Genomic DNA, 57,279 nt, shown 5'->3' with positions numbered 1-57,279 from the left:
TGCGGCCCAGGTGGCGTGGATGGCGCCGCGGACCTCGTGGGCGCCGGTGGCGGGGGACCAGTAGATCGAGCCGTTCTGGAAGTGGTTGTAGGCCCCGGTCTTGTTCGGGGTGGGCCTCTCGTTGGTGGTGGGGAAGCCGAGCGTGGAGTTCTCCCAGCCGAGTGCGGCCCAGGTGGCGTGGATGGCGCCGCGGACCTCGTGGGCGCCGGTGGCGGGGGACCAGTAGATCGAGCCGTTCTCGTAGTGGGTGTAGGCGCCAGACCCATCCGGGGTCGGCTGCTGCTGCGTGACCGGCTCGCCCAGCAAACTCGCCGGCCCGCCGAGGGCGTTGTAGTGCATCGCGATCGGGCTGGGGTTGAACTGCTGCCCGGCCGGGTCGGTGAAGACGTAACCGCGGGACTGGTAGGACTCGATGATCCGGTCCAACGCCTCGATCGTGTTCTGCCGGTACTGCACCGGCGGGCCGTCGTGCAGCAGCACGATGGGGTGGTCGTACACAGGGTTGGTGGCCCGCTGCACGATCGTGTCCTGGTATGAGGGGCTGAGGTCTGAGGGCGCGTCCCAGTCGCGGGGGTCGTTCGACCAGTCGGCGATGGTCATGCCCCGTGCCCACGCCAGGTCCTTGACCGAGGCGCTGTAGTGCGAGCCGCCCGGTCCGCGGAAGAAGCATGGGTGCAGGCCGCTCGCCGTATAGATCGCGTCGGTGGCGCTGTCCATCTGGGCCGCCTGCTCCGACCGGGAGAGCGAGTCCAGGTCGGGATGGGTCCGGGTGTGGTTCCCGATGGAGTGGCCCTCGGCGATGATCCGCCGGACCAGCTCCGGATCGTCCTCGGCGTGCGTGCCCATGACGAAGAACGTGGCGTGGATCCCGTAGGCGGCCAGGACGTCGAGCACCTGCGGCGTCCAGCGCGGGGAGGGCCCGTCGTCGAACGTCAACGCGACGTTGCGGGGGTACGTCGCCGGCGTCTGGTTGAGGACGTAGCGGATCGGTTCCGGGCAGTCGTTGCTCGGCTGGCCGGACGCGGTGCCGGGCAGGCCTACGACGACGCCGGCCGCGGCCAGGGTGGCGATCAGCGAGGATCGGACGGCGTGCCGGCGCTCCGGGAACCGCGGGCGGGTACGCATCGGACCTCCGTGGTGCTCCTCGTCATCATCGACGTCCACGAGAGTTCCAGGCAGGCAGCAGGTGTCAAGGCAGCAGGTACACGGCATCCGGGCCCGACCGTTCCGGGATCCGGGGCGCGCACCGGTGGTCGGCCCGGACGCCGAAACGCCCCGCCCAGGTGGACCCGGGCGGGGCGTCAGAGGTGGGTGCGCCATCAGGGACTCGAACCCCGAACCCGCTGATTAAGAGTCAGCTGCTCTGCCAATTGAGCTAATGGCGCGTGTCGCTCGACGTGGTCGGGCAACAGGAGAGGACTCTACACGCCGATCCGGCTCCACCGTCCGATGGGGTCGGGTCATCCACGTCACGTGTTGCGGCGCACAACGAACTGTCAGCAGGAGCGTGGAGACTGGGCGACGGTGCGGACGCCCGCCGGGAAGGCCCCGGTCGGCGCGCACCGGAACAGGGGACAGGTCTTCGTGGGTTCGCAGCAGGCGAGACGGTTCGCTGCAGTGCTCATCGCCGCGTTGCTCGCCGTGCTGGCGGCCTGCTCGGGGTCGTCGTCCGAGGCCGCGCCGGACGACGCGGCCGGGTCGCCGACCGCCACACCCGTCGCGCCCGCCGTGGTGACGGTGAGCCTGGCCGACGGGGCCGCCGACGTCCCACCGACCACCCCGCTGGAGGTCACCGTCACCGGTGGCGAGCTGGGCGACGTCACCGTCGCGGACGCCACCGGCGCCGAGCTGACCGGCAGTCTCGAGCCCCTGGCGGGCGATCCGTCCACCGCCGTGTGGACGTCGGAGGGCGAGCTGGACTACGGCACGAGCTACACGGTCACCGCCACGGCCGCCAACGCCGCCGCCGACGAGAGCACCGCCACCTCGACCTTCACCACGGTGACCCCGGAGACGCTGTCCACCCCGGGCATCGGCCCGCTGGACGGCACCACCGTGGGTGTCGGCATGCCGATCCGGGTCTTCTTCGACGAGCCGGTCGCTGACCAGGCCGCGGTGGAGAGCCACCTCCTCGTCACCAGCAGCACGCCCACCGACGGGGTCTGGAACTGGGTGCGCGACGACGAGGTGCACTTCCGGCCTTCCACCTACTGGCCGGCCGACACCGAGGTGACGCTGGAGGCCGACCTGTACGGGGTCGACTTCGGCGAGGGCGTCTGGGGCGAGAAGGACCGCACCATCTCCTTCAGCGTGGGGGAGCGGCACGTCTCCGTCGCCGACGCCGCGGCCCACACCCTGACCGTCCACGACGGCGATCAGCTCGTGCAGACCTTCCCGATGAGCGCCGGCGACGCGGAGAACCCGACGCACAACGGTGCGCACGTCGTCCTGGAGAAGTTCGCCGACATCACCATGGACTCCTCGACGTTCGGCCTGGCCGTCGACGCACCCGGTGGCTACCGCACCGACGTCGAGTACGCGACGCGCATCTCCAACAACGGCGAGTTCGTGCACGCCGCCCCGTGGTCGCTGGCCGACCAGGGCTCGCGGAACGTGAGCCACGGCTGCATCAACCTGGCCACCGAGAACGCGAAGTGGTTCTACGACTTCTCCCAGCCCGGTGACGTCGTCGAGGTCGTCAACTCGATCGGCGGCACGCTGACCGCCGCCGACGGCGACATCTACGACTGGGCCATCCCGTGGGAGGAGTGGACGGCGGGCAGCGCGCTGTCCTGAGCATCCGGGCACCCGGCCGGCGCCGGCCGGGTCAGTGCCACACGTCGGGTTTTGGTTCCGGCGTGCGACCTGCGGTCAGCCGGGTGACCAGCGACTCGGCGACCCGGTAGACCGCCAGCGCCACCGCGATCACCCCCGCCGGCGGGACGACGACCGGAGCGGCCAGCACCGAGAGGGCCAGCACCCGCGGGGCGTCGCGCCACCAGCCCGCCCGCCGCACCGGGTTGACCAGCGCCCCCCAGCGGACGCCGCACCACATCAGCCAGCGGCGCAGCGGCGGCACTCCGAGCTCGCGCATCACCCGCCGGAAGACCCCGTCGGCGTCCCGGGCGGAGACCAGCCCGCCGGGCACCGCGACGTCGGTCAGCCAGTCGTGCAGGACGGCGGCCGGCGTGTAGCGCCCGGAGCGCGGGAAGAGCCACACCACGACGCGGGGGACCGAGGCGAAGTCGGTCCGGAAACCGGGTGGGACGACGAAGGTGTCCCGGTCACCGCGGTAGACCAGGGGCGCCAGCACCTCCCACGTGTTGTCGGTGGCCCGGCGCACGGTGAGGGCGAGGGAGTCGAAGGGCACGGTCGGGAGGATCCCCCCGCGCACCGTCCCCGACACCCGCCCCGCCCGGATCGCCGGTCGCGGCCGGATGGTGAGGTGACCGGGTGAGACCGGACCGGAAGTCGGGAGACCGTTTCGACAGGAGTGCCGCGTGAACCGGTGGTTGTGGCTGACCGGTGCGATCGTCGTCGAGGTCGCCGCGACCCTCGCGCTGCGCGCGGCCACCGAGCAGGCCGCCTGGTACCTGCCGGTGGTCGTCGGCTATGTCGCCTCGTTCCTCTTCCTGGCCGGTGCCCTGCGTCAGGGGATGGCCATCGGCGTCGCCTACGGCATCTGGGGTGCCAGCGGGGTGGTGCTCACGGCCGTCGCCGCAGCCTTCCTGTTCGGTGAGCCGCTGACCCCGCTGATGGGCCTGGGCTTCGCGGTCATCGTCGCCGGGGTGCTGCTCGTGGAGCTCGGCGCGCACCGCGCCGAGCAGGCGCCCGCACGGATGGGGGAGGGGCGGTGACCTGGCTGTTCCTGGCCGCGGCCATCGGCTGCGAGGTGGCTGCCACCATGTCGTTGCGCGCCTCCGACGGTCTGCGCGACAAGCGCTGGGCCCCGCTGATCGTCGTGGGGTACCTGGCCTGCTTCTCCTTCCTCACCCTCGCGCTGAAGGCGGGGCTGGCCGTTGGCGTGGCCTACGGCATCTGGGTCGCCAGCGGCGTCGCGTTGACCGCCGTGCTTGCGCACCTCGCGTTCCGCGACCCGCTCACCCGGACGATGGGGGCCGGCATCGCGCTCATCGCGGTGGGCGTCCTGCTCGTCGAGCTCGGCGCCCACTGAGCGACTCTGTCCACCACATCGTCTGTTGTGGCTATCATCGCCGCATGACGATGCTGGAGGACGGCGCGGCCATGACGTCGGCGGGAGATGGCGCGCCTGCGGTCGACGAGTCCGCCGCGCTCACTGCGGCGGCGTGCATGTTCCGCAGCCTGGGTGACCCGGCCCGGCTGGCGATCGTGCGGCACCTGACTCTCGGCGAGCACAAGGTCGTGGAGCTGACCGAGCACCTGGGCCTGGCCCAGTCGACGGTGTCGGCACACCTGTCCTGCCTGCGCGACTGCGGGCTGGTCACCTCCCGGCCCCAGGGTCGTGCCTCGATGTGGTCGCTGACGACCGCCCCTCAGCTGCTGGCGCTGCTCGCCGCGGCCGAGCAGCTGCTCTCCGCCACCGGCGACGCCGTCGCGCTGTGTCCCACCTACGGCCAGCGGAGCCGGTCGTGATCGTCGTTGCGCTCGTCCTCTACGTCGTCGCACTGGTCGTGCTGTTCGGCGTGCGGTCATGGGTCCAGCACCGGCGCACCGGCTCGGCCGGCTTCCACGGCATCTCCGGCACCCCCGCCCGAGCCGGGTGGTGGGGCGGTGTGCTGTTCGTGGTCGCGCTGGTGCTCGGCCTGGCCGGCCCGCTGCTCGCCGTCCTCGGCGTGACCAGCACTCATCCGCCGGTGGCAGTCCAGGTCCTCGGCCTGGTGCTGGCGTCGGCCGGGTTCCTCGCGACGCTGGCCGGCCAGACCGGCATGGGCGATTCATGGCGGATCGGCGTCGACCCGGCCGAGCGCACCGGACTGGTCACCGGCGGGGTCTTCGCCCAGGTCCGCAACCCGGTCTTCGCGGCGATGGTCACCGCGCAGGCGGGTGTCACGCTGATGGTCCCCTCGCCGGTCAGCGTGGCGGCGCTGGTCGCCTTGGTCGTGGCGGTCGAGCTGCAGGTGCGCACGGTCGAGGAGCCGTACCTGCGTGCCGTGCACGGCGAGGTCTACACCGACTACGCCGCCAGGACGGGCCGCTTCCTGCCCGGCATCGGCCGACTCGCCCCCGCCGTGCCCACGCAGGGGGTCTCCGCGTGACCGCCCGGCCGATCGACCTGAGCGAGGCCGAGACCGAACGGCTGACCCGCCGCGGGCTGCGCCTGGCGCAGTTCACCGTGGTCTACAACGTCGCCGAGGGTGCCGTCGCGATCACCGCCGGCCTGCTCGCCGGGCTGGTGTCCCTGGTGGGCTTCGGCGTCGACTCCGGCATCGAGTCCCTCGCCGCCGTCCTCGTGGGGCTGCGGCTGGCGGCCCGGCTGCGGCACGGCAGCATCGACGAGGACAAGGAGCGTCGCGCGCTCAAGGCCGTGGCGATCACCTTCTTCGTCCTGGCCGCGTACGTGCTGATCGAGGGTGTCCGCAGCCTGCTCGGCGACGAGGAGCCGAACACCTCCACCGTCGGGCTCGTCCTGCTGGCCGCCTCCATCGTGGTCATGCCTCTGCTGGCCCGCGCCAAGCGCCGCGTCGGGCTGGCGCTCGGCGGCGACCCGCTGGTCCTCGCCGACGCGGCCGAGACCCGGATCTGCGTGCTGCTGAGCATCTCCACCCTCGCCGGGCTGGGGCTCTACGCGCTCACCGGCGCCGCCTGGCTCGACCCGGTCGCCGGCTTCGTCATCGCGGCCTTCGCCGTCCACGAGGGCCGGGAGGCGTGGGAGGGCGAACTCGTCGAGGACGACGACGACTGAGGGGCGTCAGGACTCCCGGTACCACTCGGTGAAGGTCTCCCCGCCGTCCGTGGAGGCCAGGACCGCGCCCTCGACGGCGACGTAGACGTCCTGCCCGTCCACGGTCAGCGCCTCCGGCGGGCCCCCGGCGCTGCCGCGCTCGGCCCAGGTCCGGCCCCCGTCGGCGCTGCCGAACACCGTTCCGTCGGGGGAGACGCCCACCGCAGAGCTGCCGTCGGCGGCGATGTCGACCAGGACCAGCAGCGGTGCGTCCGGGACGGCGGTGAAGGTGCCCCCGGCGTCCTCGCTCACCACCAGACCGGCTTCGATGGTGGCGAGCACTCGCTGCGGATCAGCCGGGTCGGCGGCCAGGTCGGCGAGCCGCAGCTGGCCGCGGTCGGCCCACTCGACGCCGTCCTCGCTGACCAGCAGCCGGCCGCGGCTGTACCCGTAGACCACACCGTCGGCGGCGTCCAGTGCGTGGAAGTCGGCCTCCCCGGCCAGCGACAGGGTCTCCCAGGTCTGCCCGCCGTCGGTGCTCTCGAGCAGGCCCAGGTCGGCCGGGCCCTCCTGCCCCTCGCCGGGGTGGCCGCTGGCCAGGTAGCGCTCCGGGCCTACGACGGTGAAGCCCATGAAGTCCTGCACCCGGTCGGCGATCCGGGTCAGCTCCCCGTCCGGGGAGATGCGCACCAAACCGTGGTGCGTCCCTGCGACCAGGGCGTCGTCGGCCGGGTCGATGCCCAGCCCGTGCACGTGCTCGAGGGTCACGTCCTCCGGGGAGGCGTGGGTGCCCTCGTCGTGGCTGTGCGCCTCGCCGTCGGCTGCGACCTGGTCTCCGGCAGTGGCGTCGGTGCCGCACCCGGCGAGGAGCAGTGCCCCGGCCGCGGCGGCACCGACCAGCACCCGACGGCGTGGACCCGTGGCGGCTGCGGGGACGGATCGAGCGGCTCGGGACGGCAGGACGGACGGTGACATGAGCTCCCCACAGAGACCGGACGGGCGTACTGCTCCACACAGCATCCGCCGCCGGCCGGGCCGGCGGCGCCGAGACGGACGGAGGCCCCGGTCAGCGAACTGACCAGGGCCTCCGGGTGGGGTGAGTGACGGGACTTGAACCCGCGACATCCAGGATCACAACCTGGCGCTCTACCAGCTGAGCTACACCCACCATGCACACCGGGCGGCTGGCGAGAGCCGACCCGGTGGACGAGAACACGATACCGGAGGCGGTCAGCTCTCCGACGAGGCCGGGGTCGGGGCCGGCTCGGGGTCGACCGCGAGCAGTGGAGCGAAGGCCGCCACGACGTCGGTGGCCGCCGCCTGGGCCTGGTCGCTGCTGGGACCCGGCTCGGGCACGAAGAGGGTCTGCCGGTAGTACGCCAGCTCCCGGATCGACTCCAGGATGTCGGCCAGCGCCCGGTGGGCCAGGCCCTTGGGCGGCTGGGCGAAGTAGACCCGGGGGAACCAGCGCCGGCCGAGCTCCTTGATCGAGGAGACGTCGATCATCCGGTAGTGCAGGTGGTCGTCGAGCTCGGGCATGTCCCGGGCCAGGAAGCCGCGGTCGGTGCCGATCGAGTTGCCGCACAGCGGGGCGGTGCGGCGCTCGGGGACGAACCGCTTCACGTAGGCGAGCACCAGGGCCTGGGCCTCCTCGAGGGTGACCGTGGAGGCGCGCACCTCCTCGGTGAGCCCGGACTTGGCGTGCATCTCGGTGACCACGTCGGCCATGCCGGCCAGGTCGGAGTCCTCGGCGTGGATGATCACGTCCAGACCCGCGTCGAGCACGTTCAGCTGGGAGTCGGTGACCACGACCGCGACCTCGATGAGCTTGTCGCTGGCCAGGTCGAGCCCGGTCATCTCACAGTCGATCCAGACCAGGTTGTTCGCTGCGCTGTCGGCCACGGCCGCGACCCTACGCACCGCTCGGCGGACCACCGGCCACACCCGCCCCACCGCTCCCGGTCCGCTCCGGCAATCGGGTCTCCGGGCCATCTCCCGCCGCTACAGTCCGGGCTCCTGCACCGACCTCGCGGAGCCGCTCGTGTCCTCCAGCACCTCCCTCACCCCGCGCTCCGACACGGCGGTGCCGGCACCGGCCTCGCCGGGCGCCGCGTTCCGGCACCCGATCGCGCTCCTGCGTTGGCTCTGGCAGGCCTACCTGACCCCCGGCCGCCCCGGCCGGCCCACCAGCCAGGACGAGCTGCGCTGGGTCTACACGGCCTGGCTGGCTGCGTTCGCGCTGAAGATGCTCGGCTCCTCCTGGGACGTCTCCTGGCACTTCAAGTGGCTGCGCGACGACCTGGCCCCGCCGCACCTGCTCAACTCGGCCGGCACCGTGCTCGTCGTCGCCCTCGTCGTCTTCCACAGCTACAGCGGCTACGGCGTCGACCGGCGGGCACTGCAGCTCATGCAGGCCGGCATCGGCACCTTCCTGGTCGCCGTCCCGATCGACGTCCTCAACCACCGCATCAACGGGCTGGACATCACCAGCTGGAGCCCCAGCCACGCGCTGCTGTACGTGGGGACGGCGATCATGCTCGCCGGTGCCATCCGGGGCTGGTGGCTCTACGCGGCACCCGGCCGGCTGCGCGACCTGGTGTCGCTGGGGCTGTGGCTGTTCTTCGTGGAGAACCTGCTCTTCCCCAACCAGCACCAGGAGTACGGGGTGCTGTCCCTGGCCGACTACCGCGCCGGCCGCACCACCGCCGAACCGCAGCTGCTCGACTTCGCCGCCTCCCAGGGGCAGACCCCGATCCAGTTCATGCTCCCGGTGCCCGCCTGGGTGCACCCGGCCTGGTTGGTCTGCGCCGGGCTGCTCGCCCTGGTGGTGGCCCGCAGGACCGTCGGCCTGCGCTGGACGGCGACGACCCTGGCCGGGGTCTACCTCGCCTACCGGGCGGTGACCGGGCTGCTGCTGGACGCCACCGGCTTCCCGCCCTCGGTCCTGCCGCTGATGCTGCTGGCCGGCGCGGTCCTCGTCGACCTGGCCGTGCTCGCCCGGGTCCCGGGCTGGCTGGCCGGCCTGGCCGTCACCGGGGGAGTGGCCGCCGCGGCGGTGGTCCAGTCGACGCTCGACGTCATCCCGCCGTGGAACTGGTCGGCCCTGCCCCTGGTGGCCGCCGGCCTCGCCGTGCTGTGGGGCGCACTGGACGTGCTGACCAGGAGCTCCTGGTGGGTCCGCTGGCAGGCGCCGCTGGAGCCGGGCCGCCCCTCGGCCGCGGACACGCCGGTCGCGGTCACGGACGGCGGCGCGTCCTCGCGCTGAGCCCGGGACGGGCCGGTCGATGACGTAACGTCGAACCGGTCCGCCGCCCAGCCGCCGCGGCGCCCGCCGCGGCCGCACCCGTCCCGCCGCGCCCCGCTGCCTGCCCCTGGAGAGTCCGTGCTGATCCTCACGCCGACGCCGCTGCAGACAGCGGCCGAGCGTGCGTTCTTCGCCGAACTCGCCGGCTGGGACACCGGCAGCGGCGTGCGCGGTGCGGTGATGGCCGCACTGCCGGTCGTCGAGGGGCCGATGCAGCGCCGGCAGTCCGACGCCGTGCTGTTCGTGCCCGAGGGCGTCGCCGTCGTCCGGGTGGTCGAGGTGGAGCGCCAGTCCGGCGTCGTCACCGCCTCACCCGAGGGCGCCTGGACCATCGGTCCCGGCGACGGCCCCGGTGAGGTGCTCCAGCTGGCCGGTGGGGGCTCCAACCCACTCGACGGCCTGATGCGGTCGGGCATGCACGCCGCCGTGACGCTGCGGCAGGCCGGGCTGGAGCCCGGGCGGATCGCCCGGCTCACCGTCCTCACCGGCTCGGTGACCGGACTGCTGCCGGCCGACGGCGACCTGGGCGAGGGTGACCAGGTCGCCCTCCTGGACTCGGGCTCGCTGCAGCTCGGGGTCGCCCGCGCGGCCCGGCACGCGGGCACGGACAACCCCCGACTGTGGACGACGGCCGACGTCCGGGCCGGCATCGAGGCCCTCGGCATGGCCGGCCGGATCCCCACGGTCGAGGAGCTCAACGGCGAGGGGTTCCCCTACTCGCCCTACGTGCTGCGCCGTCCGGACCTGCTGACCCCGGCCGCGCTGAACGCCGCACCCCGCCGTACCACCGTCGCCGCGCCGACGTCCGCACCAGCGGACGGGGCGAGGCGCAGCAGCGGCGAGGCCGGGCCGCTGGTCGACCCGGCCGCCGCCGCCCGGATCGCCGCCGCCGCCGTCGAGGCGCAGGAGGCCGCCGAGCGGAGGGACGTCGCGCCGCAGTCCGCCGCCGCCCCGCCCGCGGAGGAGGCTCCCTCGGACCGCCGGCCGCCGGGCCGCCCCGGCGACACCATGGCGCTGGTCCACGAGCCGGCCGCGCCCTCGGCGGACGACACCGGTGGGCTGGGTGGGCTCTTCGGTGCCGCCGGCGCCTCGGCGCCCGTCGCGGAGCCCACCCCACCGCGGCTGCGCGAGCTGCCGCCGGAGCTCCGTCCCCGCCCGCAGGTGCGGTCCGTCGGACCGGCGGGGGGCAGCACGGCGACCGCCCGGGGTGACTCCTCCCGCGGCAGGCAGGTCGCCCTGGTGCTGGCGGCGCTGGCGGTGGTGGCGCTGCTCGTCGTCGTGGGCGTCCTGGCGCTCAGCGACGACGACGGCGACGCGCGGGCGACGACGGCGGGCGCGACCGCCGGCTCAGCACCCGCCACGTCGGCGGCCCCGGGCCCCGTCGTCGGCGCCACCGCGGTCGTCAACGGCACCACCTTCACGCTGCGCGTGGTCGAGGAGAACTCGACCTGCATCGGGCACTCCTACGACGCCGTCGCCGGGTTCTTCGCCAACAACGACTGCACCGACCTGGACCGGGCGCTGTGGTCGGCCGAGGTCGAGGGCCTGCCCGCCGTCGTCTCGGTGGCCCGGGTGACCATGCCCGACCCGGCGAGCGCGCAGGCGCTCCGGTCGCTGGCCGACACCGACGGCAGCGGCAACGTCAGCGACCTGCTGCGCGAAGGCGCGAGCTACGAGGGTGCTCCCCAGGGGCTCTCCGGCGCGCAGTACGCCAGCAGTCAGCAGGGCGCCACGGTCAGCATCGTGGAGACCTCGTGGGCCGGGGCCGAGCGGGGCGCCACCTCGGCGCTGGACGCCCTGGCCAGCGCCGGGCTCTCGCTGCCCGGCGACGGGGTCGACGCCAACTGAAGAAGGACCCCGCTGCCCCCCACCGCTCGCGAGCTCGCGGCGGGGCCCTGCAGCGGGGCCGTTCAGGCGAGGGCGGCGGCGATCGCCATCTCGGCCAGCAACCCGGCCATCGCCGGGCGGGCGACCCGGCCTGCGCTGTGCGGGGTGGAGTTGATCAGCCCGAAGAGCGCGTGCGCCCGAGCGCGGCAGGCCGCCGTCGAGGCCTCGGGGTGGAGCCGGGCCAGCACGGCGACCCACTCCTCGACGTAGCGCCGCTGCAGCTGCCGCACCTGGCGGGCGTCCCGGTCGGTCAGTGCGCCGAGGTCGCGGTCCTGCACCGTGATCAACGCGGGGTTGTCCAGCGCGAAGTCGACCTGGAACTCCACCAGGGCGCGCAGCTGGTCGACCGGTGACGCCCCGGCCGCCGCGACCCGTTCGGTGCCGCCGGCCAGCAGCCGCTCGCTGATCCGCAGCAGCATCTCGGCCAGCATGGCGTCCTTGCTGGCGAAGTGCCGGTAGATCGCCGGGCCGGTCACCCCCACCGCGGCGCCCACGTCGTCGACGCCGACCGCGCGCGAGCCCCGTTCGGCGAAGAGCTGGGCGGCCGCGCGCAGGATCTGCTCCCGGCGGGACGGGTTCGCCGCGTCGCTGTGCAGGGCGCTGTCCTGCTGGGACGTCACGGCGTCAGGTTAATCGCCGTTCACCCTGGACCAACACTGTGAACCGTGGTTAACCTCACTCCCGTGGACGCACCGGTGCTGCCCAGTGCCCCGTCGGCGGACCCGGCGGTGGCCGGCAACGCCGCGCACCACGCCGGCCTGGCCGCCGCGCTGGCCGCGCAGCTGGCCCGGGTGGCGCTCGGTGGGGGTGAGCGGGCCCGGCAGCGGCACACCGACCGCGGCAAGCTCCTGCCCCGCGAGCGCGTCGACGCGCTGCTGGACCCCGGGAGCCCGTTCCTGGAGCTGTCGCCGCTGGCCGCGCACGGCCTCTACGACGACGAGGCGCCGGCCGCCGGGATCATCACCGGGGTCGGGCGGGTGGCCGGTCGCGAGGTGGTCGTCGTCGCCAACGACGCCACCGTCAAGGGCGGCACCTACTACCCGATGACGGTGAAGAAGCACCTGCGGGCGCAGGAGGTGGCCAAGGAGAACCGGCTGCCCTGCATCTACCTGGTCGACTCCGGCGGGGCCTTCCTGCCGCTGCAGGACGAGGTCTTCCCCGACCGCGAACACTTCGGTCGGATCTTCTTCAACCAGGCGAACCTGTCCAAGGCCGGGATCCCGCAGATCGCCGCCGTCCTCGGGTCGTGCACCGCCGGCGGTGCCTACGTGCCGGCGATGAGCGACGAGGCGGTCATCGTCCGCGGCCAGGGCACGATCTTCCTGGGCGGCCCGCCGCTGGTGAAGGCGGCGACGGGGGAGGAGGTCAGCGCCGAGGACCTCGGCGGCGGCGACCTGCACTCCCGGGTCAGCGGCGTCACCGACCACCTCGCCGAGGACGACGCGCACGCGCTGCAGATCGTCCGGCAGATCGTCGGCACCCTCGGCCCGCGCGAGCCCCGGCCCTGGGACGTCGAGCCGGTCGAGGAGCCCGCGTACCCGGCGGAGAGCCTCTACGACGTCGTCCCGGTCGACACGCGCACGCCCTACGACGTCCGCGAGGTGATCGCCCGGCTGGTCGACGGCAGCCGGTTCGCCGAGTTCAAGCCGCTGTACGGGTCCACGCTGGTCACCGGCTTCGCCCGGCTGCACGGGCACCCGGTGGGGATCATCGCCAACAACGGCGTCCTGTTCGGTGAGTCCGCGCTCAAGGGCGCGCACTTCATCGAGCTGTGCGACCGGCGCAAGACCCCGCTGCTGTTCCTGCAGAACATCTCCGGGTTCATGGTCGGCCGCGACTACGAGGCCGGCGGCATCGCCAAGCACGGCGCGAAGATGGTCACCGCCGTGGCCTGCGCGCGGGTGCCCAAGCTGACCGTCGTCATCGGTGGCTCGTTCGGCGCCGGCAACTACTCGATGTGCGGCCGGGCGTACTCACCCCGGTTCCTGTTCACCTGGCCCAACGCCCGCATCTCGGTGATGGGCGGGGAGCAGGCGGCCAGCGTGCTGGCGCAGGTCCGCCGGGACCGGCTCGGGGACGACTGGAGCGCCGAGGACGAGGAGGCGTTCAAGGCGCCGATCCGCCAGCGCTACGAGGAGCAGGGCCACCCGTACCACGCCACCGCCCGGCTCTGGGACGACGGCGTCATCGACCCCGCCCAGACCCGCACCGTGCTCGGGCTCGCGCTCTCCGCGTGCGCCAACGCCCCCCTCGAGGAGGTCGGCTATGGCGTCTTCCGGATGTGAGCGGTCGCCCTGGTCCCACCAAAATGGCCATTTCGGTGGGACCGGAGCGGGGTCAGTTGGTGGCGCCGGCGATCGCGGGGGCCATCGGGTCGGTGCCCTCGGGCTTGACCTCGCGCAGCACGTAGTCCTCGATCTGCTCCACGTCGTGGGCCGAGCGGCGGACGACGGTGAGCAGGTCGCTCATCTTGCTGACCTCCTCGACCTGCTCCTTGATGAACCACTGCATGAACTGGTCGGAGGCGAAGTCGTTGTGCTGCCGGGCGACCGCGGTGAGCTGGTTGATCTGCTCGGTGACCCGCTTCTCCTGCTCCAGGGCGAGGGCGACCGGCGCCACGACGTCGGAGAACTCGGTGGTCGGGGCCGCGATGCCGGGGATCTTCACCGGGGCGTCGGCGTCGAGCAGGTAGCGGACCATCATCATCGCGTGGTCGCGCTCCTCGCCGGCCTGGTCGAAGAACAGCTGCGCGGTCTGCGGCATGGTCTGCTCGTCGAAGTAGATGGCGCAGGCGACGTACTGCTGGTGGGCGGCGAACTCGTGGCCGATCTGGGCGTTGAGCAGGTCGATGAAGGCATCGGCGGCCATCGGGACTCCTGTAGGTCGCTGGGTGACGTCCCTCGAACGGTATCGGGCGACACGCCGCACCCGTGGACGGGTCGGCAAGGCATGGCTAACCTCACCGCGTGGGGAAGCCGGCCAAGATGCCCAAGAAGAAGTGCTGCGTCGACAAGCCGCGGTGCGGTCGCTGTCCGCTGCGGGCGCTCGCCGAGGGGACGCTCCCGCCCGGCTACACCGTCAAGAAGCGCCGGCTGGTCAAGGCCACCAAGGCCGACGTCGTCCTCGCGAAGAGCACCCGCAAGGCGGCCTGATCCCACCTGGGGCCGGAGTCGCGCTCTTGGCCCCTTCCGTGGGGGGTGCTGAGGCGTGTTCGAGACCGTCCTGGTCGCCAACCGCGGGGAGATCGCCGTCCGGGTCATCCGGACGCTGCGGGCGATGGGCATCCGCTCGGTCGCGGTGTACAGCGAGGCCGACACCGGTGCGCTGCACACCCGGCTGGCCGACGTCGCCGTCCCGATCGGGCCCGCCCCGGCCGCGCTGAGCTACCTGTCCATCGAGCGGGTGCTGGACGCCGCCCGGCGCACCGGCGCGCAGGCCGTGCACCCCGGCTACGGCTTCCTCTCCGAGAACGTCGAGTTCGCCCGCGCCTGCGAGAAGGCCGGGATCGTCTTCATCGGCCCGCCGGTCGCCGCGATCGAGGCGATGGGCGACAAGATCCGGGCCAAGCAGACCGTCGCCGCCGCCGGGGTGCCGGTCGTGCCAGGCCGCACCGAGCCGGGCATGGACGACGCCGCGGTCGCCCGGGCCGCGGTCGAGGTCGGCTTCCCGGTGCTGCTCAAGCCCAGCGCCGGCGGTGGCGGCAAGGGCATGCGGGTGGTGCGCGACCCGGCCGAGCTGGCCGAGCAGATCGCCGGTGCCCGCCGCGAGGCCCGCAGCTCCTTCGGCGACGACACGCTGCTGGTCGAGCGCTACCTCGGGCACTCCCGGCACATCGAGGTGCAGGTCTTCGGCGACGAGCACGGCACCGTGGTCCACCTGGGCGAGCGGGAGTGCAGCCTGCAGCGCCGGCACCAGAAGGTGATCGAGGAGGCGCCGTCCCCGCTGCTCTCCCCGGCCCAGCGGCAGGCGATGGGCGCAGCGGCGGTCGAGGCAGCCCGGGCGGTCGGCTACACCGGCGCCGGGACGGTCGAGTTCATCGTCGACGCCGACTCCCCGCAGGACTTCTTCTTCCTGGAGATGAACACCCGGCTGCAGGTCGAGCACCCGGTCACCGAGTGCGTCACCGGGCTGGACCTGGTGGAGCTGCAGCTGCGGGTGGCGGCCGGGGAGCGGCTGCCGATCGGGCAGGACGACGTCCGGCTGACCGGCCACGCGATCGAGGCGCGGGTCTACGCCGAGGACCCGGCGCGCGGGTTCCTGCCGCAGGCCGGTGCGGTCGTCGGGCTGGTCGAGCCGACCGGCGCCGGCGTCCGGGTGGACAGCTCGCTGCGGGTCGGCGGCGTCATCGGCACCGACTACGACCCGATGCTGGCCAAGGTGATCGCCTGGGGCCCGGACCGGGAGACCGCCCGCGCGCGGCTGGTCACCGCCCTCGGTGACACCGCCGTCCTGGGCGTGGCCACCAACACCGGCTTCCTGCGAGACCTGCTGACCGACCCCGACGTCGTCGCCGGCCGGCTGGACACCGGGCTGATCGAACGCCGCGGCGAGGCGCTGACCGGTGCCCGGCCGATCCCCCCGCACGTCCACGCCGCGGCGGCGCTGGCGCTGCTGGCCGAGGTCGAGCCCCGGGGCGCAGCGGTCGACCCGTGGGCGGACACCTCGGGCTGGCGGCTCGGCGAGCCGGCCTGGACGGTGCGCCGGCTGCAGGCGCCCGGCGCCGATCCGGTGACGGTGCGGGTGCGCGGCCGGTCGACGGCGGCGCAGGTGCGCGTCGGGGACGGCGAGCCGATGACCGCCCGGGTCGACCGGGACGGCGACCTGCTCGGCGTGACCCTCGACGACGTCACCACCCGCTACACCGTGGTGCACGCCGGGGGCACGGTCTGGCTCGCCGGGGACGGGCACGCGGTCGGGCTGCGCGAGCACGAACGGCTCGCCACGGCCGGGACGGCGGCCGGGTCCGACGGTGCGGTGACCGCACCGATGCCCGGCACGGTCACGGTCGTACAGGTGTCCCTCGGGGACCAGGTGGAGGCGGGAACCCCGCTGCTGGTCGTCGAGGCGATGAAGATGGAGCACGTGCTGACCGCCCCGCTCGCGGGGACGGTCACCGAGCTCCCGGTGACGGCCGGCCAGTCGGTCCGGCTCGACGAGCGGGTGGCCGTGGTGACCCCACCGGCGCCCGGCGAGGAGGAGTGACCGTGCTGGACTACCGGCTCGACGAGGAGACCGAGGCGCTGCGGAAGGTGGTCCGCGAGTTCGCCGTGGAGGTCATCGCACCGCAGATCGGCGGGTTCTACGAACGCGACGAGTTCCCCACCGACATCGTGCGGCAGATGGGCGAGCTGGGGCTGTTCGGCCTGCCGTTCCCCGAGGAGTACGGCGGCTCGGGCGGTGACTACTTCACCCTGTGCGTGGCGCTGGAGGAGCTGGCCCGCGTCGACAGCTCGGTGGCGATCACCCTGGAGGCCGGGGTCTCGCTGGGCGCGATGCCGATCTTCCGCTTCGGCACCGAGGAGCAGAAGCAGCAGTGGCTGCCCCGACTGTGCGCCGGTGAGGCGCTGGGCGCCTTCGGGCTCACCGAGGCCGGTGGCGGTTCCGATGCCGGTGCCACGAAGACCACCGCCCGGCTCGAGGACGGCGAGTGGGTGATCAACGGCTCGAAGGCGTTCATCACCAACTCCGGCACCGAGATCACCGACCTGGTCATCGTCACCGCGGTCACCGGCACCAAGGCCGACGGCGGCAAGGAGATCTCCACGATCATCGTGCCGTCGGGCACCCCGGGCTTCGCCGTCGGCAAGCGGTACGCGAAGGTCGGCTGGAACGCCTCGGACACCCGCGAGCTCTCCTTCAGCGACTGCCGGGTGCCCGCGGAGAACCTGGTGGGCGAGCGGGGGCGCGGGTACGCCCAGTTCCTGTCGATCCTGGACGAGGGCCGGATCGCGATCTCCGCGCTGGCCGTGGGGCTGGCCCAGGGGTGCGTCGACGAGTCGGTCAAGTACGCCGGGGAGCGGGAGGCGTTCGGGCAGCCGATCGGCCGCAACCAGGCGGTGCAGTTCATGATCGCCGACATGGAGGTGCGGGCCTCGACCGCGCGGCTGGCCTACTACCGGGCGGCGGAGAAGATGCTGCGCGGTGAGCCGTTCAAGCGGGAGGCCTCGATCGCCAAGCTGTACAGCTCGGAGATGGCGATGGAGAACGCCCGCTATGCCACCCAGGTGCACGGCGGGTACGGGTTCATGACCGAGTTCCCGGTCGGCCGCTTCTACCGCGACGCCAAGATCCTGGAGATCGGCGAGGGGACGAGCGAGGTGCAGCGGATGCTCATCGCCCGCTCCCTCGGCCTCGGCTGAGCGACCTCGCCGGTCGAGTGCGCAGTCCCGGTCGTCCGCCGCGGCGTGTCCCCGCGGGTCGGCGACCGGGACTGCGCACTCGAGGCGCCGGTCCGCCGGCTCAGCCGACCGGGGCCGGGCGCCGGCCGCGCTGCACGACCAGCACGCCGACGACCGCCACCACGACGCCGATCACCGGCGGGATGCCCCAGCCGGCCTCGTTGCTCGCCCAGGCGGCGATCGAGGCCACCACGTAGACGCCGATGTTGCGCCACTCGACGCTCGGCAGCAGCGCCGTGGCACCGGACATGCCGTTCCGCCAGCGGGCCAGGAAGTCGCCGATCACCACGCCGCCGAGCGGGGGGATCAGGATGCCCAGCCACACCAGGTAGTCGATCAGGTTGTCGTAGATGCCGGTGACGGCCAGCAGCGTGCCCAGCACGACACCGCCCACCACGAAGGGCTTCTTCGACCGTGAGTCGGCGATCTCGGCGCCGGCGACGCCGAAGTTGTAGGCGGTGTTGTCGTTCGTCGTCCAGAGGTTGGCCACCAGGAAGACCAGCCCCCAGCCGACCAGGCCGAGCTGGTAGAGCACCAGCACGAAGTCGCCTTCCCCGAACGCCACGGCGCCGACCGCGCCGAAGCCGAGCATCAGCAGCTCGCCGACGAGGAAGGCGACCAGGCAGGCCCAGAAGCCCGCCGACGGGGTGCGCGCGAAGCGGGTCCAGTTGGGCGCCTGGGTGCCGCCGGAGGCGAAGGTGCCGACGACGATCGTCACCGCGACCGCGACGGTCATCGTCTCGCTGGGCACGATCGCCGTCAGCCCGCTCCAGCCGCCGACCTCCTCCAGCGACCGCCAGGTCACCCATCCGGCGAGCGCCAGCAGCAGCGGCACCGAGACCAGCGACAGCGCGTACATCCCCTTGTAGCCGAAGTACGCCGTCGCGCCCATCACCGCGCCGCCGACCAGCATCAGCGCCACCTCCGGCCCGCGGCCGTCCCAGCCGAGTGCGCTGGCGGTGAGCTGGGCGAGGGTGGCGACGGTGACGCCGTACCAGCCGATCTGGGTGCCGCCGAGCAGCAGGGAGGCGAGCTTCGCGCCGCGCGTGCCGAGCGTGTAGCGGCACATCATCACCGTGGTCAGCCCGGTGCGGGCGCCGATGCCGCCGATCGCGCCGACGTAGACGCCCAGCACGGCGCTGCCCAGCAGCAGCACCCAGATCAGGCTGGTGGCGGAGAAGGCCGCCCCGATCTGCGCGCCGGCCAGCATCGTCGGGGTGAAGAAGGTGAACCCGAGCAGCACGATGGACAGCGAGAACAGCGACCGCCGTGCCGACGCGGGCACCGGGTCGATCGGGTAGTCGGGGTCGACGACGGCGGCCGGGGACTCCGCGTGGCGGCTGGTGCTGGCGCTCATCGGGCTGCCTCCGCACCGGTACGGGCGGACGGCTCTGCGCCGTCCTCGCCGATGTCCTCGTTCCACAGCGCCGGCTGGGCAGCGATGAAGTCGGTCATCAGGTCGATGCACCCCGGGTCGTCGAGGACGACGACCTCCACGCCGTGCTCGGCGAGCCAGTCGTGCCCGCCGCTGAACGTGCGCGCCTCCCCGACGACGAGCCGGGTGATGCCGAACTGGCGCACCAGCCCGCTGCAGTACCAACAGGGGGACAGCGTGGTCACCATCGTGGTGCCGCGGTAGGTGGGGCGTCGCCCGGCGGCCCGGAACGCCGCCGTCTCGGCGTGGACGGACGGGTCGTCGTCCTGCACCCGTCGGTTGTGGCCGCGGCCCCACACGGTGCCGTCCGGGCCGATCAGCGCTGCCCCGATCGGCACCCCGCCGGTGGACAAGCCGGTCCGGGCCTCCGCCAGGGCCACCTCCAGCCACGCGCGGTCCTGGTCCGGTGGCTGGGGAGTCGTCATGCGGGTCCTCCTCGTGGGGCGGTCGCCCATGTACCTGCGGGCTGGTCCTCCGCAGGGTCCGCCGTGCGGCGAGGAGTGGGCAATACGCTCGGTGTCGGGGATCGTCCTGTCGGGCCATGACGAACTGTCGACCGGGAGGACGCCTGTGGCGCTGACGCTGGCCGAGTTCCTGCTCCTGCCCTCGGTGCGGCAGGCCAGGCCGGAGGTGGCCGTCCCACCCGCGCGGCTGGGCGCCACCGTCCGCTGGGTCCACTCCAGTGAGATCTACGAGATCGGCCCCCTGCTGTCGGCCGGCGACCTGCTGCTCACCACCGGCCTCGGCCTGGCCGGGGTGGACGCCGGCGCCCGGCGGCACTGGGTCCGCGAGCTGGCGGCCCAGCGGGTGTCGGCGGTGGCCATGGAGCTGGGCCGGTCACTGCCGGACCTGCCGGGCGAGATCCTCGACGAGGCCACCCGGCACGGCCTGCCGCTGTACGTGTTGCGCCAGGTCGTGCCGTTCATCCGCATCTCCGAGGAGGCCAACGGCGCGATCCTGCACGCGGACGCGCCCCGGCTGCGGCTGGCCGACCAGGTGGTGCACGAGGTGCACGCGGCACTGGCCGCCGGCGGCGGGACCCCCGCAGTGGTGTCCTGCGCCGCGGCTGTGACCGGCGGCCCGGCCGCACTCGTCACCCGGTCGGGGCAGGTGGTGGCCGCCGCGGGGCTGCGGGACCAGCGGGCGACCGAACGGCTGCTCCGCCGGCCCGCGGCGAGCTCGCCGGTCCGCATCTGGGACGTCGACTGGGGGTCGGTCCTGCTGGGGCCCGGCCCCGGCTGCGACCTGCCCGGGCTGCGGGTGCTGGCGGCGCGGCTGGCGAGTGTGGCGGCGGTGGCGGTCGGGCAGTCGGGAACGGGGACGCCCGGCGACCTCGCGGCGCCGCTGCTCGCCGATCTGCTCGCCGACGCCGTCCCCGGGGTCCGTGAGCTGCTGGTCCGCGCCGGACTGGCGCGTTTCCACCCGTCGCCGGATGCGCGGGTGCTCGGCATCGCCGCGTCCGCACCCGACCCTCGGCAGGTGCTGGCGACGTGGGCCCACGTCGCGTCGACCCACGACCTGGAGCTGCTCGCCGACCGGGTCCGCGGGGAGGCCGTGGGGCTCGTCGCGGTCCCTGCCGCCCCGGACCGACCCGACCCGGCCGGGTGGCTGGCGAGCGTCCTCCCCGCTGCCGGGGCGGTCACCACGGTCGGCCCGGAGGTCCCGGTGGCCGACGCCGGCCGTTCCCTGCGGGAGGCGCACGACGCCCTGCCGGTGGCCACGCTGCTCGGACGGGGGACCGCGGTCACCCGCGACCTGACCCTGCTCCGGCTGCTGGGCAGGCTGGACGACCGGGCGCTGGCGCTCCTGGTGGACGACGCGCTGTCGCCGTTGCTGGCTTGGGACGCCGCGCACGGCAGCGACCTGGTGCAGACCCTCGCCGTCCTCCTGCGGCACGGGGGCGGCAGGACCCGCACAGCCGATGCGCTGCACGTGCAGCGGCAGTCGCTCTACCTGCGGCTGGCCCGGATCGAGGCACTGCTGGGGCGCCCCGTCGACGATCCGACGTCCCACGAGCACCTGGTCGTGGCCACCAGTGCCCGGGCGCTGCTCGACGCCCGGGCAGGGCAGCAGCGCTCGCGACACCGCCGGCTGGGCGGTTGACCCCGCCCGAGGCCCGGCCGAGCGTGCCAGCGGTGAGCGGAGCCGGCCGGGTCCACCTGCCGTCGCGGTTCCGGTACGGGCCGAGCCGGAGAAGATGATCTAGACGCTTCACGTCCGGCTGGTCCGGCGTACACAGCGCGGACACCGAGCGGCCACAGCCGCTCGACAGCGTGCTGGAGCGGTGGGACCCCCCACCGCCCCAGCACAGTCGAAGGACGTCCCCATGCACCTGCTCAGCCCACGGCCCGCACACCGCGGCGCCACCCCCGCCCGGACGGCGTGCCTGCGGGCCGTCGCCGGGGTCGGGGTGGCCGCCACGGTCGCCGGTCTCGCCACCGCCGGCGGCCTGGTCACCGCCGGCCCGGCGGCGGCCGCGCCCGTCGAGGCCGCGGCCGTCGAGACCGCTGCCACCGAGCCGGCCTCCCGGTTCACCCTCGCCGTCCTGCCGGACACCCAGTTCTACTCCCGGTACGCCGAGTCGGAGTTCGAGCGGCCCGACCGCTACGGCGACGGCAACAACCCCTTCGCCGCCCAGACCGAGTGGCTCGCCGAGCACGCGGACGAGCTGCGCATCCCGTTCGTCACCCACCTCGGCGACGTCGTGGACCAGGTCAACCAGGAGGGCGAGTGGCGCACCGCCGACGCCGCCATGCAGACCCTGGACGACGCCGACCTGCCGTACTCGGTGCTGGCCGGCAACCACGACGTCCGGAACAGCTCGAGCAACCACTACGACGACCAGTACGACCTGGCCCGGGAGCCCTTCCTGCGCTGGTTCGGGCCTGACCGGGCAGCCGAGCAGTCGACCTACGGCGGCAGCGACCCGACGGGGATGAACCAGTACCACGTGTTCGAGGCCGAGGGTCAGCAGTTCATGGTGCTGGCGCTGTCCTGGCGGGCGTCCGACGCCACCCTGCGCTGGGCCGACGAGGTGATGGCGCAGCACCCGACCGTGCCGGTCGTCCTCACCTCGCACGACATCATCGGCATCCAGGACGACGGGGTCTCCCCGCAGGAGACCGGCTACGGCCTGCGGCTCTGGGACCAGCTCATCAAGGGCAACGACCAGATCTTCATGACCCTGAACGGCCACTTCCACGGCGCGACCCAGCTGGTGAAGCAGAACGACGCCGGGCACGCGGTGACCCAGGTCCTGATGGACTACCAGATGGCCTACGAGGGCGGGAACGGCTACCTCGGCCTGTTCGAGTTCGACCTCACCAACGACACCATCTCGGCGCAGACCGCCTCGCCGTGGGTGGTCGCCAAGCCGCAGGAGAAGCTGACCTCCTACGACCAGGCGTTCCTCGAGGGCCCCAACGAGCAGTTCACCCTGGACATCGACTTCTCCGAGCGGTTCGCCGGCTTCAACCCCGGGTTCACCGCCGGCTCCGCCGACGAGCCCTCGCTCACCCAGGCGGCGCGCGACATCCTGCTGGACGGCTTCGTCAGCCCCGACCCGGTCACCACCGAGCTGCCGGGCTCGACGGCGGACTACCCGCAGGTCGAGGGGACGCTGGCGCACTGGCGGATGAACGGGCTGCGCGGGGTGGTCGCCCAGGGCGGCGTCATCCGCGACGTCGAGGGCAACAACCGCAACAACCTCATGCGCGTGCCGATCAGCCGGTCCGGCTCGCCGACCGCACAGCTGCGGGACGTGAACTTCTCCCAGGAAGCGCACCCGTACTCCTCGGACGGAGCCGCGGTCTGCTTCAGCAACGCCAGCAAGCAGACCGACCGGTACAGCTACCTGACCACCCGCGCGGACGCGCCGGTGAACCTGGCGGCGCTCGAGAACGGCTACACGATCGAGACGTTCCTCCAGATCGACGAGAGCTGGACCCAGTCCGACAACGCGTGGATGAAGGCGATCGTGCGCTCGGGCAACCGCTCACAGATCGGCGTGCCGCAGACCCGCTGGGACTGGACGGCGTCCCCGGTGGCCCTGGGCCTGTCGAACCTCAAGGAGTTCCAGTGGACCGAGGTGCCGATCGACACCGCCAAGGGTGACCGCACCTCGTGGTCCGGCGAGATCATGGTCGACACGTGGGCGCACGTGGCCCTCGTGAACGACCCGGCCACGGCCACCACGACCATGTACGTCGACGGTGCCCCGGTGCTGCGCAACGCCTCGAACACCGTGGGCCACGGGCTGGACGACGCGATGCCGTGGATCTTCGGTGCCGACTGGGTCGACGACCAGGCCACCAACGGCTGGAACGGCTGCATCGGTGAGACCCGCGTGGTCGACCACCCGATCGGCCGGGACGAGTGGCTGACCGCCCGGGCCGACATCGAGGGCCTCACGGTCACCTCGCCGGCGGTCGACACGACGACGTCGCCGGCGGTCACGGCCACCGGCACCGGCACCCCCGGCGCCACCGTCACGGTGACGGCCGGCATGACGCGCACGGTCGTCGTCGGCACGGACGGCACCTGGCGGGCGGCCCTGGGCACGCTGCGCCCGGGGACGTACGAGCTGACCGCCCAGCAGTCGCTGGGTGAGCGGTCCGCCGATCCGGTGAGCGTGCCCTTCCGCGTGGCCCGCTGACCTGACCCGAGCACGGCGACGCCCCCTCTCCCGGCCTGAGCCGGGGGAGGGGGCGTCCTCGTGTCCGGGTCCTTCGTCAGCCGGTGACGTCGATGAGCACCTTGCCGACGGCGCCGTCCTGGACGGCCTGGTGGGCGGCCGCGGTCTCGGACAGCGGGTGGACGTGCAGCGGCAGCCCGGCGTCCGCGCCGACCCGGACCGCGCCGTCGAGCACCGCGGAGTTGACGTCCTCGACGGCGATGTCCTTCGCCCGGGCGGGCTCGGTGTAGACGAGCACGAACTGCCAGCGGGCGTTGGGGACCATCTGGGCGCGCACCGGGATGGTCACCTCGGCGCCGCCGTCGTCGGCGTACATGGCGACCGCGCCGTGCAGGGCGATCACCTGGGCGTCGGTGGCGGCGTTCTGCGCGGCGGAGACCTCGACGATGGAGTCGACGCCCGTGGGCGCGATCTTGCCGACCTCGGTGACGACGTCCTGCCGCTTGTAGTCGATGACGTGGTCGGCGCCGGCCTTGGCGGCCAGCTGTGCCTTCGCCGGGGAGCTGACCGTGGCGATGACGGTGGCCTCGGCCCAGCGGGCGAGCTGGATGGCCGCGTTGCCGACCGCGCCGGCGCCGCCCTGCACCAGCACGGTGCGGCCGTTCAGCGAGCCGGGGGCGAGCCGGTCGGGGAGTGACTCCGCCACGGTGAGGCAGCGGTGTGCGGTGAGGAACGGGATGCCGAGGGCGGCGCCCAGTTCGAAGGAGGGGTCGGCGCCCAGGAGCACGGTCTGCCGGGCCGGGACGACGGTGTACTCCGCCGCCGTGCCGTGCGGCCGCTGCCACGCGGCCTCCCAGACCCACACCCGCTCGCCGACGACCACGGGGTCGACGCCCTCGCCGACCGCGTCGATCGTGCCGGCGCCGTCCTGGTTGGGCACCTGGCCGCCGGGGCCGGGCTGGGCGGTGCTGCGGGTCTTCCAGTCGGTGGGGTTCACGCCGGAGAAGGCCAGGCGCACCCGCACCTCACCGGGACCGGGGTCGGGGGTGGGGCGGTCGACGAGCTGCAGGACGTCAGGGCCGCCGGGCTGGGTGTAGGTGATGGCTCGCACGAGCCGCTCCTACCCGTCGCACCGGCTGCGATGCGCCGTTCAGCTGGCGCGGCGGCGGAGGCGACGACGCTCGCGCTCGGAGAGCCCGCCCCAGATGCCGAAGCGCTCGTCCATGGTCAGGGCGTACTCCAGGCACTCGGCCCGGACCTCGCAGCCGGTGCAGATCTTCTTGGCCTCCCGGGTCGAGCCGCCCTTCTCCGGGAAGAACGCCTCCGGGTCGGTCTCGGCGCACAGGGCGCGCTCCTGCCAGCTCTGGTCCTCGGTGTCCATGCCCGGGAAGCCGGCGTCGAAGACGTCGGCCAGGCCCAGGACGTCCTGCCCGTAGGTGACCGGGGCCGCCTCGGCAGCAGCAGTCCGGTAGTCGCTCATCCACGTCACGTCAGCCATCACGATGCGTCCCCCTGCGTCTCGTTCCGGCGTACCGCGGTTGCGGTTGCCGTTTCGTCACCGTCGGTGACTTCGAGAGGAATTACACGGGGGTCATTCCGAGGCGTCAAATGTCGGGGATGTGACGCCGAACCCCATGGGTCACAGCCGCCCCGGCGGCCTCACGAGCATGTGGAGATCGGCCCGACACGCCGTGTCCGGGGTCAGGTTCTGCCCACCGGGACCGAACGGTTCGTCCAGATCGAGATCGGCCGTCGGCGCTGGATCTGGACGTTCCGGACCCGCGACGTCCACCCGGCGGTCGAGGTCAGAACCGGGCGAGCTCCGCCGCGAGCGGCCCCAGCCCCAGCGGCCCGAGGTCGAGGACGGCGCGGTGCCAGGCCTTGAGGTCGAAGCCCGCGCCGGCGCGCTGCTCGGCCTGCGCACGGCAGGTCAGGAACACCCGCTCGCCGACCTTGTAGGACGGCGCCTGGCCCGGCCAGCCCAGGTAGCGGTGCAGCTCGTCCACCCGCATCGCGTCCTCCATGTCCACGTGCGTGCGGAGGAACGCCAGGGCGACGTCGTAGGTCCAGCGGTCACCGGCGGCCCGGCCGGGCGGGATGGGCAGGTCCAGGTGGACCCCGATGTCCAGGACGACGCGGGCGGCCCGCAGCTCCTGGGCGTCGAGCATGCCCAGCCGGTCGCCGGGGTCGTCGAGGAAGCCCAGCTCGCCCATCAGCCGCTCGGAGTACAGCGCCCAGCCCTCACCGTGCCCGGAGCACCAGCAGAGCAGCCGCTGCCAGCGGTTGAGCAGGGCGGCGCTGTAGACGGTCTGCCCGATCTGCAGGTGGTGGCCGGGCACGCCCTCGTGGAAGACCGTGGTCGTCTCCCGCCAGGTGGTCATGTCGGTGACGCCGTCGGGCAGCGACCACCACATCCGGCCGGGGCGGCTGAAGTCCTCGGTCGGGGCGGTGTAGTAGACGCCCTCGCCGGAGGTGGGGGTGAGCCGGCCCTCGACCCGCTTCACGGGGCCGGGGATGTCGAAGTGCACGCCGTCCAGCGCGGTCATCGCCCGGTCGGCCGTGTCCTGCAGCCAGGCCTGCAGCGCCTCGCGCCCGCGCACCTGCCGGGCCGGGTCGGCGTCCAGCACGGCCATCGCCTCGGCGATGCCCTTCCCGGGGGCGATCTGCTCGGCGACCGCCCGCTTCTCGGCGACGACCCGGGCCAGCTCGGCCCAGCCCCAGGCGTAGGTCTCCTCCAGGTCGAGGTCCACGCCGGTGAACAGCCGGGACTCCAGCGCGTACCGCTCGCGGCCGACGCCGTCGGCCTGGGGTGCGCGGGGGAGGAGCTCGCGTTCGACCGTGTCGGCGAAGTCGAGGAGCGCGGTGTGCACCCCCTCCACCGCCCGGTCGAGGTCGGCGCGCAACGCGTCGCCCACCGACGCCCGGCCGGTGAACTCGGCATAGAAGCTGGGCTGCCCGCCGGCGCCGGCCCAACGGCGGGCGATGCCGGCGGCCAGCCGCACCTGCCGGACGGCGGAGACCCGGCCCTCGTCGGCGGCGGCGGTCAGCCCGGCCACGTAGCCGGCGAGCGCCTCGGGGATCCCGGCGATCCGCCGGGCGATGACCGCCCAGTCCTCCTCGGTGTCGGTGGGCATCAGGTCGAACGTGGTGCGGAAGTCCTGGAGCGGGCTCTCCATGCTGTTGAGCGCAGCCTGCGTCCAGCCGGCGTCGTGCAGCGCCAGCTCGGCGCCGAGCCGCTCGCGCATCGCGCTGCGGGCGACCTCGTCCCGCCGGTCGACCGGCTCGATCCGCTCCACCTCGGCGACGGTGCGGCGCAGCAGGTCGGCGCTGGCTGCGTGCCCGGCGGGGGTCAGGTCGGGCCAGCGGTCGTCGTGCCCGGGGACGCCGATGTAGGTCGCCACGGTCGGCTGGTCGGCGGCGTAGGCGTCGACGAAACGGTCGGCCAGCAGGTCGAGGGGGGACGGCGGACGCGCGGGCTCGGTCACGCCGCGGACGCTAGCCGCGGGCAGGCACGGCTGCAGGGGGATCAGTCGTCGGCGCCGCCGCCCTGCGGCGTCAGCGAGGGCAGGGCCACCACGATCGCCTCCTGGCTGCTGCGGGCGATCAGCACCACGGCCTCCTCATCGCTGAGGTTCTCCTCGCGGTGCGGCGTGTACGGGGGCACGAAGACGTAGTCGCCCGGGCCGGTCTGCAGCCGCACCTCCTCGCCGTGCTCGGCGAAGACGAACACCGGGTGGCCGCGCAGGACGTGGATCGCCGTCTCCGAGTCGCCGTGGTGGTGGTCGCCGGAGCCGGTGTGCGGAGGCACGCGGGTCTCGCCCATCCACAGCCGCTCCGAACCGACCGTCGTGGCCGAGATCGCCTCCCTCCGCGACATGCCGGCGGTCTGTGCCGTCTCCCCGGACAGCTCGCCGGCGCGGACGTGCCGCAGCGGCCGGTGCCAGTCGTCGGGGGTCTCCTGCTGCGGTCGGGCCACGGTGCTCCTCCAGTGGTTCGGGACGTCGAGGTCATCTTCGCCGATCGAGCAGCCAGGTGGCCGGTCCCCGACGCGTGGATCCACCGATCGACGGGGTAGGGGGTGGGCCAGAGCACGTCCTGCTACGGAGGAGGAACGGCGATGACCACCAAGGTCGAAGAGTCCATCCAGGTCGACGTCCCGGTACGCACCGCGTATGACCAGTGGACGCAGTTCGAGGACTTCCCGCACTTCATGGGCGGGGTCAAGGAGGTCCAGCAGCGCGGTGACCAGCGGCTGCACTGGGTGGCCGAGATCGCCGGGGTGAAGCGGGAGTGGGACGCGGCCATCCTGGAGCAGGTGCCCGACCAGAAGATCGCCTGGGCCGCCACGGGGGGCGCGACCAACGCCGGCGCCGTCCGGTTCGAGCCTGCGGGTCCGGCGTCCACGATCGTCCACCTGACGCTGGAGTACGAGCCCGAGGGCGTGGTCGAGCAGGCCGGCGACAAGCTCGGCATCGTGGGCCGGCAGGTGAAGTCGGACCTGGCGAAGTTCAAGGACCTGATCGAGGACGAGGGCTACGCGAGCGGTGCGTGGCGCGGGTCCGTCCGGCCCGGGATGGGGGCCGGCACGCCCGGCGTCGAGGACGCGGCGTCCTCTCGTGGCGACAGCGGCAAGGCCGGCATCTCGGCGAAGAGCGTGGTCGCCGGCGTCGCTGCGGTCGCCGCTGCCGGAGCGGCCGTGGCCGCCTCGAAGAGCGGGTCGGACGACGAGTCGCAGCCCGAGTCGCAGCCCCAGTCGCAGCCGCGCGAGGTGCCTGCCGCGCCGCCGGTGGTCCCGGCGCAGCCGGTGACCGGTGTCGAGCAGCCGCCGGCGGCCGACGTTCGGGACGAGGTGCTGGTCGAGCAGCCGGACGCCGGTGCCCGCGTCACCCCGGCGGCCGAGGCCAACACGCCGACCGGACGTGACGACGGCGAGGAGCCGATGATCCGCGGCGGCAGCCCTCGCTGACCCCGACGGTGGGGGGAGGGGGCGGATCGGCCCTCCCCCCACCCACGGCACAGCGCCTCGAGGGCACGCCGATGGCCTCTTGACACAGCTCTGCCCCTCGTCGACCCTCCCGGTGACCCGAGTCACGTGACACGTGTCACCTACTCAACGACGAGGACCCGCATGGCATCTCCCAGCGCCCCTGCCCGCCCGTTGTCCCCACCACTCCGACGAGCGCCCGCCCGTGGCCGCCACCTCGGTGGCCTGCTGACCCTGGCCCTGCCACTCGCGGTGCTCGCCGTCCCGGCGACCGCGAGCGCCGCGCCACCCGGCCACGGGCCGGGCGGGGGCGGGGGTCCGGGCGGAGGTGTGGCCGACCTCGGCCCGAACGTCACCGTCTTCGACCCGAGCATGCCGGTCGACCAGATCCAGGCCACCCTCGACGCCACCTATGCCCAGCAGGTCGACAACGAGATGGGCACCGAGCGCTACGCCTACCTCTTCGCGCCGGGCACCTACGGCACCGACAGCGACCCGCTGCAGATCAAGGTCGGCTACTACACGGAGATCTCGGGGCTCGGCGACTCGCCGTCCGACGTGGTGATCAACGGCAAGGTCGAGACCTACAACCGCTGCCTGGCCCCGGACAACTGCATCGCGCTGAACAACTTCTGGCGCACCGTCTCCAACCTGACCATCCAGGTCAACGGCACCGGGCAGGACGGCTGCCGCGCCTCGGCCAACTTCTGGGCCGTCTCCCAGGCGGTGTCCATGCGCCGGGTCCAGGTGCAGGGCGGCACCCTCTCGCTGCAGGACTACTGCACCGCCGGCCCGCAGTACGCCAGCGGCGGGTTCATCGCCGACTCGACCGCCGGCACCGTCATCAACGGCTCGCAGCAGCAGTGGTACACCCGCAACAGCGTGATCGCCGAGTGGACCAACGGCGTGTGGAACCAGGTCTTCTCCGGCGTCGAGAGCGCCCCGGCCGACGCCACGTTCCCCGACCCGCCGTACACCACCCTGGAGACCACCCCGGTCAGCCGGGAGAAGCCGTTCCTGTTCCTGGACGAGCGCGGCCGCTACGCCGTCCGGGTGCCGGACGCCCAGCGCGACACCCGCGGGGTGAGCTGGGACGACGGGATGACCGCCGGGCGCACCATCCCGTTGTCGGAGTTCCTCGTCGTCACCCCGGACACCGGGTTCGGGCGGATCAACGCGCAGCTCGCCCGGGGTGGGCACCTGCTGTTCACCCCCGGGGTCTACGACGTCGCGCACAGCCTCAAGGTCAAGCGGGCCGACACCGTCGTGCTGGGCATCGGGCAGGCGACGCTCACGGCCGACCGCGGTGTCACCCCGCTGGAGATCGCGGACGTGCCCGGCGTGGTCGTCGCCGGGATGACCATCGACGCCGGGAGCCGGCTGTCCCCGGTGTTGCTGCAGGTGGGTGACGACCGGGGCCGGTCCCGGTCCGACGCGGCGAACCCGACGACGCTGTCCGACGTCTACTTCCGGGTCGGCGGCCCGCACGTCGGGAAGACCGACGTCGCCTTGCAGGTGAACAGCGACCACGTGCTCATCGACCACACCTGGGTGTGGCGCGCCGACCACGGGGTGGAGGACTTCACCGCCGGCGTCAACGGCGACACCGACCGCTGGCGGACCAACGTCGGACGCAACGGCGTGGTCGTCAACGGCGACGACGTCACCGCCACCGGCCTCTTCGTCGAGCACTTCCAGCAGCACAACACCATCTGGAACGGCGAGCGCGGCCGGGTCGTGCTGTACCAGAACGAGATCCCCTACGACCCGCCGTCGCAGGCCGACTGGCAGGAGCCGGACGGCACGCTCGGCTGGGCCGGCTACAAGGTCGGTGACCACGTCCGGCAGCACCGGCTGGACGGTGGCGGCGTCTACGGCTACCAGCGCAACGCAGAACCCGGCATCACCACCGAGACGGGGTTCGAGGTGCCGGTCACCCCGGGCGTGCAGCTGCACCACGTCATGACCGTCCACCTGGACGGGATCGGCGTGATCGAGAACGTGGTCAACGACGTGGGGGGCCGGTCGGACGCCAGCACCCAGGGGACGCCGCAGTACGTCGTGGACTACCCGGGCTGACCCGTTGCCGGCGGGCCGGGGCGTCGTGCCCCGGCCCGCCGGTCACGCCGTTCCACGGACCACCAGCCGCAGCACCTCGGCCCCGTGGGTGGCGTGCGCCGGGACGCCGTCCAGCGCCGCGGCGACGGCGGTGGCGATCGCCCGGGCCTGCACTCCCGCGTCCTGGGCGACGGTGGTCAGCGCCGGGTCGCTCAGCCGTCCGGCGGGCACGTCGTCGACGCCGATCACCGCGACGTCGTCCGGCACCGACAGCCCGCAGGTGCGCACGCCCGCGAGGACCGCGAGCGCCACCTCGTCGTTGTAGGCGGCCACCGCGGTGACCCCTGCGCTGCGCCAGGCGCGGACGGCGGCGGTGGCCGAATCGACGTCCAGGTCGACGTCCTGCACCACTGGCGCGGCCAGCCCGAGCCGCGCGCACTCGGTGCGCACCCCGCTCAGCCGCCGCTCGGCGAAGTCGGCGAGCCGGGGCTCGACGGGTGCGGCCCAGCCGAGGTGCACGTGCCCGGTGTCGGCCAGGTGCCGCACCTGCAGCTGCCCGACCCGGGTCTGCGGGACGGCGAACACCGCGCGCGGGTCCTCGTCGAGGGAGGTGTTCAGCACCTGGATGCCGGCCCGGCGCATGGCGTCGGCGTCCTCCGTCCTGAACTCGGTGAAGCCGACGACGGCGCGCGGGGTGACCGCCCGCCACAGGTCCGCCAGCGGGCGAGGCCCCCGGCCGTGGTGCACGAGCACCGACAGCTGCCGGTCGGACAGCTCCCGGGTCAGCTCGTCGAGGACGGTGTCGAGGACCGGCCCCACCGTCCAGTTCGGCAGCACGCAGAGCACCAGGTCGCTGCGGCCGCTGCGCAGCGTCCGGGCGGCGGCCGAGGGGGAGTAGCCGAGCCGGGCCGCCGCCGCCAGCACCCGTTCCCGGGTGTCCGCGGAGATCATCGCGCCGTGCTTGTCGTTGAGCACGTAGCTCACCGTCGTCCGGGAGACGCCGCTCTCCTGGGCGACGTCGGCGCTGGTGACCCGTGGCACGTCTCTCCTCCCGCCCGGTGTGCTGCGGTGATCGTGCCGTACCGGTCGCGCGCGGAGGAGCATCGCGCCCGCGACGACGACGCCCGTCCCGGTCGGTGGACCGGGACGGGCGTCGTGGGTCAGGGGCCGGCCGGTGGGCGACGGCATCCGCCCACCGACCCGGAGTCACGTGCCGGCGCGGGAGAAGCGCTTCAGGCTGTCCAGCGCGATGGCGATGATGATCACCACGCCCTTGATGATCAGCTGGTAGAAGAAGGGCACGTCCAGCAGGATCAGGCCGTTCGACAGCACCCCGATGATCACTGCGCCGACCAGCGTGCCGAGGATCCGGCCGCGGCCACCCGCCAGGGAGGTGCCGCCGAGCACGACCGCGGCGATGGCGTCGAGTTCGTAGCCCTGGCCGGCGGTCGGCTGGGCGGACAGCACCCGGGCGGAGAAGATGAGGCCGGCGACCCCGGCGGCCGCCCCGGCGAGCATGTAGGCCGACAGCAGCACCCGCTTGACGTTGATCCCCGCCAGCCGGGCCGCCTCCATGTTGCCGCCGACGGCGTAGACGTGGCGGCCGAACCGGGTCCGCTCCAGCAGGAACCAGAAGATCGCGTAGACGACGACCATCACGACCACCGGCTGCGGGATGCCGGCCACGCTGCCGTTGCCGATACCGCGGAAGCCCAGGTCGCTGGCGACCAGCGGCTGGCCGTCCAGCAGCGAGTAGGCCAGGCCGCGCAGGTACGTCATCGAGCCCAGGGTGACGATGAACGCGGGCAGGGCCAGCCAGGCGACGAACGCGCCGTTGAGCGCGCCGGCGACGGCACCGATGAGGATGCCGCCGAGCAGGGCCAGCGGCGTGGGCACCCCGTCGACCGCGAGCAGGACGCTGCCCACCCCGGCCACCGCGAGGATCGACCCGACGGACAGGTCGATGCCCGCGGTCAGGATGACCACGGTGAGCCCGGCGGCCAGGATCGCGTTGATCGAGACCGACCGCGCCACGTTGATGGCGTTGTCGACCGAGAGGAAGTTCGGCGCGAGGGCGGCCATCAGCGCGATGAGGATGAGCAGCACCAGGAAGATGCCGACCCGGTCCCACCAGTGGGCGATGACGGACCCGCGCCGGACCGCCGCCGGCTCGGGCTTCGTGTCCGGGAGGGGGTTCTCCGGGGTGGTGTCGGTGATCGGGTTCATCGGGCAGTCCCAGCGGTCTCGGTCGTGGTGGCGCCGTCGTCGTAGACGCCGGTGGCGTGTTGCATGACGCTCTCCTCGTCCGCCGTGCGGGCGTCGAGGGTGGCGACGATCCGGCCGTTGCGCATGACCAGCAGCTCGTCGCTGATCCCCAGGGCCTCCGGGAGGTCCGAGGAGATGACCAGCACGGCTGCCCCGGTCCCGGCGATCTCGTTGATCAGGCGGTAGATCTCGCTCTTGGCGCCGATGTCGACCCCGCGGGTGGGCTCGTCGAGGATCAGCAGCTTGGGCTTCTGCAGCAGCAGCCGCCCGAGCACGAGCTTCTGCTGGTTCCCGCCGGACAGCGCCCGCGACTCGAGCTTCAGCGCGTTGGACCGCACCTTGAGCTGGTCCATCACGCCGCGCACGGCCGTGAGCAGCGACCCGTTCCGGACGACGCCGGCGCTGCTGTGGTCCGGCAGCGTGGACATGCCGATGTTGTCCTTGACCGACAGGTCCAGGAACAGCGCCTGGTCCTTGCGACTCTCCGGCAGCAGCCCCACCCCGGCCTTGATGCCGTCGATGGGGTTGCGCACCTCCAGCGGTTCGCCGTCCAGGGTCACGGTCCCCCCGGTGCGGCGGTCGGCGCCGTAGATCAGCCGCGCCACCTCGGTCCGTCCGGCACCGATCAGGCCCACCATCCCGACGACCTGGCCGCCGCGCACGTCGAAGCTGACCGGTCCGATGTCGCCGGGCCCGGTGAGGTCCCGGACGGTGAGGCGGACCTCCCCGGACTGGTGGGCGTTGCGCACGTAGAGGTCGTCGATGTCGCGGCCGACCATCATCTTCACGATGTCGCCGGGCCCGACCTGCTCCGGCCCGCTCGCCCGCATGTCCCGGGTGCCGATGAGCTGCCCGTCGCGGAAGACGGTGACCCGGTCGGCGAGCTCCCAGACCTCCTCCATGCGGTGGCTGATGTAGACCAGCCCCATGCCGCGCGAGCGCATCGACCGGATGAGCTCGAACAGCTGCTGGCTCTCGGTGCGGGAGAGCGCGGCCGTCGGCTCGTCGAGCACCAGGACCTGGGCGTTCTCCGCGACCGCGCGGGCGATCTCGACCATCTGCTGCATGCCGACGCTGAGCCGGCCGATCGGCCGGTTCGGGTCGATGTCCGCGCCGACCCGGGCCAGCTTCTCCCGGGCCTGCGCGACCATCGCCCTGCGGTCCAGCATCCCGAAGCGCAGCGGCTCGTTCCCGGTGGCCAGGTTCTCGGCCACCGTCATCTCCGGGATGGTGTTGAGCTCCTGGTGGATGATCGCCACCCCGGCGGCCATGGCGTCGCGGGGCGAGGCCATGGTCACCGGGGAGCCGGAGATCCTGATGGAGCCGGTGTCCGGCTGGTAGTTGCCTGAGATGATCTTCATGAGCGTCGACTTGCCGGCGCCGTTCTCGCCCATCAGGGCGTGCACCTCGCCGGCCCGGACGTCGAAGCTCACGTCCGACAGGGCGAGGGTGGCGCCGAAGCGCTTGCTGATGCCCTCCACCTCGAGCAGTGGAGCTGTTGACCCAGTCACGAGAGTTCCTCCCACCAGCCGGTCACGCCGTCACCAGCCTTCGTACGAGCTCACGTTGTCCTTGGTGACGAGCGTCGGCTCGAGCAGGGTGACCCGCTCCGCCGGGGCGTTCCCCGCGACGATGTCCTTGCCGACCTCGAGGGCCTCCAACGCCATGCCACCCGGGTCCTGGGCGGCGCTGGCGACGAAGTTCGAGGCCGGGTCCTCCAGCGCGTTCACGGCCTCGGGGGAGCCGTCGACGCCGACGATCGTCACGCCGCTGCGGCCGGCCTGGGCCACGGCCAGGTCGGCACCGAGCGCCTCGGGGTCGTTGATCGCGAAGATCCCCTGGACGTCCTGGTTCGCGGTGAGCATGTCGGTGGTCAGGGCGAGTCCGCTGGCGCGGTCGTTGTTGCCGGCCTGGCGGGCCACGACGGTGATCCCGGGGTTCTCGGCGAGGACCTCCTCGCAGCCCTTCACCCGGTCCTGCGGAGCCGTCGTGGGGGTGCCCTCGATCATGAAGATGTTCCCCTGGCCCCCGAGGGCGTCCACCAGCGCCTGGCAGGACTGCCGGCCGGCCTCCACGTTGTCGGTCGTGACGGCGGCGGCGGCACCCTCGGCGTCCACGTCGACGGCGACGACCGTGATGCCCGCGGCCTCGGCCCGGGCGACCGCGGAGGCGATCCCGGAGCTGTCGACGGCGTTGAGCAGGATCAGGTCCATCCCCTGCTGGATGAAGGCGTCGATCTGGTCGTTCTGCGCAGCGAGGTCCTGCCGCCCGTCCTGCACGTTGAGGTCGAAGCCCTGCTCCTCGGCAGCCGCCTCCATGCTGTCCTGCATCGAGGCGAAGAACGGGTTGGAGATGTCCTGGAGCATCAGCCCGACCTGCTCCACCTCGCCGTCGCCACCTCCGCCGCCGCCCGCGCTGGTGTCTCCGTTGCTGCAGCCGCTGAGTGCCACTGCGCCCAGGATGATCAGGGCGGTGGACGTGGTCCGGGCCCGAGAGATCGACTTCATCGTCTGTTCCTCCGTTGGATCGTGCTCGAGTCGTGCACCGTAGGACGGTCCCGCCGTCCGGTGGACGGAGGGGACCGTGGACGGGCCGCCGGTGAAAGATAGCTTCGCTCACGACGCCCGCGAGGAGGGTGACGTCCGGTGTCTCCGACGGGTCGGTCGGCTGCCGGGTGATCCCCGTCCGGGAGTCAGCGCGCCTGCCCGGTACGGGTCCCGTCACCTCCCGCCCATCGAGGAGCCTGCATGTCCCTCTCGCCGATCTCGCTGCCCGGCAACCGACCACCGGACCGGTTCTACGCAGGCGGTGAGCGGATCGCTGAGTTCCGTGGCGTGCCGTGGACCGGCGGCAACCTGCCGGAGGACTGGATCGGTGCCACCAACACCCTGCACGGGGAGGACGTGCTCGGGCTCTCGGTCCTGCCCGACGGGCGCGTGCTGCGCGATGCGGTCCAGGCCGACCCCGTGGCCTGGCTGGGGGCGGCGCACGTGGCGCGCTTCGGCACCGACACGAAGCTGCTGACGAAGCTGCTCGACGCCGGCCAGCGGCTGCCCGTGCACGTCCACCCGGACACGGCGTTCGCCGCCCAGCACCTCGGGCGGGCCCACGGCAAGACCGAGGCGTGGGTGATCCTGCGCGGGGGCAGCGTGCACCTCGGCTTCGCCCGGGCCCTGTCGCGCGCGGAGGTGCACCGGCTGGTGCGGGAGCAGGACGTCGAGCCGCTCCTCGCGGCGATGCACCGGATCGAGGTCGCCCCGGGCGACGCCGTCCTGGTGCCCGCCCGGATGCCCCACGCGATCGGCGAGGGCGTCTTCCTCGTCGAGGTCCAGGAGCCCGAGGACCTCTCCATCCTGATGGAGTGGCGCGGGTTCGCCATCGACGGCGAGCGCGACGGTCACCTGGGGCTGGGCTTCGACCTCGCGCTGGAGGCCGCCGACCTGACCGCTTGCTCCACCGAGCAGGTCGGTCGGCTCGTGCGGCGAGCCGAGGGCAGCGGCTCGGTCCTGCCCGGGCAGGCGGCGGAGTTCTTCCGGGTCGACCGGATCGCTGCCGGCGCGGTGCTGGACGCCGGGTTCGGCGTCGTCGTCGTCACCGGCGGGAGCGGTCGGCTGCGGGCCCAGGGCGGGGAGCAGGCGACCCTGGTGCGTGCCGGGCAGACGGTCCTGGTGCCCCACGCGGCCGGGGAGCTGGTCCTGGAGACCGACGGCGGCGACGTCGAGGCGCTGTGGTGCCGCCCGCCGGTGGCAGGCTGATCGGTCAGTCGCTGCCCACCGCCTCCTCGGCGTGCGGGTCCTCCTCGCGGTGCGGGGTGGACGGCGGCACGAGGACGTCGTCGCTCAGTCGGTGGGTCCCACCGGCACTCCGGGCACCGCGGCGGGGGCCACCGCTCCGTCCCGGAGCCGGAACACGGGCAGCATGCTGTGCATCAGCGGCCCGATCGCGGCGGCGTACAGCACCGTCCCGACGCCGACGGTGCCGCCGAGCAGCCAGCCGCCGCCCAGCACCAGCAGCTCGATCGTCGTCCGCACGACCCGCACGGAGTGACCGCGGGCGGCGATGCCGGTGGTCAGCCCGTCGCGCGGCCCGGCGCCGAGCCCGGCGCCGATGTAGGCGCAGGTGGCCACCGCGTTGAGCAGTACCCCGGCCAGCAGCAACGGGATGCGGGCGCCGAGCGCCTCCGGTGCCGGCAGCAGCACCAGCGTGGCGTTGATGGACAGCCCGATGAGGACGACGTTGCACAGGGTCCCGAGGCCCGGGCGGCGGTGCAGCGGCACCCACAGCAGCAGCACCACCGCGCCGACCAGGATCGAGCCGGTGCCGACCTCGATGCCCAGCACGCCGGCCACCCCCTGGTCCAGCACGCCCCAGGGCATCTGCCCCAGCCCGGCCTGCAGCATCATCGCGACGCTGACGCCGTAGAGAGCCAGGCCGCCGAGCAGCAGCGCCAGCCGGGCGGGACGGCGGTCGACGGGCACCGGGTCGATCAGTCGCATGAGGCCACCCTGGACGACTTGGCCCTGCCCGAACAGGGCCAAGTCCCGCACAATGGCCCGGTGCGCACCGACCGGCTGGCCGACCTCCTGGGACCCTGGCTGGACGGCGGCCGGGCCTACGCGGGCGTGGCCGCCGGGATCCGCGGCCTCGCGCTCGACGGCCGGCTGTCGGTGGGCGCCCGGGTGCCCTCGGAACGGCAGCTGGCCCAGGCGCTGGGCCTGAGCCGCACCACGGTCACCGCCGCCTACGACGTGCTGCGTGGCGAGGGGTACCTGCACAGTGCGGCAGGTGCCGGCAGCCGGGTGACCCTCCCGTCCTCCGCGCCGGTCCGCCCGGACGCCGACCCGGGGGAGCCGGCCGTCGTCCGGGACCTCACCATCGCGGCCGCACCGGCACCCGCCCAGCTGCTCGACGCCGTCGCCGGGGCCACCGACGACCTGCGCCCGCTGCTGGCCGGCCACGGCCTGCACCCCTACGGCCTGCCCGCGCTGCGCACCGCGGTCGCCGGGCACCTGACCCGCCGCGGGCTGGCCACCGAGCCGGAGCAGGTGCTGGTCACCAACGGCGCGCTGGCGGGCTGGGACCTGCTGCTGCGCACCGTCACCCGGCCCGGGCAGCGGGCACTGGTCGAGCAGCCCACCTACCCCGCGGCGCTGGACTGCCTCGCGGCCCACCACCTGCGGCCGGTCGCACTGCCGGTGGGCGCCGACGGCTGGGAGCTGCCCGGCGCCGCGGCCGACGTCGCGCTGGTGACCCCGGACGGGCAGAACCCCACCGGCCTGCTCGCCGACGACGGCCAGCGCCGGGCGTTGCTGTCCGCCCTCGACGCCCCGGTGGTCGCCACGGACGAGACGTTCGCCGAGCTGGTGCTCGACGGCGCCCGGCCCACTGCGCTCGCCGCGCTCGACCGCCGGGTCGTGACGCTCGGCTCGATGAGCAAGGCGTACTGGTCGGGGCTGCGGGTGGGCTGGGTGCGCGCCGACCCGGCGCTGCTGGCCCGGCTCGCCCAAGCGCGCGGCACCGTCGACCTCAGCAGCCCGGTGCTCGAGCAGTTGGTCGCCGTCCGGCTGCTCGCCGTCGCCGACGAGGTGCTCGCTGACCGGGTGGCCTGGCTGACCGCCGCCCGGGACGGGCTGCTCGCCGCGCTCACCGCCCGGCTGCCGGACTGGCGCGTCGTGCGGCCGCGGGCCGGCTCGGTGCTCTGGGCGCAGCTGCCGGGGGAGAGCTCCACCCGGCTGGCCGCGCACGCCCTCGATCTGGGCCTGCGGGTGACCCCGGGACCGCGGTTCACCGTCGACGGCACCGCCGACCGGTGGCTGCGGCTGCCGCTGAGCGTGCCGCCGGAGCAGGCCGACGAGGTGGCCGCCGTGCTGCAGGCCGCCTGGGCGCGCACGGCGAGCGGCGCCGACAGCCGCCGCACCCCGTCCCGCTGGACCGCCTGACCGGCGGTGCCGCCTGGCGCCTGGTCAGCGCGTGTCCGCCCAGTGCCGCCGTTCGGGGCCGGTCGGCGGCGGATCGGTCGGCGGCGCGGTCAGGCTGGGGCAGCAGGCCCGGCAGGTCTCACCACGATCGCGCCCTGGCTGCTGCGGGCGATGCGCACCCCGGCGCGGACGTGCCGCAGCGGCTGGTGTCAGTCGTCGGGGACCTCCTGGCCTGCCATGCGCGGCGGGCCACCGCCGGCACCCGGCCCCGGCCCGGGTCAGGCGAGGCGTTCGGCGACCGCGTCGAGGTAGTCGTCGGCGGGGGTCAGCAGGGCGGGGTCATCGCCGTCCGTCCGGGTCACCACCAGCAGGACGACGGCACCGTCGGACACCAGCCGGCGGTCCACCTGCTCGGCCCCGGGGACGGTGCGGACGATCCGCGTCCCCGACCAGTCGTCGGTCGACCACTGCTCGACCTGCTGAGCGTGCGCCCCCGGCGTCTCGGTGACCCCGTCGCCGTCGAGATCGAGGTCCTGGGTGACCGTCCAGGTGCAGGCCGACGCGGCAACGGTGGCCTCGGAGACGAGGGTCTGGGCCGCGTCGGCGTCCTCGGCGGTCCAGAGGTACGCCTCGACGGTCGTGGGCGCCGACTGGAGGTACGCCGCCTCCGGGTCGCCGAGTCCGGCGGGCAGCCCCGGGGGCGTGCTGGCCGTGGCCGTGGGGTCCGGGTCGCACAGCGTCGCGGGCGTCGGCCGTTCCGCGACCGCCACGAAGCCGTCGAGGGACACGTCGAGCAGGTCCCTCGAGTCCGTGCCTCCGGTGCCACACCCGGCCAGCACCCCGCCGGCCAGCACGCCGCCGGCCAGCACCCGGCCGCTCAGCGCCGCTGCTCGTCCCATGCCGCCGCTCCCTCGTCGTCCCCGGAGGGGGAGGCTACGGCCCGAGCGGTCAGAGGAGCTTCAGGGTGAGGGCGCGCCGGCCCTCGTCGCTGCGGGCGGTGGCCATCCGTTCGGCGCTCGGGGTGCCGTAGTCCGTCGTCCGCTGGCGGGCCGGACGGCCGATCGCGGCGGCCATCGACTCCAGCTCGGCGATCGTCTTCAGCGACCCGTTGCCGGAGCCGGCCATCCGGCTGATCGTCTCCTCCATCAGCGTGCCGCCCAGGTCGTTGGCCCCGCCGTCGAGCATCGCCTGGGTGCCGGTGTCGCCGAGCTTCACCCACGAGGTCTGGATGTTGTCGATCCGGCCGTGCAGCAGCAGCCGGGCGACGGCGTGCACCGCCCGGTTCTCCCGGTTCGTCGGCCCCGGCCGGGCCACGCCGGCCAGGTAGATCGGCGAGTTGTGGTGCACGAAGGGGAGCAGCACGAACTCGCGGAACCCGCCGGTCCGGTCCTGCAGGGCGGCCAGCGTGCGCAGGTGGGCGACCCAGTGCGCGGGGGTGTCGACGTGGCCGTACATCATCGTCGAGGTCGTCGGCAGGCCCACGGTGTGCGCCGTCTCGACGATCTCCAGCCAGGTCGCCGTCGGCAGCTTGCCCTTGGTGAGCACCCAGCGGACGTCGTCGTCCAGGATCTCCGCCGCGGTGCCGGGGAGGGAGTCGACCCCGGCCTCCTTCGCCGCGGTGAGGAAGTCGCGGAAGCTCAACCCGGTGCGGGCGGCGCCGTTGACGACCTCCATCGGTGAGAAGGCGTGCAGGTGGATGTCGGGACGGCGGGACTTCACCTCCCGGGCCAGGTCGAAGTAGGCGGTCCCGGGCAGGTCGGGGTGGATGCCGCCCTGCATGCAGATCTCGGTCGCCCCGCCGGCCCAGGCCTCGTCGACCCGGTCGCCGACCTGCTGCATCGACAGGGTGAAGGCATCCGCGTCGGTGCGGCGCTGGGCGAACGCGCAGAACCGGCAGCCGGTGTAGCAGACGTTGGTGAAGTTGACGTTCCGGTTCACCACGTAGGTGACGTCGTCGCCGTTGACGTCCCGGCGGACCGCGTCGGCGAGCGCGCACAGGTTCTCGAGGTCGGTGCCGTCGGCGCCCAGCAGGGTCAGGTACTCGGCGTCGGAGAGCCCGGCCGGGTCCTGCTCGGCGTGCAGCAGCGCGGCCAGCACCTCCCGGTCGCCGACGGTCAGTGCGGTGGAGGAGCCGTCGCGGGCGGCGACGGTGGCCTCGCGCAGCTCCGACCAGTCGCCGTAGACGGCGTCGAAGTCGCTGCGCCGGTCACCGGTGCGGCCCACGGTGTCGATCTCGGTGTGCAGGTCGACCCGGCCGGAGGAGGTCCACGCCTCGTCCGGCTCCTGCCACGGCAGGCCCACCGGGAGCCGGCCCTCGACCGCCAGGCCGTCGGAGCCGGCGAGCGCGGAGACGTGCGGGCGCACCCGCGGGTCCAGCCACGGCTCGGGCTGGGTGACGTAGCCGGGCTGGGCGGCCAGCCGCTCGCGCAGCGTGAACCCGGCCTCGGCGCTCAGCGCGGCGAGCTTGTCGATGTTCGGCCACGGCCGCTCGGGGTTGACGTGGTCCGGCGTCAGGGGCGAGACCCCGCCCCAGTCGTCGACCCCGGCGCGCAGCAGCAGGCCCAGCTCGGTGGAGTCGCTCAGGTTCGGCGGTGCCTGCACCCGGGCGGACGGGCCGAGCATCAGCCGGCTGACCGCGACTGCGGCCACGTACTCCTGCAGGTCCAGGTCGTCGTGGGCGGCCATCGCAGTGCGCGGCTTGGCCCGGAAGTTCTGCACGATGACCTCTTGCACGTGCTGGTGCCGCCGGGCCGAGGCGCGGATCTCGGCGATCGCGTCGACCCGCTCGGCGTAGTCCTCCCCGATGCCCAGCAGCACGCCGGTGGTGAACGGGACGGCGGAACGGCCGGCGTCCTCCAGCACCCGCAGCCGGACGGCGGGCTCCTTGTCCGGGCTGCCGAAGTGCGGGCCGCCGGGCTCGGACCACAGTCGGGTCGCCGTCGTCTCCAGCATCATCCCCATCGAGGCGGCGACCGGCTTGAGCCGCTGGATCTCCTCCCAGGACAGCACGCCGGGGTTGAGGTGGGGGAGCAGCCCCGTCTCCTCCAGCACCCGGATCGCCATCGCCCGGAGGTAGCCCAGCGTGGAGTCGAAGCCGTGCGCCTCGAGCCACTCCGCGGCCACCGGCCAGCGGTCCTCCGGGCGGTCGCCCAGGGTGAACAGCGCCTCCTTGCAGCCCAGCGCGGCCCCGGCCCGGGCGACGTCGAGCACCTCGTCCGGCGACAGGAACGGCGCCTTGCCCTGCGCGCGGAGCTGGCCGGGCGTGGTCACGAACGTGCAGTAGTGGCACCGGTCGCGGCACAGGTGGGTGAGCGGGATGAACACCTTGCGGCTGTAGGTGACCACCCCGGGGCGCCCGGCCGAGGCGAGCCCGGCGTCACGCACCCGGGAGGCGGCGGTCAGCAGCCGGTCCAGCGGTTCGCCCTCGCCCAGCCCGCGGGCGTGCAGCAGGGTCTCGGCCTCGGTGGCGTCCAGCGTCACCCCGCGCTCGGCGCGCACCAGGGCGCGGCGGAGGGCGGAGTCGGTGGGCGCGGGGATGGGCTGGCTCATCAGGGTCACGACGCTAACCCCGCGTCCCGACACCCGCGTTCCCCGGCTCCCCGTCCGGCCGCCGGCCGGCCATGTCGGCCGACATGGCCGGAGCTCGCAGGGGCGGACGGGCCGCTCCGGCCCGGGGGTCAGCGGAGGGCGGTGGCGACCACCTCGGCGGCGCGGGCGACGACGGCGTCGGAGGGCTCGGCGTCGGCGCCGGGGTGGGTGGAGAGGACGGCGAGCACGATCGGGGCCCGTCCGGGCGGCTGGACGACGGCGATGTCGTTGCGGGTGCCGTGCTCCGCGCTGCCGGACTTGTCGGCCACCTCCCACCCGGCGGGCACGCCCGCGCGGACCAGAGCGGCCCCGGTGGTCGCCGTGCGCATCCACTCCAGCAGCAGCGCCCGGTCGTCGGGCTCGAGCGCGTCGTCCACGGCGACCGCCCGCAGGTCGGTGGCCAGCGCCCGGGGCGTGCTCGTGTCCCGCTCGTCGCCGGGGACGGCGGTGTTCAGCTCCGGCTCGTACCGGTCGGCCGAGGTCGTCTCGTCGCCGAGCTCGCGCAGCTCCTGCTCGAACGCCGCGGTGCCGCCCAGCTGGTCCACGAGCAGGTTGCCGGCGGTGTTGTCGCTGACCTGCACGGCGGCTGCCGCCACGTCGTGCAGCGTCATCCCGGTGTCCACGTGCAGCTCGGTCACCGGGGAGTACGTCACCAGGTCCTCGGTGGTGTAGGTGACCACCTCGTCCAGCTGGGCGGGCGTCGTCCGGTCGAGCACCGCGGCGGCGGCCAGTGCCTTGTAGGTGGAGGCGTAGGGGAAGAGCTCGTCGGCGCGGTGCTCGACGACCTCCTCGGAGCCGGTGTCCACGGCGAAGACCCCGAGCCGGACGCCGAACTCGGTCTCCAGCGCGGCCAGGGCGGCCTCGGCCGCGGCGTCGGTGGACCCGGTCTCCGCAGCGGAGGTGGCTGCGGAGGTGCTGGTCGCGGGAGCGGCGGACGGTGCGTCCGGCGAGCCGCAGCCGGTCACCAGCAGCAGGAACGGGACGGTCGCGGCCAGTGCGGCGCGCGTCCGGGGGCGTGGCAGGGACATGAGTCCTCCGGTCCGGGGAGGCGGCGGACGAGGAGGTCCGCCGCGCGACGACCCCACCCTGGGTGCCGGACGTCATGCGGTCCAAGACGGAAGTGGAGGGATCGATGCAGGATCGGCATAGGTTGGCGGAATGGACGTCCTCGCCGGGTGCCGGGCCTTCGTCGACGTCAGCGCCCACGGCACCTTCACCGTCGGCGCCGCGGCCGGCGGGATACCGCAGTCGGTCGCCAGCCGGCGGATCGCGGCGTTGGAGGAGCACCTGGGGGGCAAGCTGTTCGACCGCACCTCCCGACAGGTGCGGCTCACCCCCTTCGGCCGCGACCTGCTGCCCTCGGCCCGCCGGCTGGTGGAGCTCGCCGACGCGATGGCCGAGCAGGCCCGCAGCGCCCGGCACCGCCCGTTCCGGCTCGTCCTGCCCGAGACCTGCGCCGCCCCGGTGCTCGCGCAGCTGGTGCTCGACGCCCGGCGGCACGGCCTGCACCTGGAGCTGGAGAACGCCGGTCCGACCCGGCGCAGCGAGCTCGCGCACACCCCGGAGGTGGGCGCAGCGGTGGTGGCGGTGCCTCCGGAGGAGGCCGGCTGGCAGGTCCCCCTGGGGCTGGCGGGCCGGACCGCCCCTCGGACGGCGGTGGTGCACCTGGAGACCTTCCGGCCCGGCCGCACCGACAGCGGCCCGCGGCGGCGCATCTGGGTGCAGCCGGAGGACGACGTCCCGCACGTGCGCGACCGGCTCACCCGGCTCCGCGATGCCGTCGGGCTGCACCCCGGCCAGCTCGGCGTGGCCCGGTCGCTGGTCACGGCGGCGGCCCAGGTGCTCGGCTCGGCCGACGTGCTGCTCTGCTCCGCCGTCCAGGCCACGGAGCTCGGGCTGCACTGGCGGCCGCTGGGCGAGCTGGCCGTGCTGCGGGGCTACGACGTCGCCGGGCGGGCCCGGGAGGACGTGCAGCGACTCCGGGGTGAGCTGCACGCGTCGGTGGGGCGCTGCCTCGGCGTCCCGGAGCACGTCGGGCCACCGGCGTGAGCGCGGCGGTGGTGCTGCACGAGGCCCGGTCGGCGTTGCGGGTGGCCGGACTGCGGGCCGGGCTCCTGGTGCGGGACCTGGCGACGGGCGAGGAGATCGGCCTGGAGCCCGACGCGGTGTTCCCCAGCGCCTCGCTGGTCAAGGTGCCCCTCGCGGTGGCCACCCTGGAGCGGATCGAGCGCGGCGAGCTCGACGGGGGCACCCAGCTGCGGGTCGGCCCGGTCGAGGTGGGCGCACCCGGGCCACCCGGGATCAGCCGGTTCCGGCACCCCGCGACCATCGCCATCGATGACCTGCTCTACCTCGCCGTCGCGATCAGCGACGGGGTGGCCGCCGACGCGCTGTTCGAGCTCACCCCGCCGGACCGGGTGCGGGCCGAGCTCGCCCGGCTGGGCATCGAGGGGATCGCCGTCCGGCACCTGGTCTGCGACCTCACCGACACACCCGCCGAGCGCTTCACGGAGGACGAGGTGCACCTGGCGCACGTGCTCGCCCGGTCCGCAGGCACCGGCGGGCGAGGGCACGCGGTCGCCCAGCTGGACGTGACCAGGGCCAACTCCGGCAGCGCCCGGGCCCACGTCGACCTGCTGCAGGCGCTGTGGTCGCCCTCGGCGATCGCGCCCGCGGTCGCGCGACGGGTGCGCGACCTGCTGGGTGCCAACCTGCACCGGCAGCGGCTGACCCCGGACTTCAGCACCGACGCCTCCCGCTGGTCGTCCAAGACCGGCACGCTGCTCAACCTCCGGCACGAGGTGGGCGTGGTGGAGCACGCCGACGGGCAGCGGTTCGCGGTCGCCGCACTGTCGGAGTCACGAGTCGCCGCCGTGCACCAGCCGGGCGCAGAGGCCGTCCTTGCGCAGGTGGCCAGGCAGCTGCGGGACGTGCTGCGTGGCGGGTGAGCCGTCAGGGGCGCCGCAGCGGCGCACCCGCCCCGTCGGTCCAGCGGCCGCGCAGTCGCACCAGCGGGTCGCCGTCCCCGAGCACCGGGACGCCCTCCACCGTCAGCAGCACCACGACGTGGCTGCCGGCCTCGACCACCGAGGCGACCGTGCAGTCCAGCGCGGCCAGTGCGCCGTCCAGCACGATCGCGTCGCTGACCGGGGCGCGGTGCCACGGCACCGACTCCAGCAGGTGCCGGGCGCTGGGCCGCCCCGCCGTGGCGAACCGGCTGGCCAGGATCGCCTGCCCGGTGCTCAGCACGTTCACCGCGCCGCTGCCGATGCCCTGCAGCACCTCGGCCGGGTACCCGTCGGCGGCCAGCCCCACGGCGATCAGCGGGGGGTCGGCGGAGACGCTCATCATCGAGGTGACCGTCGTCCCCACGTCGTCGATGTCGTCGCGCACGGTCAGCAGCACGACACCGGCGGCGTACTGGCGCAGGGCGGCGGCGTGGTCGGCTGGATCGACAGGCACGGGGGTCAGTCGACCACAATGCCCAGGTGACCACTGCGGAGCAGACGTACGACGTCATCGTCCTGGGCGCCGGATCGACGGGGGAGAACGTCGCCGACATCGCCACCCGTGGCGGGCTGAGCACCGTGCTGGTGGAGAGCGAGCTGGTCGGCGGCGAGTGCTCCTACTGGGCGTGCATGCCCAGCAAGGCGCTGCTGCGCGGCAGCGAGGCGCTCGCCCAGGCCCGCGCCGTCTCCGGCGCCGCAGCGGCGGTCACCGGCGAGCAGGACGTTGCCGCCACCCTCGCCCGCCGGGACGGCTTCACCAGCCACTGGGACGACGCCGGCCAGGCGCAGTGGGTCGAGAGCGCCGGGATCGCCCTGGTGCGCGGGCACGGGCGGCTGGCGGGGGAGAAGCGGGTCGTCGTGGCCCAGGACGACGGCACGGAGCTGGTGCTCACCGCCCGGCACGCCGTCGCCGTCTGCACCGGGTCCCGCGGCGCCGTCCCGCCGGTCGAGGGTCTCGCCGACGTGCAGCCGTGGACCCCGCGGGAGGCGACCAGCGCCAAGGAGGCGCCGGGCCGGCTGCTGGTGCTCGGCGGCGGCTACGTCGGCAGCGAGATGGCCACCGCCTGGCAGCAGCTGGGCTCCTCGGTGACTCTGCTCCAGCGTGGGGGCCGGCTGCTGCCGGCGCTGGAGCCGGCCGCCGGCGAGGCGGTCGAGGCGTCGCTGCGGGCGATGGGCGTCGACGTCCGGCTGGGCAGCGAGGCGCGCTCGGCCCGGCGGGAGGACGGCGGCGACGTGGTGCTCACGACCGCCGACGGCGAGTTCCGCGGCGACGAGGTGCTGGTGGCCACCGGCCGCGCCGCCAACACCGACGAGATCGGGCTGGACACGGTCGGCCTGGAGCCGGGCGGGTACCTGGACGTCGACGAGTCGCTGCAGGTGCCCGGCGTCCCGTGGCTCTACGGCGTCGGCGACGTCAACGGCCGCCAGCAGCTGACCCACATGGGCAAGTACCAGGCGCGCCAGGCCGGCGCCGCGATCGTCGCCCGGGCGCGCGGCGAGCAGGTCGACCTGGCCGACTGGTCGCCGTTCGTCGCCACCGCCGACCGCCGGGCGACGCCGAGCGTGGTGTTCACCGACCCGCAGGTGGCGGCGGTCGGGATGACCGCCGCCCAGGCCGCCGACGCCGGCGTCCCGCACCGGGTCGTGGAGTACCCGATCGGCAGCATCGCCGGCGCCTCGCTCTTCGCCGACGGCTACGCCGGCACGGCGATCGCCGTGGTGGACACCCAGCGCGAGGTGCTGCTCGGCGTCACGTTCGTCGGCGCCGGCGTGGCCGAGCTGCTGCACTCGGCGACGATCGCGGTGGTCGGCGAGGTGCCGATCAGCCGGCTCTGGCACGCCGTCCCGTCCTACCCGACGATCAGCGAGATCTGGCTGCGCCTGCTCGAGACCTACCGGGGCTGACGGGTGCACGATGGCAGCCGGATCGGCCTCGTGCTCCACCCGTACCGCGACTGCGTCGGCGCGGTGGCCCAGGTGCTGGCCTGGACCACGACGCACGGGGTGGAGCTGGTCGCCGCGGCGGCGGACGTCGAGCGGCTGCACCTGCACGGCGTGACGCCGGTGGACGTCGCCGAACTGGCCAGCAGCTGCGACGGGATCATCGCCCTGGGCGGTGACGGCACGTTGCTCGGCGCGATGCGGATGGTGGTCGCCGACCCCGTCCCGGTGCTGGGCGTCAACTTCGGCCGGCTGGGCTTCCTCACCGAGGTCGAGGGCCAGGAGCTGGACGGGGCGCTCACCGCGCTGGCCGAGGGCCGCTCGACGCTGGAGTCGCGCAGCTGCCTGGTGGTGCGGGGGCCGGGCTGGGAGACCGTGGCGTTCAACGACGTCGTCCTGGCCCGGGTGCCGGGGGAGGGCATGGTCGACGCGACCCTGTCGGTGGCCGGCCGCCGCTACGGCCACTACCGCAGCGACGCGCTGATCATCGCCACCCCGATGGGGTCGACGGCCTACAACTTCGCCGCCGGCGGTCCGGTGATGTCCCCCGGGGCCGCGGGCGTGCTCGTCACCCCGTCGGCGCCGCTGAACGGCATCGACCGCACCGTGGTGCTGGGGCTGCACGAGCCGCTGCACCTGGCGCTGCCGGAGACCGCCGGCCGCCCGGCCGTGGAGGTGGACGGCCTGGTGGTCGGTCGCCTCGGGCCGGGGGACGAGCTGCACGTCGAGGCCCGCGCGGACGCCGGGCTGCTGGTGCGGCTGGACGACTGGCTGGCCGCCGACCGCAGCCGGGTCAAGCTCTCGCTGCTGGACCTGCCGCTGCTGCCGGAGGAGCTGGTGGAGTTGCTGCCCGAGGAGCTGCGCCGCCGGACACCGGGCGGGGTGCCGGCCCCGGGCACCGGCCCGGCGCGCGCTCCGCAGGGCGCCCGCGGGCCCGGCGACGAGGTCGGCTGAGCCGGGCGGCCTCAGGGCAACGGGGCAGCCGGGGCCGGCCGGACCCCGTCACCCTGGCGCCCGGAGGGGCGTGGTGCAGTAGGGGTCGTGCAACCGGGCAGTGATCGTCGGACGTGGCAGCGGTACATCGCGCTGGGGGACTCCTTCACCGAGGGCCTCAGCGACCCCGAGCCCGGGACGCCGGACTCCTTCCGGGGCTGGGCCGACCGGCTCGCCGAGCACCTGGCCGCGGCCTCGCCGTCGGGCACCGTGGAGTACGCGAACCTCGCCGTCCGCGGCCGGCTGCTGGCGCAGGTGCTGACCGAGCAGGTGCCGGTCGCGCTCGCCTCCCGACCGGACCTGGTGAGCCTGGTCGCCGGTGGCAACGACCTGCTGCGTCCGGGCGCCGACCCCGACCAGCTGGCCGCGGACCTGGAGTCCGCCGTCGTCTCCCTCCGCGCGGCCGGGGCCGACGTGCTGCTGGCCACCGGCGTGGACCCACGGCAGACGCCGATCATCCGCCGCACCCGGGGCCGGGTCGCGGTCTTCAACACCCACCTGTGGTCGATCGCCGCCCGGCAGGGCGCCGTCGTGCTGGACCAGTGGGGCGCCTCCTGGGTCCAGGACGCCCGGATGTGGGACCCGGGCGACCGGATCCACCTGACGGCCGAGGGACACCGACGGACGGCGCTGGCCGCCGCGGCCGCGCTCGGCGTCCCGGTGGCCGGCGACCACACGGACTGGCGCACCCCGCTGGACCCGGCGCCGCCGCTGCCGGTGCGGGAGGTGGTCGGGCAGGAACTCGCCTGGGTGCGCGGGTTCGTCCTGCCCTGGATCGGCCGCCGGTTGCGCGGTGAGTCCTCGGGCGACGGGCGGGCGGCCAAGCGACCCGACGCGCTCCCGTTGCGCGCCGGCGTCGTCCCCGTGCCGGACTCCTGAGCCGGAGAGAGGACTCCTGACCCGGGGGACGGACGCGCAGGTCCGTTCCCCGGGTCAGCTGCGGCCGACCTCCGGCAGGTCGCCGGTGTCCAGGCCCAGCCGCTGCTGGAAGGACTCCAGCCACGGGCGCAGCCCGGAGAGGTCGGTCGGGTCGGCGGTCAGCGCCCGCAGGTCGCCCAGCTCCGCGGGCTCCCGCGGCCCGGGGACGCCCGGGGCGTCGGGGGCACCGTTGGCGGCCAGCAGCGCACGCAGTTCCAGCAGCGCGCTGGAGGGCCGGAAGACGCCCGGGTCGAAGGAGTCGCCCTGCGGTGGCCCCGCCTCGGGGATCTCGTCGCGCACCGGGGCATCGGCCGACGGCGTGGACGGGGGCTCCGTCGTGGTCCCCGGGAGCTCGAAGGAGTCGAGCTGGGGGACGGCGGCGCTGCCCACGGCCGGGCCGGGCCCGTCGAGGTCCTGCTCGGCGAGCGCGGCGCCCAGGTCGAACCCGGGTCCGGTCTCGTCGTCGTCCGATCCGGACCACTCCGGCTGGGACTCGGCAGCGGAGCTGTCACCGGCTGCCGGGGCCGGGTCGGGCGTCGGGTGCACCGGCGGGTCGTCGAGGTCACCGAGCCGCAGGGGTGCCGGGTACTCGTCGAGCTCGCGGGCCGGCAGCGGGGCGGGCCGGCCGAAGGCGTAGCCCTGGGCCATCGCGCAGCCGTGCTCGCGCAGCCAGCGGGCCTGCTCGCCGTCCTCGATGCCCTCGGCGATCACCTGCAGGCCCATGCCCTGACCGAGCTGGAGCAGGCCCTGCACCAGGGCCGCGGTGGCCGGCTGGGCGACGATGTCGGCGACGAAGGAACGGTCGATCTTCAGGGTGTGGATGGGCAGCCGGTGCAGCGCGGTGATCGCGGAGTAGCCGGTGCCGAAGTCGTCCAGCGCCAGGGTCACGCCCGTCTCGGTCACCGTGTCGACGGCGTGCAGCGTCGCGTCCGCGGCGAACAGCGCGGTCGACTCGGTGATCTCCAGCTCCAGCCGGTCCGGCGCCAGCCCCGACTCGGCCAGGGCGTCGGCGACGAGCTCGCTGAAGCCCGGCTCGGCCAGGTGCCGGGCGGAGATGTTCACGTGCACCCGGAGGGAGGGGTCCCAGCCGGCGGCGTCCCAGCAGGCCTGGTGCAGCACCCAGGCGCCCAGCCGGGAGGTGAGCCGGTTGTCCTCGGCCGCGGACAGGAACGCGCCGGGGGGCAGCAGACCGCGGGTCGGGTGCTGCCAGCGGATGAGCGCCTCGTAGCCCAGCAGGTGCTCGTCGGACAGTGCGACGATCGGTTGGTAGAACAGCCGCAGCTCGCCGGCCTCCAGCGCGTGCCGGAGGTCGGTCTCCAGCTGCAGCTGGTCGACGTAGCCCTCGCCGAGCGCCTCGTCGTGCACCTCGATCCGGCCCCGGCCGCCGCTGGCCTTGGCCCGGGCGAGCGCACTGTGCGCCTGGCGCAGCAGGGCCTCGGGGGCGAGGTCGGAGCCCAGCGTCATGCCGACGCTGGCCGACAGCGTCACCTCGCGGTCGAGCACGTGGAAGGGCTCGTCGAGCACGCCGAGCAGGCGGTCGGCCAGGGTGTGCAGCCCTTCGACGTCCTCGACGTCCTCGGCGAGGACGAGGAACTCGTCGGCCCCGAAGCGGACGGCGGTGTCCTCCACCCGGGTGCTCCAGCGCAGCCGGTCGGCGACCTGGCAGAGCAGCTGGTCGCCGCCCTCGTGGCCCAGGGAGTCGTTCACGGCGGTGAAGCGGTCCAGGTCCAGGTGCAGCAGCCCGACCAGCGTGCCGCGCCGGCCGGACGCGGCCAGGGCACGCTGCAGCCGCTCGGTGAGGGCCCGCCGGTTGGGCAGCCCGGTCAGCGGGTCGGTGAAGGTGCGGCGGACCAGGTCGTCCTCGACCCGGCGGCGGTCGGTCACGTCGACCAGGGTGAGCAGCACGAACTGCGGCTCGCCGTTGCTGTGGTGGACGAGCTCCTGGGTCTGCATCGCCCAGATGCTGCTGCCGTCCGCGCGGCGCAACCGGCGCTCGCCGACGACCTGCAGCTGGGGGTCCAGCAGCGGGGTGCCCGGCACGTGCTCGGCGGCGCGGTCCTCCAGGGGGACGTCGTCGGGGTGGGTGAGCAGGTCCAGGTGCCGGCCGACGAGTTCGCCGGAGGTCCGGCCGGTCAGCTCGCACATCGCCGAGTTGACGACGAGCAGCCGGCCGTCCGGGTCGACGACGGCCTTGGCGACGGGCGCGGACAGGAAGAGGGCGCGGAAGAGCTGGCCGCGGTCGGCCAGCAGCACGTCGGCCGCGCTCAGTCGTCGCCCGGCAGCGCCGGCGGGCCCGGGGGCGCCTGGCGACTCGGGGGCGGGGATGGTCACCCGGACAGCCTGGACCATGCCCCGCCCCCAGCCGGGGAACCTGCACGGGTCGATTGTGTTCGTGCCGTCACTTTCCGTGACCGGTCGGCCTCAGTCGTCCCGCCGGCCCGCTGTGACACACCGACCCCGCCCGCGGCGTGTCACTCGGCGATGGTGACCTCCCGGGAGAAGGCGACGTAGCCGGCGAAGTCCTTGCCGACCCGGTCGACCGCGGACGGCTTGAGGTCGGGGTAGCTCCAGGCGCCGTCCTTGCGGGTGCCCGCGGGCGTGACCACGTCGAAGTACTGTGCCGGCCCCTTCCACGGGCAGGTGTAGGCCGTCGGGCTCTCGGTGAGCGAGCCGGCCGTGACGGCCGACGGCGGGAAGTACCAGTTGCCCTCGATGCGGACGAGCTCGGACTCGGGTGCCTCGGCGATGACGGTGTCCTCGACGGTCGCGCGCATGCCTGCTCCTCCGTTGGTTATGACTCTGGACACATCCGGCAACGCACGCACCGCTCCAGGTCATCCCACCGTGGGTCCGGGGAACACCCCCGGCCCCGCCGACGCTCGCCGCAGTGCAGACGATGAGAGGTGAGTGCAGTGGACAAGCGGATCGGTTTCCTGTCCTTCGGGCACTGGCAGTCCATCCCCGGCTCGCAGGTGCGGACCGGGCGGGACGCGCTCGTGCAGAGCGTCGAGCTCGCGGTGGCCGCCGAGGAGCTGGGCCTCGACGGCGCCTACGTGCGGGTGCACCACTTCGCCCGGCAGCTGGCCTCCCCCTTCCCGTTGCTGACCGCCATGGCCATGCGCACCAGCCGGATCGAGCTGGGCACCGGCGTCATCGACATGCGGTACGAGAACCCGCTCTACATGGCCGAGGAGGCCGCGGCCGCCGACCTGCTCAGCGGTGAACGGCTGCAGCTGGGCGTCAGCCGCGGTTCACCGGAGACGGCGCTGCGCGGCTCGGAGGCGTTCGGCCACGTGCCGGACGACGGCCGCAGCGACGCCGACCTGGCACGGCGGAAGACGGCGCTGTTCCTCGCGGCCATCAGCGGCGAGACCGTCGTGGACGCCGACCCGCGGATGACCGGTGGCGCGTCCGGGCGGCTCGCCGTCCAGCCGCAGTCCCCGGGGCTGCGGCAGCGGATCTGGTGGGGGTCGGGTACCCGGCAGACCGCGGTCTGGACCGGGCGGCAGGGGATGAACCTGATGAGCTCCACGCTGCTCTCGGAGGACACCGGGGTGCCCTTCGACCAGCTGCAGGCCGAGCAGATCGAGCTGTACCGCGCGGCCTGGGCCGAGGCCGGCTGGGCGCACGAACCGCGGGTCTCGGTCAGCCGCAGCGTGCTGCCGATCACCAGCGACCTCGACCGGCAGTACTTCGGTTCGGGCCGGGGCGGTGACGACCAGGTCGGCATCCTGGACGGCGTGCGGGCCCGGTTCGGCAAGAGCTACGTCGGCGAGCCCGACCAGCTGGCCGAGGAGCTGGCCAAGGACGCCGCCGTCCGGGACGCCGACACCCTGCTGCTGACCGTGCCCAACATGCTGGGCGTGGAGTACAACGCGCACCTGCTGGAGACGGTGGCCAGGCACGTCGCCCCGGCGATCGGCTGGACCCCTCCGGCGGAGCGCGCCGCGGGCTGACGGCCGACGGTCAGTCGATCGTCATGGCCCCGGTGCTGGTCAGCTCCTCGGCGACGTCGAACAGCTTGCGGTTGGTGTGGGACGACGCCCGCACCAGCAGCTCGAAGGCCTGTGCCGCGGTCAGCCGGTGGCGCTCCATCAGGATGCCCTTGGCCTGGCCGATCAGGTCGCGGTTGTCCATGCCGCTCCGCAGGTTCGACTCCTGCCGCGCCGCGGACAGCGCGATGGCGGCGTGCGAGGCGAAGATCTGCCCCACGGACTCCGACTTGGCGTCGAAGGAGTGCGGCTCCCGGGCGTAGAGGTTCAGGGCACCCAGGTTGTCGCCCTCGGTGAACAGCTGGAAGCTCAGCATGCTGTGGGCTCCCCGCCGGGCGGCCTCGCCGGCGAAGCGCGGCCAGCGGGACTCGCTGGCGAGGTCGTCGACCCGGACGGTCTGCTCCTCGCGGAGGGCGTCCAGGCAGGGCCCCTCGTCGAACTCGGACTGCAGGGCGTCGATCTGCCGGGCCTGCTCGCTGGTGGCGGCCTGTGGCTCGACGCGGCGGCGGATGACCAGGCTGATGCTGGCCATGTCCGTGCCCGGCACCGTGTCGACCGCGGCGGCGGTGATCGACGCCAGCGTGCGGTCCACGTCGCCGTGTTCCTCCTGCAGGGTGCGGGCGATCCGGCCCATCACGTCCCCCAGGTCGTCCTGCATCCGACTGGGGTGATCCGGCCCGGTCTCGGATGGGATCTGGGGAGCGGACATGCGGGAAAGCGTAGGCCGTCGGCAGGTGGTCCGAGGTGCCCCGTCCGCGTCACCTCGTCGCCGGCAGCGCGTCGGGGAGGTGTCACTCCTCGAGGGGTGACACCTCCCCGGTCAGCTCCTCCGGCACCGGGACGCCGGTGAGCTCGAGCAGCCGACGCACGGTCTCCTCGACGAAGAGGTCCTCGGGGTCGTCGTCCTCGTCGTCCGGGGCCAGCAACGCCGCCACGTCCCGGGGGTCGACCTCCCGCCCGGTCGCCAGCCGTGCCCAGTGGGCGAGCCCGCGGGCCTCGGCGTCGTTGTCCACCGGCGCGCTCGCGGTCGGGTCCTCGAAGTAGACGCGCGGCTGGAACCCGAGGTGGCACCGGCCGCCGCCGTCCCCGCTCGGCCGGTAGTCGATGGTCGCGATGTCGCTGTCGTGGACGTCGATGACCAGGTACGGCTCGCGGCGGGCGTCCGGGCTGGTCCAGGTGCCGTCGCTGTAGGTGAACGTCCCGAAGAGGCCCATGGCGGGGCAGGCTATCGACCGACGTACCGACCAGCCGGACCCGCTCGCTCGCGGCCGGGTGCGGTGAGCAGCCGGCGGCTGAACGGTGAGAAGACTCTCTCGGCTTCCCCGGGCGTGCCTCGCGCCGACCCCGCAGGCTGTGACCGGCCTGTGACATCAACCGTGAAACAGACGGGTCGTCCACGCACCCCCGTCGGCGAGATGTCCGAACCCCTCAACGCGCTTGGAGCCCTCGTGCGCCCGTCCCGCATCGTGCTGGCAGCGCTGGTCGCGCTGTTCGCCACCGCCACCGCCACACCCGCTGTCGCCGCCCCGACCGGCGGATCAGGCGGCCCGCTCACCGACCGCACGTTCCAGACGTTCACCGGCGCCGGGTACACCGCCCAGCACCACCTGTACGCGGCCGGGATCGACCCTTTCCAGCCGGTCGGGCTGCTCGTCTACGCCGACGGCACCGGCGAGTACGGGTTCGAGAACCCGTCGGCCAGCTACTCACTGGGTGGGGTCAACGGGGTCGTCGCCGTGGCGAAGCGGAACAACATGGTCCTGCTGGTGCCCTCCAGCCCCAACCGCGCCTGCCAGTGCTGGGAGCGGGGCGACCCGACCGGGTACGCCGACCACCTGGCCGCGCTGATCGACTCCGTCTACGGCCAGTACGACATCGACCGGGACCGCGTGTGGCTGGGCGGGTACAGCACCGGGGCGCAGCTGACGACCCGATTCCTGTTCCCCCGGCACTCGGAGCTCCTCACCGGCGGCGGGACCATCGTGATCGGCGGTGGCGGCGCACCCGCGGTCGCCGCGGACGCGTTCCCCGCGTCGCTCAAGGCCAACGTGCACATGCACTGGGACACCGGCGAGCTGGACACCGACACCAACGGGTCCGCGCCTGGTGGCCTGAACTCGCTGAACGGTCCCTACGGGGCCAAGGTCGGCGAGGCCTGGTACGCCGACCGCGGTTTCCAGACGTCGCACGAGCACCCGGCTGGGGTCGGCCACGCCCGCAACGGTCAGTTCGGCACCATCATCGAGGGCGTCCTCAACCGGCACGCCACCCCGATCGCCGGGTCCGAGCCCGCGGCCAGCCCGCAGCCGTGGGAGCACACCGTCACCACGAGCCGCATCGGCGTGACCGTGTCCGCGTACGTCCCCCCGAACACGTCGCGGACCACCCTCCGGGTCTCCGCCTCACCGTTCGGCTCGCAGACCGGCTTCTACACTTACCGCACGACCAGCAACGACGTCGTCCCGCTGTCCATCAACAGCAGCCTCTCCCCGGACAGGTCCTACTACTACCAACTGGAGACCGGGACGGACCGGACGGTGGTCGCCTCGGGCACCTTCCGGACGCTTCCCTGACCCGGGCGCCGAGACGCCCTGCGCAGGCTGACCGTCCGGCCCGAGCTGAGCCGGGTCCGCCGAACCGCGCCGCGTCCTGACGACGGCGGTGGTCCGGGGTTGGGACCGCGGGACGCCGGGCATGTCGGCCATGCCCACATCCGAGTCGGCCCCGGCCGATCGACCACGAGGAGAACGATGACCAGCATCTCCCTGCCCGCACGCCGCAACCGGTGGCGCTCCGCGGCCGCCGGCGTCGCCATCGCCGCTGCGTCGTTCACCATGACCGCCTGCGGTGGTGACGAGGAGGGCGTCGAGGACTCCGGCGTGGTCGAGGACGGCGGCATGGTCGACGAGGAAGAGGACGACGACTAGGAGTCGTCCGGTCGCGACGACGTGAGTCGGTCGGCGGGGTGCGCGGTCTGCGCCCCGCCGACCGACTGCGTCCAGCCGGCTGATCGGGCGAGCCGGCGCCCGCGTACACCGGGGACGGGGGGAGCCAGTGGCGCGCCCGGCAGGGATCGAACCTGCGACCAAGTGCTTAGAAGGCACCTGCTCTATCCACTGAGCTACGGGCGCTCGCGGCCAGATCATCGCATCGGACCCCGGCCGCCGTGCCGGGACCGGGGGTGGCGTCGCGGGTGCCTACCGGTCGGCCCCGACCGGTCGGCGCCGGTCGTCCACAGCGAGCGGGCGCGTCCACAGTCCGGCGGCACGCCTGTCCGGGGGCGCCGCTGCGCTCCACGGTGGTCACAGCCCGGCAGGTCGCCGGGGACCGCACCCTGAGGAGCACCGTGAACGACACCCCTCTGCACGTCGTCGGCAACGTGGTCGACGTCCCGCGCCAGCACCGCACCAGCAACGGGTCGGTGACCAACTTCCGGATGGCGTCCACGTCCCGCCGCTGGGACGAGGAGACCAAGGGCTTCGTCGACGGCGCCACGCTCTGGATCGACGTGGCCTGCTGGAACGAGCTGGGCGGCAACGTCGCCCGCAGCGTCACCAAGGGCGACCCGGTCGTCGTCGTCGGAAACCTGTCGACCGAGTCCTGGGAGAGCGAGGCCGGGCGGCGCAGCGCCAACCGGATCAAGGCCACCGCGGTCGGGCTGAACCTGGCCCGTGGGTGGTCGGACTTCACCCGGCCGCCGCGCGTCGACCGGTCCGCCGGGCTCGCCTCCCCGCAGGAGCCGGGCGAGGACGCGCCGCCGACCGAGGACCCGTACGCCCACCGGGCCACGGACTACACCGGGGGGTCGGAGACGTTGCACAGCACAGACTCCGAGGTCACGTCCGAGGAGCCGGCGGTCCCGGCGCTGACGTGAGCCTCCCCGGCTGGGAGGATCGGAGCTGAGAACGCAGGGGGCGGGGCCGGTGCCCGCCGAGCACGGCCGCCCCGCCCCGCCCCCACTCGCGACCTGACGGAAGGCTCCCACTCAGTGGCCCAGTACATCTACTCGATGGTCCGTGCGCGCAAGGCGCACGGCGACAAGGTGATCCTCGACGACGTGACGCTGGCGTTCCTGCCCGGCGCGAAGATCGGTG

The 57,279-nt window shown here is 73.9% G+C and carries 53 protein-coding genes and 3 tRNA genes (1 of these 56 cut by a window edge); 28 read left to right on the top strand and 28 right to left on the bottom strand.

The features are described from left to right. Together O2W15_RS00825 and O2W15_RS00820 are read right to left on the bottom strand one after the other, a co-directional pair. The coding region (locus tag O2W15_RS00825; protein WP_269178002.1) for a polysaccharide deacetylase family protein at positions 1-1,125 on the bottom strand (1,125 nt) is incomplete at its 3' end. A 187-nt stretch (positions 1,126-1,312) separates the two neighbouring features. Further along, positions 1,313-1,385: transfer RNA gene (locus O2W15_RS00820), tRNA-Lys, on the bottom strand. A gap of 199 nt (positions 1,386-1,584) precedes the next feature. Here O2W15_RS00820 and O2W15_RS00815 point away from each other — a divergent pair. Further along, positions 1,585-2,796 carry a L,D-transpeptidase gene (locus O2W15_RS00815; protein WP_269178001.1) on the top strand — a complete coding sequence of 404 codons (1,212 nt, stop codon included), beginning with the start codon at positions 1,585-1,587 and terminating at the stop codon, positions 2,794-2,796. A 31-nt stretch (positions 2,797-2,827) separates the two neighbouring features. Here O2W15_RS00815 and O2W15_RS00810 read toward each other — a convergent pair whose 3' ends face one another. Beyond that, positions 2,828-3,370 (bottom strand): DUF1353 domain-containing protein, encoded by a 543-nt coding sequence (locus tag O2W15_RS00810; protein WP_269178000.1) that lies wholly within the window; start codon positions 3,368-3,370, stop codon positions 2,828-2,830. Between the two features lie 130 nt (positions 3,371-3,500). On the opposite strand from O2W15_RS00810, the gene O2W15_RS00805 reads away from it, so the two are divergent. Genes O2W15_RS00805 through O2W15_RS00785 form a run of 5 tightly spaced genes read left to right on the top strand, consistent with a single transcriptional unit; the run spans position 3,501 to position 5,884 of the window. Continuing rightward, the gene (locus O2W15_RS00805; protein WP_269177999.1) at positions 3,501-3,857 is read left to right on the top strand and encodes a DMT family transporter; all 357 of its coding nucleotides are present in this window, start codon (positions 3,501-3,503) and stop codon (positions 3,855-3,857) included. Beyond that, positions 3,854-4,174, top strand: coding sequence for a DMT family transporter (locus O2W15_RS00800; RefSeq protein ID WP_269177998.1), 321 nt, complete (start codon positions 3,854-3,856; stop codon positions 4,172-4,174). The genes O2W15_RS00805 and O2W15_RS00800 overlap by 4 nt, the downstream gene beginning before the upstream one ends. Before the next feature lie 44 nt (positions 4,175-4,218). Beyond that, entirely contained in the window at positions 4,219-4,614 is a 396-nt protein-coding gene (locus O2W15_RS00795; protein ID WP_269177997.1) for an ArsR/SmtB family transcription factor, read from the top strand. Beyond that, positions 4,611-5,237 (top strand): methyltransferase family protein, encoded by a 627-nt coding sequence (locus O2W15_RS00790; RefSeq protein WP_269177996.1) that lies wholly within the window; start codon positions 4,611-4,613, stop codon positions 5,235-5,237. The genes O2W15_RS00795 and O2W15_RS00790 overlap by 4 nt, the downstream gene beginning before the upstream one ends. After that, positions 5,234-5,884, top strand: a complete 651-nt coding sequence (locus O2W15_RS00785; protein WP_269177995.1) for a cation diffusion facilitator family transporter — start codon at positions 5,234-5,236, stop codon at positions 5,882-5,884. The genes O2W15_RS00790 and O2W15_RS00785 overlap by 4 nt, the downstream gene beginning before the upstream one ends. 6 nt (positions 5,885-5,890) lie before the next feature. On the opposite strand, the gene O2W15_RS00780 is transcribed toward O2W15_RS00785, so the two are convergent. The 3 genes from O2W15_RS00780 to orn form a co-directional block, all read right to left on the bottom strand. After that, positions 5,891-6,766 carry a F510_1955 family glycosylhydrolase gene (locus O2W15_RS00780; RefSeq protein ID WP_269177994.1) on the bottom strand — a complete coding sequence of 292 codons (876 nt, stop codon included), beginning with the start codon at positions 6,764-6,766 and terminating at the stop codon, positions 5,891-5,893. Between the two features lie 189 nt (positions 6,767-6,955). Beyond that, positions 6,956-7,031, bottom strand: a tRNA-His gene (locus O2W15_RS00775). 62 nt (positions 7,032-7,093) lie between these two features. After that, a complete protein-coding gene (orn, locus tag O2W15_RS00770) occupies positions 7,094-7,765 on the bottom strand; it encodes an oligoribonuclease (protein ID WP_269177993.1) in 672 nt (223 codons plus the stop codon). Positions 7,766-7,904: 139 nt separating this feature from the next. Here orn and O2W15_RS00765 point away from each other — a divergent pair, with 139 nt between their 5' ends. Both O2W15_RS00765 and O2W15_RS00760 read left to right on the top strand, forming a co-directional pair. Then, entirely contained in the window at positions 7,905-9,128 is a 1,224-nt protein-coding gene (locus O2W15_RS00765; RefSeq protein ID WP_269177992.1) for a hypothetical protein, read from the top strand. Between the two features lie 117 nt (positions 9,129-9,245). Beyond that, entirely contained in the window at positions 9,246-11,015 is a 1,770-nt protein-coding gene (locus O2W15_RS00760; protein ID WP_269177991.1) for a hypothetical protein, read from the top strand. A gap of 62 nt (positions 11,016-11,077) precedes the next feature. On the opposite strand, the gene O2W15_RS00755 is transcribed toward O2W15_RS00760, so the two are convergent. Next, the gene (locus O2W15_RS00755; protein ID WP_269177990.1) at positions 11,078-11,674 is read right to left on the bottom strand and encodes an SACE_7040 family transcriptional regulator; all 597 of its coding nucleotides are present in this window, start codon (positions 11,672-11,674) and stop codon (positions 11,078-11,080) included. 63 nt (positions 11,675-11,737) lie between these two features. Here O2W15_RS00755 and O2W15_RS00750 point away from each other — a divergent pair, with 63 nt between their 5' ends. Further along, positions 11,738-13,339, top strand: a complete 1,602-nt coding sequence (locus O2W15_RS00750) for a carboxyl transferase domain-containing protein (RefSeq protein ID WP_269177989.1) — start codon at positions 11,738-11,740, stop codon at positions 13,337-13,339. A 52-nt stretch (positions 13,340-13,391) separates the two neighbouring features. On the opposite strand, the gene O2W15_RS00745 is transcribed toward O2W15_RS00750, so the two are convergent. After that, complete coding sequence (locus O2W15_RS00745; RefSeq protein WP_269161849.1) at positions 13,392-13,922, bottom strand: ferritin; 531 nt, start codon at positions 13,920-13,922, stop codon at positions 13,392-13,394. A gap of 98 nt (positions 13,923-14,020) precedes the next feature. Between O2W15_RS00745 and O2W15_RS00740 the strand changes: the two genes are divergently transcribed. The 3 genes from O2W15_RS00740 to O2W15_RS00730 are packed head-to-tail and all read left to right on the top strand — an operon-like array spanning position 14,021 to position 17,413. Further along, a complete protein-coding gene (locus tag O2W15_RS00740) occupies positions 14,021-14,206 on the top strand; it encodes a hypothetical protein (RefSeq protein WP_164702154.1) in 186 nt (61 codons plus the stop codon). 55 nt (positions 14,207-14,261) lie between these two features. Further along, positions 14,262-16,256, top strand: a complete 1,995-nt coding sequence (locus O2W15_RS00735) for an acetyl-CoA carboxylase biotin carboxylase subunit (RefSeq protein ID WP_269177988.1) — start codon at positions 14,262-14,264, stop codon at positions 16,254-16,256. Between the two features lie 2 nt (positions 16,257-16,258). After that, positions 16,259-17,413, top strand: coding sequence for an acyl-CoA dehydrogenase family protein (locus O2W15_RS00730; protein WP_269177987.1), 1,155 nt, complete (start codon positions 16,259-16,261; stop codon positions 17,411-17,413). Between the two features lie 100 nt (positions 17,414-17,513). Here O2W15_RS00730 and codB read toward each other — a convergent pair whose 3' ends face one another. Both codB and O2W15_RS00720 read right to left on the bottom strand, forming a co-directional pair. Next, positions 17,514-18,809: a cytosine permease gene (gene codB / locus O2W15_RS00725; RefSeq protein ID WP_269177986.1), complete on the bottom strand. Its 1,296-nt coding sequence runs from the start codon at positions 18,807-18,809 to the stop codon at positions 17,514-17,516. Then, on the bottom strand, positions 18,806-19,312 hold the full coding sequence (locus tag O2W15_RS00720) for a nucleoside deaminase (protein WP_269177985.1): 507 nt from the start codon (positions 19,310-19,312) through the stop codon (positions 18,806-18,808). The genes codB and O2W15_RS00720 overlap by 4 nt, the downstream gene beginning before the upstream one ends. 145 nt (positions 19,313-19,457) lie before the next feature. On the opposite strand from O2W15_RS00720, the gene O2W15_RS00715 reads away from it, so the two are divergent. Continuing rightward, a complete protein-coding gene (locus tag O2W15_RS00715) occupies positions 19,458-20,990 on the top strand; it encodes a helix-turn-helix domain-containing protein (RefSeq protein WP_269177984.1) in 1,533 nt (510 codons plus the stop codon). 223 nt (positions 20,991-21,213) lie between these two features. Then, positions 21,214-23,541 carry a metallophosphoesterase gene (locus tag O2W15_RS00710; RefSeq protein ID WP_269177983.1) on the top strand — a complete coding sequence of 776 codons (2,328 nt, stop codon included), beginning with the start codon at positions 21,214-21,216 and terminating at the stop codon, positions 23,539-23,541. A 76-nt stretch (positions 23,542-23,617) separates the two neighbouring features. Here O2W15_RS00710 and O2W15_RS00705 read toward each other — a convergent pair whose 3' ends face one another. The 4 genes from O2W15_RS00705 to O2W15_RS00690 all read right to left on the bottom strand — a co-directional run bounded on the left by O2W15_RS00705 (position 23,618) and on the right by O2W15_RS00690 (position 27,496). After that, positions 23,618-24,631 (bottom strand): NADPH:quinone reductase, encoded by a 1,014-nt coding sequence (locus O2W15_RS00705; RefSeq protein ID WP_269177982.1) that lies wholly within the window; start codon positions 24,629-24,631, stop codon positions 23,618-23,620. Between the two features lie 39 nt (positions 24,632-24,670). Next, positions 24,671-25,018 carry a WhiB family transcriptional regulator gene (locus O2W15_RS00700; RefSeq protein WP_269161857.1) on the bottom strand — a complete coding sequence of 116 codons (348 nt, stop codon included), beginning with the start codon at positions 25,016-25,018 and terminating at the stop codon, positions 24,671-24,673. Between the two features lie 307 nt (positions 25,019-25,325). Continuing rightward, positions 25,326-27,005 (bottom strand): DUF885 domain-containing protein, encoded by a 1,680-nt coding sequence (locus O2W15_RS00695; protein WP_269177981.1) that lies wholly within the window; start codon positions 27,003-27,005, stop codon positions 25,326-25,328. 41 nt (positions 27,006-27,046) lie between these two features. Continuing rightward, on the bottom strand, positions 27,047-27,496 hold the full coding sequence (locus tag O2W15_RS00690) for a cupin domain-containing protein (RefSeq protein ID WP_269161859.1): 450 nt from the start codon (positions 27,494-27,496) through the stop codon (positions 27,047-27,049). Between the two features lie 141 nt (positions 27,497-27,637). Here O2W15_RS00690 and O2W15_RS00685 point away from each other — a divergent pair, with 141 nt between their 5' ends. Both O2W15_RS00685 and O2W15_RS00680 read left to right on the top strand, forming a co-directional pair. Then, a complete protein-coding gene (locus O2W15_RS00685; RefSeq protein WP_269177980.1) occupies positions 27,638-28,486 on the top strand; it encodes an SRPBCC family protein in 849 nt (282 codons plus the stop codon). A 162-nt stretch (positions 28,487-28,648) separates the two neighbouring features. Further along, entirely contained in the window at positions 28,649-30,583 is a 1,935-nt protein-coding gene (locus tag O2W15_RS00680) for a glycosyl hydrolase family 28-related protein (RefSeq protein WP_269177979.1), read from the top strand. Between the two features lie 42 nt (positions 30,584-30,625). Here the strand turns inward: O2W15_RS00680 and O2W15_RS00675 are convergent, their stop codons facing one another. The 4 genes from O2W15_RS00675 to O2W15_RS00660 form a co-directional block, all read right to left on the bottom strand. Continuing rightward, the gene (locus O2W15_RS00675) at positions 30,626-31,603 is read right to left on the bottom strand and encodes a LacI family DNA-binding transcriptional regulator (protein ID WP_269177978.1); all 978 of its coding nucleotides are present in this window, start codon (positions 31,601-31,603) and stop codon (positions 30,626-30,628) included. A 165-nt stretch (positions 31,604-31,768) separates the two neighbouring features. Continuing rightward, positions 31,769-32,788, bottom strand: coding sequence for an ABC transporter permease subunit (locus O2W15_RS00670; RefSeq protein WP_269161863.1), 1,020 nt, complete (start codon positions 32,786-32,788; stop codon positions 31,769-31,771). Then, complete coding sequence (locus tag O2W15_RS00665; RefSeq protein WP_269177977.1) at positions 32,785-34,338, bottom strand: sugar ABC transporter ATP-binding protein; 1,554 nt, start codon at positions 34,336-34,338, stop codon at positions 32,785-32,787. Before O2W15_RS00665 ends, O2W15_RS00670 begins: the two co-directional genes overlap by 4 nt. 30 nt (positions 34,339-34,368) lie before the next feature. Further along, entirely contained in the window at positions 34,369-35,334 is a 966-nt protein-coding gene (locus O2W15_RS00660; protein WP_269177976.1) for an ABC transporter substrate-binding protein, read from the bottom strand. Between the two features lie 240 nt (positions 35,335-35,574). On the opposite strand from O2W15_RS00660, the gene O2W15_RS00655 reads away from it, so the two are divergent. Further along, on the top strand, positions 35,575-36,582 hold the full coding sequence (locus O2W15_RS00655; RefSeq protein WP_269177975.1) for a class I mannose-6-phosphate isomerase: 1,008 nt from the start codon (positions 35,575-35,577) through the stop codon (positions 36,580-36,582). Between the two features lie 84 nt (positions 36,583-36,666). Here O2W15_RS00655 and yczE read toward each other — a convergent pair whose 3' ends face one another. Then, positions 36,667-37,323: a membrane protein YczE gene (yczE, locus tag O2W15_RS00650; RefSeq protein WP_269161867.1), complete on the bottom strand. Its 657-nt coding sequence runs from the start codon at positions 37,321-37,323 to the stop codon at positions 36,667-36,669. A gap of 60 nt (positions 37,324-37,383) precedes the next feature. On the opposite strand from yczE, the gene yczR reads away from it, so the two are divergent. Beyond that, positions 37,384-38,766 (top strand): aminotransferase-like domain-containing protein, encoded by a 1,383-nt coding sequence (gene yczR / locus O2W15_RS00645; protein ID WP_269177974.1) that lies wholly within the window; start codon positions 37,384-37,386, stop codon positions 38,764-38,766. Positions 38,767-39,023: 257 nt separating this feature from the next. Here the strand turns inward: yczR and O2W15_RS00640 are convergent, their stop codons facing one another. From O2W15_RS00640 to bla, 3 genes are all read right to left on the bottom strand, one after another. Beyond that, positions 39,024-39,644, bottom strand: coding sequence for a hypothetical protein (locus O2W15_RS00640; protein WP_269177973.1), 621 nt, complete (start codon positions 39,642-39,644; stop codon positions 39,024-39,026). Between the two features lie 49 nt (positions 39,645-39,693). Further along, positions 39,694-42,294 carry a bifunctional FO biosynthesis protein CofGH gene (locus O2W15_RS00635; RefSeq protein ID WP_269177972.1) on the bottom strand — a complete coding sequence of 867 codons (2,601 nt, stop codon included), beginning with the start codon at positions 42,292-42,294 and terminating at the stop codon, positions 39,694-39,696. Between the two features lie 128 nt (positions 42,295-42,422). Continuing rightward, positions 42,423-43,361, bottom strand: a complete 939-nt coding sequence (bla, locus tag O2W15_RS00630) for a class A beta-lactamase (RefSeq protein WP_269177971.1) — start codon at positions 43,359-43,361, stop codon at positions 42,423-42,425. A gap of 130 nt (positions 43,362-43,491) precedes the next feature. Here bla and O2W15_RS00625 point away from each other — a divergent pair, with 130 nt between their 5' ends. Further along, positions 43,492-44,382 carry a LysR family transcriptional regulator gene (locus O2W15_RS00625; protein WP_269161872.1) on the top strand — a complete coding sequence of 297 codons (891 nt, stop codon included), beginning with the start codon at positions 43,492-43,494 and terminating at the stop codon, positions 44,380-44,382. After that, a complete protein-coding gene (locus O2W15_RS00620; protein ID WP_269177970.1) occupies positions 44,379-45,281 on the top strand; it encodes a serine hydrolase in 903 nt (300 codons plus the stop codon). The genes O2W15_RS00625 and O2W15_RS00620 overlap by 4 nt, the downstream gene beginning before the upstream one ends. A 4-nt stretch (positions 45,282-45,285) precedes the next feature. Here O2W15_RS00620 and O2W15_RS00615 read toward each other — a convergent pair whose 3' ends face one another. Next, a complete protein-coding gene (locus O2W15_RS00615) occupies positions 45,286-45,795 on the bottom strand; it encodes a flavin reductase family protein (protein WP_269161874.1) in 510 nt (169 codons plus the stop codon). 26 nt (positions 45,796-45,821) lie between these two features. Here O2W15_RS00615 and O2W15_RS00610 point away from each other — a divergent pair, with 26 nt between their 5' ends. The 3 genes from O2W15_RS00610 to O2W15_RS00600 all read left to right on the top strand — a co-directional run bounded on the left by O2W15_RS00610 (position 45,822) and on the right by O2W15_RS00600 (position 49,154). Further along, positions 45,822-47,246 (top strand): dihydrolipoyl dehydrogenase family protein, encoded by a 1,425-nt coding sequence (locus O2W15_RS00610; RefSeq protein WP_269177969.1) that lies wholly within the window; start codon positions 45,822-45,824, stop codon positions 47,244-47,246. A 30-nt stretch (positions 47,247-47,276) separates the two neighbouring features. Beyond that, positions 47,277-48,236: an NAD(+)/NADH kinase gene (locus O2W15_RS00605; protein ID WP_269161876.1), complete on the top strand. Its 960-nt coding sequence runs from the start codon at positions 47,277-47,279 to the stop codon at positions 48,234-48,236. 87 nt (positions 48,237-48,323) lie between these two features. Next, entirely contained in the window at positions 48,324-49,154 is an 831-nt protein-coding gene (locus O2W15_RS00600; protein ID WP_269177968.1) for an SGNH/GDSL hydrolase family protein, read from the top strand. Positions 49,155-49,208: 54 nt separating this feature from the next. Here the strand turns inward: O2W15_RS00600 and O2W15_RS00595 are convergent, their stop codons facing one another. After that, positions 49,209-51,524, bottom strand: a complete 2,316-nt coding sequence (locus O2W15_RS00595; RefSeq protein WP_269177967.1) for an EAL domain-containing protein — start codon at positions 51,522-51,524, stop codon at positions 49,209-49,211. A 140-nt stretch (positions 51,525-51,664) separates the two neighbouring features. Beyond that, on the bottom strand, positions 51,665-51,967 hold the full coding sequence (locus tag O2W15_RS00590; protein ID WP_269161879.1) for a DUF427 domain-containing protein: 303 nt from the start codon (positions 51,965-51,967) through the stop codon (positions 51,665-51,667). A gap of 129 nt (positions 51,968-52,096) precedes the next feature. Here O2W15_RS00590 and O2W15_RS00585 point away from each other — a divergent pair, with 129 nt between their 5' ends. After that, on the top strand, positions 52,097-53,149 hold the full coding sequence (locus O2W15_RS00585; RefSeq protein WP_269177966.1) for an LLM class flavin-dependent oxidoreductase: 1,053 nt from the start codon (positions 52,097-52,099) through the stop codon (positions 53,147-53,149). Positions 53,150-53,159: 10 nt separating this feature from the next. Here O2W15_RS00585 and O2W15_RS00580 read toward each other — a convergent pair whose 3' ends face one another. Further along, a complete protein-coding gene (locus O2W15_RS00580) occupies positions 53,160-53,894 on the bottom strand; it encodes a GAF and ANTAR domain-containing protein (RefSeq protein ID WP_269177965.1) in 735 nt (244 codons plus the stop codon). An 82-nt stretch (positions 53,895-53,976) separates the two neighbouring features. After that, the gene (locus tag O2W15_RS00575) at positions 53,977-54,399 is read right to left on the bottom strand and encodes a hypothetical protein (RefSeq protein WP_269161882.1); all 423 of its coding nucleotides are present in this window, start codon (positions 54,397-54,399) and stop codon (positions 53,977-53,979) included. 201 nt (positions 54,400-54,600) lie between these two features. Here O2W15_RS00575 and O2W15_RS00570 point away from each other — a divergent pair, with 201 nt between their 5' ends. Next, the gene (locus O2W15_RS00570; RefSeq protein ID WP_269177964.1) at positions 54,601-55,758 is read left to right on the top strand and encodes a hypothetical protein; all 1,158 of its coding nucleotides are present in this window, start codon (positions 54,601-54,603) and stop codon (positions 55,756-55,758) included. 177 nt (positions 55,759-55,935) lie between these two features. Next, the gene (locus O2W15_RS00565) at positions 55,936-56,112 is read left to right on the top strand and encodes a hypothetical protein (RefSeq protein WP_269161884.1); all 177 of its coding nucleotides are present in this window, start codon (positions 55,936-55,938) and stop codon (positions 56,110-56,112) included. Between the two features lie 128 nt (positions 56,113-56,240). On the opposite strand, the gene O2W15_RS00560 is transcribed toward O2W15_RS00565, so the two are convergent. Further along, a tRNA-Arg gene (locus O2W15_RS00560) sits at positions 56,241-56,316 on the bottom strand. Between the two features lie 215 nt (positions 56,317-56,531). Between O2W15_RS00560 and O2W15_RS00555 the strand changes: the two genes are divergently transcribed. Together O2W15_RS00555 and ettA are read left to right on the top strand one after the other, a co-directional pair. Continuing rightward, positions 56,532-57,059: a single-stranded DNA-binding protein gene (locus O2W15_RS00555; RefSeq protein ID WP_269161885.1), complete on the top strand. Its 528-nt coding sequence runs from the start codon at positions 56,532-56,534 to the stop codon at positions 57,057-57,059. A gap of 114 nt (positions 57,060-57,173) precedes the next feature. Then, on the top strand, positions 57,174-57,279 hold the 5' portion of the coding sequence (gene ettA / locus O2W15_RS00550; protein WP_269177963.1) for an energy-dependent translational throttle protein EttA. Its footprint extends 1,565 nt past the window's final position; only the first 106 of its 1,671 coding nucleotides appear in the window; its start codon is at positions 57,174-57,176; its stop codon lies off the right edge, out of view.

The sequence above is a fragment of the Modestobacter sp. VKM Ac-2979 genome (assembly GCF_026967995.1).
In the GTDB taxonomy this organism is placed as follows: domain Bacteria; phylum Actinomycetota; class Actinomycetes; order Mycobacteriales; family Geodermatophilaceae; genus Modestobacter.
This window is presented reverse-complemented; position numbering and strand designations above follow the sequence as displayed.

Coding starts and splice junctions, on each gene's coding strand:
- O2W15_RS00795 (WP_269177997.1), top strand. CDS start 4,219: ATGACGATGCTGGAGGACGGCGCGGCCATGACGTCGGCGGGAGATGGC.
- O2W15_RS00745 (WP_269161849.1), bottom strand. CDS start 13,922: ATGGCCGCCGATGCCTTCATCGACCTGCTCAACGCCCAGATCGGCCAC.
- codB (WP_269177986.1), bottom strand. CDS start 18,809: ATGAGCGCCAGCACCAGCCGCCACGCGGAGTCCCCGGCCGCCGTCGTC.
- O2W15_RS00720 (WP_269177985.1), bottom strand. CDS start 19,312: ATGACGACTCCCCAGCCACCGGACCAGGACCGCGCGTGGCTGGAGGTG.
- O2W15_RS00710 (WP_269177983.1), top strand. CDS start 21,214: ATGCACCTGCTCAGCCCACGGCCCGCACACCGCGGCGCCACCCCCGCC.
- O2W15_RS00700 (WP_269161857.1), bottom strand. CDS start 25,018: ATGGCTGACGTGACGTGGATGAGCGACTACCGGACTGCTGCTGCCGAG.
- O2W15_RS00685 (WP_269177980.1), top strand. CDS start 27,638: ATGACCACCAAGGTCGAAGAGTCCATCCAGGTCGACGTCCCGGTACGC.
- O2W15_RS00680 (WP_269177979.1), top strand. CDS start 28,649: ATGGCATCTCCCAGCGCCCCTGCCCGCCCGTTGTCCCCACCACTCCGA.
- O2W15_RS00670 (WP_269161863.1), bottom strand. CDS start 32,788: ATGAACCCGATCACCGACACCACCCCGGAGAACCCCCTCCCGGACACG.
- O2W15_RS00660 (WP_269177976.1), bottom strand. CDS start 35,334: ATGAAGTCGATCTCTCGGGCCCGGACCACGTCCACCGCCCTGATCATC.
- O2W15_RS00655 (WP_269177975.1), top strand. CDS start 35,575: ATGTCCCTCTCGCCGATCTCGCTGCCCGGCAACCGACCACCGGACCGG.
- yczE (WP_269161867.1), bottom strand. CDS start 37,323: ATGCGACTGATCGACCCGGTGCCCGTCGACCGCCGTCCCGCCCGGCTG.
- O2W15_RS00640 (WP_269177973.1), bottom strand. CDS start 39,644: ATGGGACGAGCAGCGGCGCTGAGCGGCCGGGTGCTGGCCGGCGGCGTG.
- O2W15_RS00635 (WP_269177972.1), bottom strand. CDS start 42,294: ATGAGCCAGCCCATCCCCGCGCCCACCGACTCCGCCCTCCGCCGCGCC.
- bla (WP_269177971.1), bottom strand. CDS start 43,361: ATGTCCCTGCCACGCCCCCGGACGCGCGCCGCACTGGCCGCGACCGTC.
- O2W15_RS00625 (WP_269161872.1), top strand. CDS start 43,492: ATGGACGTCCTCGCCGGGTGCCGGGCCTTCGTCGACGTCAGCGCCCAC.
- O2W15_RS00590 (WP_269161879.1), bottom strand. CDS start 51,967: ATGCGCGCGACCGTCGAGGACACCGTCATCGCCGAGGCACCCGAGTCC.
- O2W15_RS00580 (WP_269177965.1), bottom strand. CDS start 53,894: ATGTCCGCTCCCCAGATCCCATCCGAGACCGGGCCGGATCACCCCAGT.
- O2W15_RS00575 (WP_269161882.1), bottom strand. CDS start 54,399: ATGGGCCTCTTCGGGACGTTCACCTACAGCGACGGCACCTGGACCAGC.
- O2W15_RS00570 (WP_269177964.1), top strand. CDS start 54,601: ATGTCCGAACCCCTCAACGCGCTTGGAGCCCTCGTGCGCCCGTCCCGC.
- O2W15_RS00565 (WP_269161884.1), top strand. CDS start 55,936: ATGACCAGCATCTCCCTGCCCGCACGCCGCAACCGGTGGCGCTCCGCG.